This window comes from Nodularia sp. LEGE 04288 (assembly GCF_963896525.1).
Taxonomy (GTDB): Bacteria; Cyanobacteriota; Cyanobacteriia; order Cyanobacteriales; family Nostocaceae; genus Nodularia.
Map to the genome: position 1 here is coordinate 1 of NZ_CAWQOY010000133.1, position 40,518 is coordinate 40,518.

Below are 40,518 nucleotides of genomic sequence, written 5' to 3' on the forward strand. Positions count from 1 at the left end.
TTGCCACGATTACAAGCACATGAGCAAAAGCGCAAGCTAAGAACATCGGGAGCCGTGTGCAGTGAAAGTTGCACGCACGGATCTAAATGAGAGGTGCGGGAGATAATACTCCCCATCGACTCAAACCTTGATAGTTCTTTTATTCGATAACGTAAATCTATGACACTCAAACTGACAGTTCCCAATATGGCTTGTTCTGCTTGTGCAACCAATATTACCAATGCAGTTAAAACAGTTGATGCCAATGCTACGATTCAGGCTGATCCACAAACCAAATTTGTGAACGTAGACACTCAAGCTTCAGAAACAGCAATTAAGGATGCGTTAGCTGCTGCTGGCTATCCAGCGGCTTAAATCTGATCAGCTGTTCCACATTGAATTTGCATAACGTGGGCGGGCAAAATGCCTACCCCACAAGAGTTTGATTATGCAAACTAGATGTGTTGCAGCTGTTCAATGTAACTTCTGCTGCACACCCTAAATCAGTTAAAGTGGTTTACTTAGCATGGATACTCTCACACTCAAACTCCGAGGTATGAGTTGCGCCTCCTGTGCGAACAATATCGATCAAGCAATTCGCTTGGTTCCTGGGGTGATTGATTGTAACGTTAACTTTGGTGCTGAACAGACTACGATCAATTATGACCAAAAGCGCACTGATTTAAAGACAATCCAAGCTGCTATCGATGCTGCGGGATACTCTTCTTCTTTACCTCAAAAAGACATTCTGGCTGGAGAAGATGAGGCGGAGAAAGCCATTAAGTTAGCCGAAGACCGGGAAATTACCCACAAGGTAATTGTGGGGGGTGTTATCGGGATGATCATGTTTGTCGGTTCCATACCCATGATGACGGGGCTAAATGTGCCGTTTATTCCAGCATTTCTGCATAATTATTGGGTGCAGTTACTGTTAACTACGCCTGTACAGTTTTGGTGTGGCTGGAGTTTTTATGTGAATGGCTGGAAAGCGCTGAAACACCGTACAGCAACGATGGATACTCTGATAGCTGTGGGTACAGGTGCAGCATTTCTATATTCTGTGTTTGTGACTCTCTTTCCTGGATTTTTTATGGCTCAGGGCTTGATGCCTCATGTATACTATGAGGTTTCGGTGACTGTAATTGCTTTAATTTTGCTGGGGCGGTTGTTAGAACATCGCGCTAGGGGAAAGACTTCTGAAGCTATTCATAAACTGATTGGATTACAACCCAAAAATGCCAAGGTTATCCGTAATGGTGTGGAAATGGATATTCCCATTACGGAAGTTGCAATCAATGATGTGATTTTGGTGCGCCCTGGGGAAAAGATTCCGGTAGATGGTGAGGTGATTACGGGTGCTTCTACGGTGGATGAGGCGATGGTTACGGGTGAAAGTTTACCTGTGCAGAAGCATCCAGGGGATGAGGTGATTGGGGCGACGATTAACAAAACTGGTAGTTTTCAGTTTCGGGCGACACGAGTCGGGAATGATACGTTTTTGTCGCAAATCGTCAAACTTGTGCAGCAAGCCCAAGGTTCTAAAGCACCTATTCAACGATTGGCTGATCAGGTTACTGGATGGTTTGTACCTGTTGTGATTGCGATCGCGATCGCCACTTTTGTGATTTGGTTTAATTTCATGGGTAACTTTACCCTGGCAATCATGACAACGGTGGGTGTATTGATTATCGCCTGTCCCTGTGCTTTGGGTCTAGCTACTCCCACTTCAATTATGGTTGGGACTGGGAAAGGGGCGGAAAATGGTATTTTAATTAAGGATGCCCAAAGCTTAGAACTCGCACACAAAATTCAAACCATTGTTCTCGATAAAACTGGGACTTTAACTGAAGGAAAACCCACGGTTACAGATTTTGTCGCTGTCAACGGTACGGCTAATCATAATGAACTCCAGCTTTTACAGTTGGCGGCTGCTGTGGAACGCAATTCTGAGCATCCCTTGGCTGAGGCGGTGGTAAAATATGCCCAATCCCAAGAGGTGAGTTTAACTGAGGCGAATAACTTTACAGCGATCGCCGGTAGTGGTGTGCAAGCTGTGGTTTCAGACAGGTTTGTGCAAATCGGGACACAACGCTGGATGTCAGAATTGGGAATTAATACTGATACTCTCCAGCAGTATAAAGATGTCTGGGAAACTGCGGCTAAAACAGTGATTTTAATTGCCGTAGATGGAGAAATTCAAGGTGTGATGGGCATTGCCGATGCTCTGAAGCCTTCATCTAGCGCCGCAGTAAAAATACTGCAAAAACTAGGTTTAGAAGTAGTAATGTTGACTGGAGATAATCGCAAAACTGCGGAAGCGATCGCGCAACAAGTTGGCATCCAGCGAGTGTTTGCAGAGGTGCGCCCAGACCAAAAAGTTGCCATGATTCAATCTCTGCAAGGCGAAAAGGGTCAAGCTAAAATTGTGGCGATGGTGGGTGATGGTATTAATGATGCACCTGCACTAGCGCAAGCAGATGTGGGTATTGCCATTGGAACTGGAACAGATGTGGCGATCGCAGCTAGTGATATTACTCTGATTTCAGGAGACTTACAAGGAATCGTCACAGCCATTCAACTCAGCCGGGCGACCATTCGCAATATCCGCCAAAACCTGTTCTTTGCCTTTATCTACAACGTCATCGGCATTCCTGTAGCTGCGGGAATTCTGTTTCCTTTGTTTGGCTGGTTGCTAAATCCTATTCTCGCCGGTGCTGCAATGGCTTTATCTTCCATCTCTGTGGTGACAAATGCCCTGAGATTGCGTAAATTTCAACCAAAAGTCATATCTTGAATTGTAGAATAATTTAACCAATGTTCAGCAAAAATCTGCTTTGGGCTTGCCTTACCGCTTTCGGGTTGTCTATGGGAACCGCATCAGCCGCAATCCCCACCCATTCATCCGGTGAAACTAGCCAATTTCAAGCCATCGACCAACCGTTAGGATTGAAAGTTGGTGTGACTGTGGGTGGTTTAGCGTTAATTGGACTAGAACTATGGTGGTTTCTGTTCAGTAAAACACCAGCACCAAGCAACCGCAAAGAATAGTCAATGATAGAGAAGCGATCGCCGTGACATCTTATAGTTCCGTACAGCGATCGCCTGATTGATTTATCCCTAGCCACAGGGACTAATCACCAAAATTATAATTCTCTTATAGTCATAAATGATTGCAGTGGCACGCCCCTCATATCCCCTAAATCCCCGCAGCTAATTCTACAAAACCCCCTCTATGACTTGCGTCTAACTCTCCCCTCTCCTTAACAAGAAGAGGAGTTGGGGGTGAGGTGATGTATTTTTATTACCGAGAGAGTTAGCAAGACAAGAAAATTCTGTAAGCGTTTATGCTTAAAATGCTTAAAAGGTTAATTTATCAGAAAATTGGGTTTAAAACCCTGTGCTTTGAGCATCGGCTTTGATTAATTCAGATTTCTTACAGAATATCTGATATAATGTAAGAATGACACAAAAAGCATTCAAGTACCGATTCTATCCAACTTCTGAGCAAGAAACCTTGCTCAGAAAAACGATGGGTTGCGCTCGATTAGTTTACAACCGCGCTCTTGCTGCAAGGACACAAGCATGGTATGAACGAAGCGAGCGAGTCGGATACTCCGAAACTTCAACAATGCTGACTAGTTGGAAAAATCTTGAAGACTTGCAGTTTTTGAATGAAGTTAGCAGTGTGCCATTACAGCAAGGTTTGCGACATCTACAAACTGCCTTTACTAATTTTTTTGCAGGACGGGCAAAATATCCAAACTTTAAGAAAAAGCATCATGGTGGTAATGCTGAATTTACTAAAGCTGCTTTCAGGTGGAAAGATGGCAAAATATTTTTAGCCAAATGCGCTCAACCAATAGAAATCCGATGGAGTCGGCAACTTCCTGAAAGTGCAGAACCATCAACAATTACAGTCAAGCTCTCGCCTTCTGGACGGTGGACTGTTTCAATGTTGGTGGATGTTGCAATCGAGGCATTACCTAAGTCGGGTAATCAAATTGGCTTGGACTTGGGAATTACCAGCTTGATCGCTTTGAGTAATGGTGAAAAAATCGCTAATCCTAAAGCGTTTAAAACTAAACGTCGTAAATTGCACAAAGCTCAGAAAGCTCTTAGCCGCAAGCAAAAAGGATCTAAGAATCGCCACAAGGCAAGACTAAAAGTCGCTAAAGTTCATGCAGAAATTAGTGATGCTCGTCATGATTTTCTTCACAAATTGACAACCCGACTGGTTCGAGAAAACCAATTGATTGCAGTCGAAGATTTGTCTGTGAAGAATATGGTCAAAAACAAAAAACTCGCTCTTTCAATTAGTGATGCTAGTTGGGGTGAGCTAGTTAGACAACTAGAATACAAGTGCGATTGGTATGGTCGTAACTTCGTCAAGATTGACCGATGGTTTCCCAGTTCAAAACGCTGTGGTCACTGCGGACACATTGTTGATCAACTGCCTCTGAATATCAGAGAGTGGGATTGCCCCAACTGTGGGACACACCACGATAGAGACATCAACGCTAGTAAAAATATTTTGGCTGCGGGACTCGCAGTTTCAGTCTGTGGAGCGAACATAAGACCTGATAGGCTTGAGTCTAAAGGGCAGTTGCGAAAAACCACTAAGCGTAGTCGAAGTGGAAAGAAACAGAAACCTAAGTCGTGAGTCTTAGGAATCCCCGACCGTTTACGGCGGGGAGGATGTCAAAGTTAACTTGGCCATTTGCAGAACATCCCCAAGCTATGATCACTGAAATTTTTCCTTTCCGTTTTGAGATCAACACAGTAGCGATCGCTGGTGCGAGTGTGTGGTCATTGGCGCTATACTTCGCTTTTTCGTCACTGCGTGAAAAAATTATTGAGCAGCTGAATCGGTGGTTTAATTTTGCCGAGCGATCGCTTTACACCAGCCAAACCGAATTTGAAAAGACACGGGAAGCCAGAGAATCCCAAAACGCTTTTTACGCCTCACTATTTAGCATCGTCCCTTTTCTGCTCATTGGCGCTTTATCCAACTGGCTGATAGAAATTAGCTTAGGACGCAGTTGGGGAATCAGCGTCGGTATCATGGCTTGTATTATTTCTGGTATTTATGAACTGGGACGACAGAACGCCAGTTTTCCCGATTAATTAAACCAACGTAGGTGGGTTTCGTCTGTGTAGCCGCGACTTCTAGTCGCCAAGGCTAATTTACAAAATATCACGCACTAAACCTGCTAACTTTTGGGCTGCACCGCTTTCTCCCCTAACACTGCGTAATTTCGCCCTAATTGCTGCTAATTTTTCTGGATGATCCAAAAAGTCCAAAACTATTTCTGCCACCTCTTGCGGCTGAAGTTTGCCCACCAGTTCTGGTACAATCTCCTCCTTCGCCCAGATATTCGGCCATGCTAATAAACCTTTGCGACTCAACACCAGCGAGTTAATTACTTTTGCAAAAGTAGAACCTACCCCAGGTAAATTAGCTAACAATCCCGGTAAACCATCCCAAGAACGCATCGCATCAAGTTGTTGTGTCGGTATCATCACAATCATCGGCACAGCCAAAGCACCGAGTTCAGCTGTGTTTGCGCCTACGGTGGTTAAACAGATAGTACATTGGGATAATAATTCATGGGCGGGATGTTCTCTGCACAATTCCAAACACAAACCCGTTTCAGTTTTCAGCACGGGATGCTCAGATTCAACTAAAGTAGCAGATACATCGCCAAATACCTTGACAAAAGGGTTTTTCTGTGTATCAGCAAAACTCGCTAAAGTTTGTAAATCCAATGTCGGCGCAACGGGAATCACAAATCTGGTTTGGGGTCTTTTTGCGTGAATATATTCAGCGATCGCTAAGGATAATGGTACTCCTTGGGATAATTTTGCGGCTTTCGACCCCGGAAGTAAACCAATTATTTCAGTGCTGTGTGAGGAATGAGGAGTTATGACTTGTTCAAGTTTCTGCGCCTCCAGCATCAAATCTCCCACAACTGTAAATTTGTGAGCATATTTTGGGGAAACTTTTTCAGCAACTTTGGACTGCATTACGCCAAAACGGTCAATCCAGTTATGCCAACGTGCATCCCATTCAGCGTAAACCACTGTGCGATATCCCAGTTTTTTGCCAATGAATACGGGAAAAATTTGATCACCACCTAAGAAAACTACCACACCGCGATCGCGCCATTCCCAATTCTCAAAGGTCTTTCCCCACAGCAAAAACTGCCAAAAATGCTCTGCTGATTGTACTCTGTCTACTTCTGGATAGGAAAGAGCGATCGCCGCTTCCTTACCACTAGCATTTGGACAAGGAGACAAAACCACAGAAATCCTCACCACAGCAGGATCATCCCCCAGTTCTTGCCGCAAAGCCTTAACAACAGGACGCACCCAAGTAGTCACCTCACCGGGTCCATTCGAGAGAATCACAATATCAACTGGTTTAGTCATTAGTCATTGGTCATTAGTTATCTGACTTTTCGCGCTATGTGGAAAACCTCGCTTCCATTCCTGTCTCCTATAAGGCTACCTTGTACACACATCCTGAGCCAAAGAGAGTTTCCAGTCCTAAAAACAGAATTGAACTGTAAATCCAGTTCCCCTCCTCGCTTGCGGGGAGGGGCTAGGGGTGGGGTGTTATTAGTCATATTCCCATCTTCCCCACTCCCTACTCCCAAAATATTACGAAATTGTTACACAAATGTGAGTAACCACTTTTCTAATTTGTCAATATTTACAAAGAAATATTTATTTTTTTATATCGATTTGTGTCATCTAGACCACGAAATGCACATATGGTAAAGTTTTTCTGATAAAAAATTAATATTGCCGATCACAAAGAAGTAACTCTGGCGGCAGATGTCGCAGAGAACTTCAGTTTAGAGAACATCAAAGGAGCTAATCTTCATGTTCACACACGTCAAGTCCACCATTAGACATATTGCGCCTGATAACTTACGCGGACGTAATTTAATCAAGGTGGTCTATGTCGTGCTTGAGTCCCAATATCAAAGTGCATTGTCGCAAGCTGTTAGCACGATAAACTCGAACAATCCCAATCTGGCGATTGAAATCAGTGGGTACTTGATCGAGGAACTCCGAGACCCAGAGAACTATGAAGAGTTCAAACGGGAAATGGAGACTGCTAATATCTTTATCGCCTCACTTATTTTCATAGAAGACTTAGCACAAAAAGTAGTTACAGCCGTAGAACCACACCGCCATCACCTAGATGTTTCGGTTGTTTTCCCATCCATGCCCGAAGTCATGCGCCTCAATAAAATGGGGACTTTTTCCTTGGCACAATTGGGACAATCGAAGAGTGTCATCGCTCAATTTATGCGGAAACGCAAGGAAAAATCTGGAGCAGGATTCCAAGATGGAATGCTCAAACTGCTGCGAACCTTGCCCCAAGTATTAAAGTTCTTGCCAATGGAAAAGGCACAGGACGCACGAAATTTCATGCTCAGTTTTCAGTATTGGCTCGGAGGTTCACCAGAAAACCTGGAAAACTTCTTGCTGATGCTAGCTGATAAATATGTATTAAAAGATGTAGACAAGCAAAATTTTCCATCTCCCACATACGAAGCGCCAGTTGTCTATCCCGATATGGGAATTTGGCATCCTTTGGCGACCACCATGTTTGAGGATATAAGAGAATACCTTAATTGGTACAGCGCCCGCAAGGATATTTCTAGCGATTTAAAAGATCCCTTAGCTCCTTGTGTGGGTTTAGTATTACAACGCACGCACCTAGTTACAGGTGATGATGCCCATTATGTAGCGATCGTCCAGGAATTGGAATCACTGGGAGCCAAAGTAATTCCTGTATTTGCTGGGGGATTGGATTTTTCCAAACCCGTGGATGCTTACTTCTATGAACCAACTACCAACACAACGCTCATCGACGCGGTGATTTCCTTGACTGGTTTTGCCTTAGTTGGTGGTCCAGCTAGACAAGACCATCCCAAAGCCATTGAATCACTCAAACGCCTGAATCGTCCTTATATGGTAGCGTTGCCCTTAGTCTTCCAAACCACAGAAGAGTGGATGGATAGCGACTTGGGTTTACATCCCATTCAAGTAGCTTTGCAAATTGCTATTCCTGAATTAGATGGAGCCATTGAGCCGATAATTTTATCAGGTAGAGATGGGGCTACAGGAAAAGCACACGCACTGCAAGATCGAGTAGAAGCCATAGCGCAAAGAGCCTTAAAATGGGCTAACCTGCGCCGCAAGCCCAAACTCGACAAAAAAGTTGCCATCACCGTTTTCAGCTTCCCCCCAGATAAAGGCAACGTCGGAACCGCAGCTTACTTAGATGTATTCGGTTCCATATTTGAAGTATTAAAAGGGCTAAGAAACAACGGCTACGACGTGCAAGACGTTCCCGAAAGCGCCCAAGCATTAATGGAACAAGTCATCCACGATGCCCAAGCACAGTATTCCAGCCCAGAACTGAACATCGCCTACAAGATGTCAGTCCCAGAGTACGAAGCACTCACCCCATACTCCCAACGCCTAGAAGAAAACTGGGGACCACCTCCAGGAAACCTCAACAGCGATGGGCAGAACCTGCTGATTTACGGCAAACAATTTGGTAACGTCTTCATCGGCGTACAGCCCACATTTGGTTACGAAGGCGACCCGATGCGGCTATTGTTCTCCCGTTCAGCCAGTCCTCACCACGGCTTTGCAGCGTACTACACCTACCTAGAGCAAATTTGGGGCGCGGATGCAGTACTGCACTTTGGTACACATGGTTCCTTGGAATTCATGCCAGGTAAGCAGATGGGGATGTCTGGAGACTGTTACCCAGATAACCTAATTGGCTCAATTCCCAACCTGTATTACTACGCAGCCAACAACCCCAGTGAAGCGACCATTGCCAAACGCCGCAGTTACGCTGAAACAATTTCCTACCTGACACCACCCGCAGAAAACGCCGGGTTATATAAAGGTTTGAAAGAACTCAGCGAATTAATAGCTTCATACCAAACCTTAAAAGATAGTGGGCGCGGCATTCCCATTGTCAACACGATCATGGATAAATGCCGGATCGTCAACCTGGATAAAGATATTAACTTACCAGAAACCGATGCTAGAGACATGACCGCCGATGAGCGAGATCATATCGTTGGTAGCGTTTACCGGAAGTTAATGGAAATTGAATCGAGGTTGTTACCTTGTGGGTTGCACGTAATTGGTAAACCACCAAGTGCGGAAGAAGCAGTAGCTACCCTAGTTAACATTGGTAGTTTAGATCGTCAAGAAGAAGAAATTCTCAGCTTACCCCGAATCATTGCCAGCAGCATCGGGCGTGACATAGACGACATTTACAAAAACAGCGACCTCGGCAATTTAGAAGATGTCCAGTTATTACAAGACATCACCTTAGCCACCCGTGAAGCAGTAGCCGCACTGGTAAAAGCGCAAACCGACGCAGAAGGCAGAGTTTCTTTGGTTTCCCGGTTGAACTTCTTCAACATGGGTAAAAAAGAACCTTGGGTAGAAGCTTTACATAAAGCCGGCTATCCCAAAGTTGACCCAGAAGCCTTAAAACCAGTGTTTGAGTATTTGGAATTCTGCCTGAAACAAGTTTGTGCAGATAACGAACTCGGCGCATTACTCCAAGGCTTAGAAGGCGAGTATGTTCTACCTGGCCCTGGTGGAGATCCCATCCGCAACCCAGATGTACTACCTACAGGTAAGAATATCCATGCCCTCGACCCCCAATCAATCCCCACAGCCGCCGCTATCCAATCAGCCAAAATTGTTGTAGATCGGCTTTTGGCACGCAACAAGGCAGAAAATGAGGGTAAATGGCCAGAAACCATTGCCTGTGTCCTCTGGGGAACCGATAACATCAAAACTTACGGTGAATCCCTAGCCCAAATCATGTGGATGATTGGTGTGCGTCCGGTTCCCGATGCTTTGGGACGGGTGAACAAGTTAGAGTTAATATCTTTGGAAGAGTTGGGACGACCCAGAATTGATGTAGTCATCAACTGTTCTGGTGTATTCCGCGACTTGTTCATTAACCAGATGAACCTGCTAGACCAAGGCGTGAAAATGGCTGCTGAGGCTGATGAACCCTTAGAGATGAACTTTGTTCGCCAACACGCTTTGAAACAAGCTGAGGAAATGGGAATTAATCTGCGTCAAGCAGCGACTCGCGTTTTCTCCAATGCTTCTGGTTCTTACTCGTCAAATATCAACTTGGCGGTAGAAAACAGCACTTGGGATAGTGAAGCCGAGTTGCAGGAGATGTACCTGAGACGGAAATCATTCTCCTTTAATTCCGATAACCCCGGTGTGATGGATGAGTCACGGCAGATGTTTGAAACTTCTTTGAAAACTGCTGATGCTACATTCCAAAATCTGGACTCTTCGGAGATTAGCTTGACGGACGTTTCCCACTACTTCGACTCAGATCCTACTAAGTTAGTAGCAAGTCTGCGTAAAGATGGTAAGACACCAGCATCATACATTGCAGACACCACCACAGCCAATGCACAAGTGCGATCGTTAACGGAAACCGTGCGTTTAGATGCGCGTACCAAGTTGTTAAATCCCAAATGGTACGAAGGGATGTTATCTCACGGTTACGAAGGTGTACGTGAACTTTCCAAGCGGTTGGTAAATACCACTGGTTGGAGTGCGACAGCCGGCGCTGTGGATAACTGGATTTATGAAGATACCAACGAAACCTTCATCAAAGATGAAGAAATGCAGAAACGGTTGATGAATCTCAACCCCCATTCTTTCCGCAAGATTGTTTCCACTTTGTTGGAAATGAATGGTCGTGGTTATTGGGAGACTAGCGATGATAATTTAGATCGTCTGCGCGAGTTGTACCAAGAAGTCGAAGACCGGATTGAAGGAATAGAATAACCTTCGATGTAGAGGCGTTCTAGAGAACGCCTCTATTTTTTTACCCGTTTTTACAGATTATCAAGAATGCAGTTCAATTAAGCATTTCCTCCTTATCTTTCTGAACTTTGCGTCCTTTGTGTCCTTTGCGGTTCGTTAAAAAAATGAACTTTGACGGTTATAAACAATGTAGTAAATCAAAATAAGCAATATAATTATAAATATGTATGCCTGCTAAAGATGTTTTTCATCAAGTTGTTAAAACAGCTTTATATAAAGACGGTTGGCAAATTACAAATGACCCACTGACAATTAGTGTGGGAGGAGTTAGTCTTTCTATTGACTTAGGTGCAGAAAAGCTGATTGCCGCAGAACGGGAAGGACAAAAAATTGCAGTAGAAGTAAAAAGTTTTTTACAACAGTCGTCTGCTATTTCAGAATTTCATACAGCATTAGGACAGTTTATTAATTATCGAGGTGCATTGAGAAGGTTACAACCGGATCGTGTTTTATATTTAGCAGTACCTTTAACAACTTACAAAACATTCTTTCAACTCGATTTTCCTAAAGATATGGTGTCAGAAAATCAGGTCAAAATGCTTGTTTATGATGTAGAGAAAGAGGTGATTTTCCAATGGATAAATTAACTCGATATCGTCAGCTTGTACAACAAATATTACAGGAATATAGTGAGCAAAGGCCAGCTTACGGAAATATAGAAGTAGAGAGAATTTTTGATACCGAACGTGACCATTATCAAATAGTTCATGTCGGCTGGGAAGGAGAAAATTGGGTACATAGTTGTATCATTCATATTGATATTAAAGGTGGCAAAATCTGGCTTCAGTGGAATGGTACAGAGGATGACATTGGTGCTAATTTGGTAGCGGCTGGGGTTCCCAAGGAAGATATTGTCTTAGGTTTTCAGTCTCCTTTCATGAGGCAATTTACAGAATATGCCGTTAGTTAGGAGATGTTGTGCGGAAAATTCAGGATAACACTAACAAAGATAAAGTTCGTCTGTTGGTGTTAAAAGGCTAAGTTAGCGTGAGGTTGTCGGTAAGGCCATACTTTGAGAATCATAATGGGGTGATAGTTGAAGTTTAACAGATGAATCGTTTTAAGTTGTTTTGCTGTCTATAGTTAAAATATATTTAGCTCTCAATGGATCTAGTACAAAAGAATCAAATTTATTTAAAATGTTAGATAAGGTATTTTCTACTTTATCAAAGCTTTTTATTTCCACTTCAATTGTTTGCCACTTAGAACTAGAATCATAAGAATAGTTTTGCCAATTTTCTAACTTGAAAGTTGAGTAAAAATAGAAAAATCTAACACTAACTTGAGAAAAAACAAAAGCAATTTTACAATCAGAATAATCCAGGTTTGGGTATCTTGGGTAAGCACCAATATTAATCAGCTTAAATGGAACATCTACAGTTAGTTCAAATCCAGATATTACAGTTTTATAATTTTCATCTCCATAAAAGGCAGAAAGACTAGCTAGGGCTTGGGCAACCGATGTTGTAACACTTTTAATTAATTCACGTCGATACGTAATTTTTGAAAAATAGTTATTATTGTTGTCTTTCAGCCATTTTCCAATAGAATCACTATATTGAGAAATAGATTTATAGTCACTCTCAAACTTAGAAGATATCGTATACAAATCAACTAATTCAGATGAGTATTGCCAATTTTCAACAAAGTTTTTTACTGAGTTTATAACTTCCAATGCTTCCTCCTCTGAGCAATACCTTTTAGCATCCTTTTTAACTATATCTACTAAAGATAAAGCTTTCAAATCATCAGTTTCAGATTTGATATCTATCAAGTTATCTATCTGTCTTAATAGTATAGTTTTTATTTTCTGATTAACAGAACAAAAAATTTCTGTAAAGCTTGCCTGACTAATAAATAATGGCTTTTGGAAAACGTTTTTTTCAAAATCATCGGAGATATAATCAACGATATGCTTGTATCTTATATCTATTGAGTCATATTTTAAGACTGAATCAATAAAACTCTTCGTAAAGTGACTAATTATATTAGTTTGATATGATGCTTGATCACTCATTGAGGAAAACATGAAATAACAATTATTAAAACGCTGTTTTGAATCATCTAGATGTTTAGAAAAGACATCATTATCTTTTATGTAAGTAACACCTGAATGGCAAGCATCTATAATTTTTATAGTCAAATTTGGATTTAGCTGTCTGAGAAAATTATCTAACTCAGAATTTGCTAAAGACGTTTGTCTGTAAGAAGTTTTATTAAAATCTGACAAGATGTAGTAAAACTCATTATTGTAAAAATCTCCATGTCCTGTGTAGTAGAAGAAGACTTCATCAAACACTTTACCTTGGTTATTTGTAATAAATTCAGATAGTTTTTCTTTGACTTTAATGCTATCCGTCCCCTGGTCAATAAAAAGAAGTTCGTTATATTTACCTGTTTCGTCCAACAAGCTCTTTATAAGCTGACCATCCAAAATACAACCTGGCAAGCAGTTGGTATTTTGATACTCACTAACTGCCAAAATAATTGCAATATTCATTGTTATTTATTTAATGATGTATACGATTGTACAACAAGTATAACTATGGTCTGCTGAATTTTTAGTATATTGCTTCTTAATTAATTGAAATATTGTGTCTGACGCGGTTACTCATGGCAAGCAGTTAGAGGAGTCTTTGGCAGGTTGGTTAGGGTTCTGATAGAAGCTAGCAGATCAACACTTGTGCGATCGCTTTGGAAATATGCGGAGTGCGATCGCAATACACAGACTATCATCCTGTGAGTATCTACGCTTTTGGCAAATTTGCAAAGAGTCCATTAGCCAAGCTTACCAAAGGCGATCGCTTAGGTATCGCTTGCAATTATTATATATAAGCATTTCAGGTAAAATATCATAAGTTGTGAGCCAACAAGACAAACTCCTCGCTAAAATTTTATTGGGTACATCTGATGCAAACATTCCATTTACTCAACTATGTCAACTGTTATGCAGTTTAGGATTTGATGAACGTATTCGCGGAAGTCACCATATTTTTACCCAAAAAGGAATAGAAGAAATTCTGAATCTTCAACCTAAAGGTTCTCAAGCCAAAGCGTATCAAGTTAAACAAGTTCGTGCAGTAATTCTCAAATACCAGCTAGGAGGTTAAAATGATGCTTCATTATGAAATCATACTTTATTGGAGTCAAGAAGACCAAGCCTTTATCGCCGAAGTTCCAGAATTACCTGGATGTGCTGCGGATGGGGAAACTTATCAAGAAGCACTGCAAAATGTGGAAATTATTATGCAGGAATGGATTGAAACTGCTCAAGCATTAGGTCGTCAAATTCCTGAACCAAGACAGCACTTGATGTCTGCTTAATTGAATATGGCAATGATTTGGTGATATGCTCTTGGCTTACCGAAGGTACCGCTTTGGCAATGTCAGATGGGAATGTGCTAACTGGGTTTATACTAAAATTAGAATATATTTGGTAAATTTTCTATTCGACCACGCCAATGCAAACAGGTATTTATGGACAACAACTAGAGTTATTTCAATTATTCCAACCAACCAACACCATAAAATGCACAACAAAGTTTACATTTGTAGACCTATTTTCTGGTATAGGTGGTTTTAGAGTTCCTTTAGAAGAATTAGGAGGAAATTGTTTAGGATATTCAGAAATTAATAAGGAAGCTATTAAAGTTTATCAAAAAAACTTTATTCATGGTATTAATGGCGAAGAAGCCTATTTAGGAGATATTACTAATTTACATCAACTGCCTTTTGAAATAGATATTATAGTCGGTGGTGTTCCTTGTCAGCCTTGGTCTATAGCGGGTAAAATGCAAGGTTTACAAGACCCCAGAGGTCAACTATGGTTTGATGTTTTTAGAATTGTACAACTTAACAAACCCAAAGCATTTATATTTGAAAATGTCAAAGGTTTAACTGAGCCAAGGAACAGAGCCAGTTTAGAATACATACTTAATAACTTAACATCATCTGACTATGTAGTTAAATATCAGGTACTAAACTCCTACGATTTTGGGTTACCTCAAGATAGAGACAGAGTATTTATTGTGGGTATTAGAAATGACATTGCTAATTGTTGGGGCTTTACCTTTCCTCAAGCATTAAATCAACGTCTCAAGCTTTATGATCTCATTCCTGGAATTCAACAGAGTAATTTACCTAAAAAGAAATTTTCTCCAGAAGTCTTATTTACTGATGGTAAAATTCCAGCTTCTAGAGGAAGATTTCAAAAAATAGACGAATTAAACGATTTTTTTACTTTTGCTGATATTAGAGATGGACATACTACAATCCATTCTTGGGAATTAATTGAAACAAATTCTAGAGAAAAGCTAATTTGCCAAACTATTTTAAAAAATAGAAGAAAGAAAATTTATGGAGAAAAAGATGGTAATCCTTTAGATTTTGAAATTTTAAAATCTTTGATTCCTAGTTTAGACATAGAAGAAATCAATACTTTAGTTGACAAAAAAATTCTTCGCTTTGTAGAAAATAAAGGTTATGAATTTGTAAATTCTAAAATTTCTTCAGGAATTAACGGAATTTCTAAAATATTTCTACCTCATGCTGATGCAATTGCAACTTTAACCGCAACTGGAACCAGAGATTATGTAGCTACTATATCTATAGAATGTGAACAACCAGAAGTGTATAAGCAAAAATTTATTCAAGAAATTTATAAACAGAATAAATATAAACCTTTAACTGCACAAGATTACGCCAGATTGCAAGGATTTCCAGAAAGTTTCCAAATAGCAGACAATGAAACTACAGCCAAACATCAGTTTGGAAATGCTGTTTCAGTTCCCGTAGTCTATCATTTAGCAAATGCTTTGTTAAAAATATTTTTATAAGTGTAATTGTAAATATGACAGCTATTAATGCAAATACTCGTGCAGTAATCAAAGGTTATTTGGAGGGTTTTATTCAAGGTCTTATAGATGAATATAAAGGACGTAAAATTTTAAAGCCTACCACAGCAATAGAGTATTTATCAAGACACTCATCCAATGGAGAATTAAAGCCATTTCAAGCTGCACTTATTCCCCCAGAGTTAATCCGGATAAATCAATTTGAAAGAGGTTTGAGTACAAAGTTAGGTAATTCTTTTGAAGAATGCGCTCGCTTAATCGCTCTCGAACATCATCAAGATGTACGTCGAGGTTATGATATTAAAACTGAAGTAAGTATTGCAGCTTTTGCAGAAGCTGAATTGCAAAAACAAAATTATGAATCTGCTGCAAAAAGGGAACAAGGAAAACCATCTTTTGAGCAGATGATTACAGCAGTACTTAATGCTCGTCGCAGTGATGATTTAGAAACAAAGATTGTTCGCGTAGACCTTTATATTCTTGCAAAAGATGGGACAGAATTTTTCTTTGAAATTAAAGCTCCTAAACCCAACAAAGGACAATGTTTAGAAGTTCTCCAACGTTTATTGAGATTTCATTTACTGTGCGGTGTCAACCTTCCTCAAGTACAAGCTTACTATGCAATGCCGTATAATCCTTATGGTGTAAATAAAGCTGATTATAAATGGACGCAAGCAAAAAGTTATTTACCTTTTGATAAAGCTGTAGTTATCGGAAATGAGTTTTGGAGTATTGTAGGAGGTGCTACTGCTTATGAAGAACTGCTAGAGATTTATCTAGAGGTTGGACGGGAAAAAAGTAAATATATGTTGGATAATTTAGCCTTTGGATTTTAGCTGATCATGTTTTTGAAAGTTTAGCCTTTGCTGATTACAAGTATGAATTTAAATCACGCAGAGGCTCAGAGAGTAAGAGATGAGAATAGAGATAATTTAGTTAAATTCAATACATGATAGGGTTGCGGTGTCTCAGATATTTTGCTATTGGGACTAAATCCTTCTGAAGATTCATGAAAAACTTTTATATTTTAATTTAGAATTTAAAATTCTAGTTTGTCCATCCATAAGACCTAGAATTATGGTCAAAAAAGTAGCAATTATCGGTGCTGGCCCTAGCGGAATTCTGCTGGCGCACTATCTTTTACGTCGTGGCGATAAATACCAGATTAACATTTACGAGCGTCGCAGCGATCCTAGAATTATCTCCTTTTCAAAATCTCGAACCTTTCCCATATCTCTCAATGAAAGGGGAATGAGTGCTTTGAGGCAAATTGAGGGTTTAGAAGCAGCAGTTAAAGCAGTCAGTGTGGAGATGTCTGGAACGCTTTTTCATCAAAAAAATGGTAAGTCGAGATTGACACCGAGAAAAAACCCTCTAGTTACTCTTGACCGGACTAATTTAGTAATTGTGCTAATAAAAGAGTTAACAAAAAAGTACGATGAAAGTCGGCTGAAAATTAACTTCGATTGTCAATGCACTTCCGTAGATTTTACGGCAAAAACTGTTACTTTTAAAAGTGTGACAGAAGTTACAGAAGCTTCAGAAGTTACAGAAGAACAGGATTTTAGTGTTGATTATGACTTGTTAATTGGTACGGATGGCGCAAATTCTGCGGTCAGAGAAGGTTTCCTGGGTACAGAAGATTTTGAGTGTGAACAAAAGTATTACCCGACTGACTACAAATCAATTTTTCTAGAAAATAGCAAAAACTCCAGTCTTTACCTCAAATCAGACAACATTCACACTTGGAGACTAGAAGACGGTACGCTCATGGTAGCCCTACATCAAGCCGATGGGACGATGAGTGGAGCCATGAATTTTCCCCGTGAAAACAATCAGATAGCTGGTCTTTCTAGTACACAAGATGTATTACAATTTTTTCAAAAAAACTTTCCCGAAATTGGTCAGATGATGACGCAAGAAGAAGCACAAGCTTTCCTCAACAGACCAATTGCTAGAATTTTAACGGTTCGCTGTAACTATTATCATCAAGGTGATAGTGTGCTAATTATGGGAGATGCAGCTCATGCAGTATCGTCTTCAATTGGTCAAGGCTGTAATGCAGCACTAGAAGATGCGAAAGTTTTTGAGCATATTTTGAATGAGTGTTCTGATAATTTAGCTGAGTCTCTTAAACAATTTACTATTCGCCGTCAACCAGATGGTTACGCCTTAGTGGAACTAGGAGACTATGCTTTCCCCACATCGACAGGATTATTTATTGAGTTTATTTTGAGAGAATATATCGCCAAAACTATGCACCGAATATTGCCGAAATTTTTCCCACCTTCACTCATTAATCTAATATTTGAAACTACTGTTTCTTACTCAGAAATTTTGAATTTATATCAAGGCTGGATATCAAAAGTGAAAAATTCCAACGAGAAGTTGCTGAATACCTGATAGAGATAATACTTAAAGCATGGTTAATAAAGTAGCAATTATCGGTGCGGGACTAGGTGGTTTATCCGTGGCGATCGCACTCCGTAAACAAGGCATCAATGCCCAAGTATACGAAAAAGCGCGTCTTTTGCGTCCAGTGGGTGCTGGTTTGAGTCTTGTGCCAAATGGTTTACATAGTCTTGAGGCGATATCTACGATAAGCTACGCTAACGCACCTGGAATCACTGAGTTATTAAAAGCTGCGGGTAGCCAAACTCAAACGCTGAAATTGCACAAAAGCAACGGCGAATTGATTGGGCAGAAATCAGTCACACTACAGGAAAAATACGGTCAACCGATGTTACAAATTCGGTGGTCGCGTCTCCAAGAAATCTTCGCTTCTCAACTGCCGCCTGAAGCCATCCACCTTGACCATAGGTGCATAGGTTTTGAGCAAAATGAGCAAAGAGTCCAAGTCTGCTTTGAAGGCGGAAAAACCGTGCAGGCAGATGTGTTAATTGGGGCTGATGGCTTAAACTCTGTAGTTAGGCAGACATTGATTGGTGACGGAGAACCTGATTATGCTGGTCGGATGTCTTGGCGAGCTGTTCTCAAATACAGTCATCCCAAACTGCTTCCTCATGAAGTCATGTCCATGACAGCATCCGACGGCAAAATTTTTGGGTTCTTCGACTTGGGAGGCGGATATGTATTTTGGAGTGCAGCTTCCCTCTGTCCAGACGGATTTCTTGCCCAAAATCCTGCTGATATTAAGTCTCGTATCCAAGAAAAGTTTTCTGGTTGGGCAGAACCAGTACAGGAAATATTAGCAGCAACAGAGGCTGAAGACATTGTAGAACGCCCGATATGTGACAGACCACCCCTAGAAAATTGGAGTCAAGGCAGAGTAACGCTCTTAGGTGATGCCGCCCATCCAATGGTACCATTACTAGGGCAGGGAGCGAATACAGCCTTTGAAGATGCCTGGGAACTTGCCCAATGCCTTCGTCATGCTTCCAGCATTGAAACAGCCCTAGCTAATTATGAAAATAGTCGTAAACCCCGCACCCAAATTATCCAGATTCGTAACGCAATTGGGGCGAAGCGTGCATATAAAGCTGATAGCGAAACCTATCTGAGTAAAATGATGCAGCAAGCACAGGTGAGTGATGCTGAGTTTGAAGAATGGCTCTACAACTATCAACCATCTGTGGTAAATTACTCTTAAAAATTAACAACAAATAATATAGAAAGCAGAAATGAACAGAACAAAATAAACCTCTCTCTTCCTCATGTCTCTGTGTTCTCTGTGCCTCTGTGGTTCGTTTAATTAATTAACTTATCTTCCAACTTCATGAGCGAAAAAACAACACCAATCAATCAACCCGGTCTAGTCTTAGCACCAGGAACAGAAGGCTGGTGGGACTCAGAGAGAGTGTCTGCACCACAGGTTATGCGCTGTCCCGATGGAACCTGGAAAATGTGGTATTACGGTCGGGATGCTGCTTTTGATCGACAAATTAACTTACCAACTGGGCGGTGTGGTTTAGCCATTTCCCCAGACGGAGTGAATTGGCAACGAGTCAAAGGATCACTGACAATGGGATCTGTATTGGAACCTCACCCAGATACTAACCGCTTTGATTCCGCCCATGTTGGTGTCAGTAATGTCAACTTTCACGATGGTCTTTATTGGATGTGGTACTTTGGCGGTAACCACACAGTTATCGATATCGGTAAATTTCCAGGTAAAGGGTTACAGATGCGCCCTGGCTGTGCTATTTCCCGTGATGGGATCAATTGGGTGCGACTGGAAGGTGCTTACCAAGGGGCAATTCTTGATGTAGGTAAAGACGGCGAATTTGATGCCATGTTCTGTGCCTGGCCGCAAGTGCTGCGTGATGATGATGGCACTTGGAAATTATACTACCACACCCTGAATCCAGACAAAGGTTTTTTAGTCGGTTTAGCAGTATCAACCGATGGTTTGCGTTGGGAAAAAGTTGGTCAGATTTTAGGGGGGGGCGAGTCTGGGAGTTTTGATGAAAGGGGTATTGGTACTCGTCATGTCCTGAAAATTAATGGGCAATATTTAATGTTTTATGAAGGTGTCAACAACAGTGGTTATCACTCCATTGGTTTGGCGATTTCTAATGATGGTATTCATTGGCAAAAAGATACAGATATCCCCGTTTTTTCCCATGCTGAAAAGGGTTCTGGTTATTGGGATGCACGAGCAGTGGGTACACCTTGTGTAGTGCCAATGGATGATGGGAGTTTCCGGATGTATTATATTGGCGCTAACGAAGGCGGTTACGATGAGCTATCTTCACAGCATCAAATTGGTTTGGCTGTAAGTGCTGGAGCTAATTTTCGTCAGTGGTATCGCTGGGGTGAGATGTGTTGAAATGTGTAAGCACTCTATGACAGCACTTCCTTCTGCTATGAGGTACACATAGCGGGCAAGATGCCCGCACCACAAGAGTTTTATCATTAATATCTGTACCTTATAATACCGGGAACTGCTGTAACACAGACTTTAAGCCAGAATCGGTAAGGTAATCACAAATTCAGTTCCCTCACCGAGGGTAGAATTTACTGATAGTGAACCGTTGTGTTTTTCTACGATAATTTGACGGGCGATCGCCATTCCTAATCCTGTGCCTTTACCAACCGCTTTAGTCGTAAATAAATGGTCAAAAACCTGTTGTTTAACTTCAGCATTCATTCCCTGACCATTATCAGCAATGGCAATTTTGACTAAATTATTTTCTACTGAGGTTGTAATGATAATTCGGTTAGGATTTGCTTGTATTTCTGCTAAACTCCGCCCAGAAGTTAATTCATCTAAAGCATCAATGGCATTGGCGATAATATTCATAAATACCTGATTGAGTTGTCCAGGGAAACATTCAATTGGGGGGAGATTACCATAGTTTATGACTACTTCAATGTCTGGACGTTTTTGATTGGCCTTGAGACGATGTTTCAAAATTAAAATCGTGCTATCAATTCCTTGGTGGATATGAAACTGCACTTTGTAATCTCTATCAGCACGGGAGAAAGTGCGGAGACTGGTACTGATATTTTTCAGCCTGTCGCAGGCCATAGACATAGAATCAATAATTTTGGGCAAGTCTTCCAAGGTATAATCCAAGTCAATTTCTGACGCATGGTCAAGAATTTCTGGACTTTTGTTTGGTACAATTTCTTGATAAAGTTTTAAGTGTTCAACAATATCAGCCAGAGTGGGTTTAGCTTGTTTGAGACTGGCGGCAATAAAACCAAGGGGATTATTCATTTCGTGAGCTATCCCAGCAATTAAATTGCCCAGTGCTGACATTTTTTCACTTTGGACCATTTGTAATTGGGCGTTTTGTAGATTAGTTAGCGCTTGTGCTAAATCTTGTGATTTTTGTTGCAAGGCCAGTTCTGCTTGTTTGCGATCGCTAATATCTCGCATCACAACTACCGCACCGACTTTGTTCCCCTCAGAATCAAAAATTGCTTGTCCACTGGCTAACAAAATTCTGGTGACACCATGCTTAGGTGCAATGACCATTTCGGCATTTTCGACTATTTCCCCTTGCAAGGCGCGAAACAGAGGAATTTCCCTGGTTGATAGGGGTGTTTCACCATCAGGTTGATAGAGATCGAAGTATTGGCTCCATTCTTCTGCTGCTAATGATTCTACTGGTAAGCCATGAAACTCACGAGTGGCTTTATTAAATAGGGTCAATTTGCTACTAGCATCACAAACAACAATCCCATCTGTAATATTGTGAATGATTGCATTTAAAAACTCTCGTTCTTTAGCTAGAGATGCTTTGGTCTGTTTTAATTGTTCGAGAGATGCTTGTAATGACTGGGATTTTTCCTGTTCTTGGGCATACAATCGGGCGTTTTCTAAAGAAATTGCCACTTGCGCGCAAAGTAAATTCAGCAGCTCAACGCGATCGCTTGTAAAGGCTCCAGTTGCTAAATTATTTTCTAAGTACAACAACCCCACCAACTTACCTTGATGTAAAATTGGACTACACAAAATACTCTTAGGCTGATATTGCTGAATGTAAGCATCATTAATTAATTGAGGATGTACCGTAGCATCAACAATCACCTCCGCTTGTAAACTGCGTTTAACAGTATTAATTAAGGCAAGTGGTACATTCTGTGACTCTTCCACAGGCTGTAAATTCGTCAGCATCGGAAAAAAATCAATTTTGCTATTTCCCTTGTTCTTTAGCCCCACCTCCGCTAATGCTCGAATCAGCAGATTACCTGACTCCATCAGCATTAACACACACTTATTAGCTCCCGCATTTTCGATCACAATATGCAGCAACGATGAAAGCAGGTTTTCAAATTCAATTTCCCCGGAGATGGCTTGAGAAGCTTTGAGAATCGCAGCTAAATCTAGAGCAACGGATACACTGGTAATACTGCTCGTAGAGGAACTGCTCTGGGTAACAGTCCCCAATGGAAAGACGGTTTCATAGGTAGAGACTCGAGAAGGGATTCGCTCCAGGATGGGAGCCAGCAGTTGGGGATAACGTCTTTCTAAATCTGCAACTTTAGCTTTGGCTCCCCAACAGGTATAGCAGTAGTAAGCTTCTTGCATATATGCTTGAGCCACTTTTGGTTTACCCCATGCTAAATAAAACTTCGCTGCTAGTTCATTACCAAGGGCTTCTTCGTGGATGTATTCGTTTTCTTTAGCCAGCAAAATAGAACGATCATAAAAATCTATAGCCTCTGCTTTTTCACCCACGACACGATAATATTCAGCCTCAACCAAATAGTATTTGTGTAAAAAATTCATTGGGGCATAACTTGCCCACTTTTTCATCTTTTCCTGATTGGCAGTTACCTGATTCAGCAGCATATCTCGATCAGATGTGATAACTTCCATCACACAACTTAACCGAGCTAAAGAATCATAAAAATGGAATACGGGAACAGCAAACATTCCTGTGACTCCATCTAAATATTCTGCTGCTTTTTGAGTATTTTCCCAAGCCAAAGAGTACTCTTGAAATAAATAACATAAAATAAGTTTATTTGCATAAAATATATGCATTCCTAATCGGTCATTAGCTAGAGTAATAATTGGTAGCAATAGCTCCTCATTGTAGGCTTCACCTTTCAAAGAGCAAACTTCAGAAGACCTACCTAGCAAATTCAACACTAACTGCCGATACATTTCATTCCAACTAAAAGTATTTTCTTGCCTGAGTTTATGAATAGCATTGCTATAACTGGCAAGAGTTCTTTCTGTTTCTCCTAGTTCCTTTCCCATATAGAAGGAATGAGAGCCTTGAAAAAATGCAGAGTAACCGGCAAATTCTAAATCTCCAGCCTCTAAGCCCTTTTGATATCCCAACGGCAACATAGATACTGTCAGATTTAGATGCTCTTTCCAACAGTTGATATAAGCCGAATTTATAGTATAAATTTTGGCATCCAGGTTTTTAATATTTAATTTTACTAGCATTTTTTCAGCTAATTTACCAAATTTATACCCAGAATCAATATCTTGAACCACACCACATAAAAGTAGCCCATAACTCACATAAGCAAATGGAGAAAGAGGATTATTACCGTATTGAAGACAAAGATTTATTTTAGTAAATATGACTAATGGATATAAACTGGGATAAGTTTTAAAGCTTACAGGTGCTAAACTCGTTAATATCTCCATAGCTGCCAACTTTTCCGGATCAATCATCTCTGGCAAAGCAATTAAATCTTCTATATCTATTTCCTGTAAATTAGTTGCTGTTTCCGCTAAACTCCGCTCAATATCAACTTGGGTGGGCTTTTCTGGAAAATTTACTCCTAACAGAGCCAAAATTTGTAGCGCTATATCCGCCGATTCTTGGAGATTGTTTTGTGCTGCATATGATAAAATTTTAATTTCATAAACTTTTACTTTTTCCAGGAAAGTTTTAGCGTATCTTATTACCTCTTCTGCAAATTTATCAATTTCTTCAAAATTAGTGCTGAGATAAGCCGCTTCAGTTGCTTTTATATATAGAGCTAGAGTTAAATCATACTGATGATGCCAACTATCAGCAGCTAAAATTTCTATTCCTAAATTGAAATATCTTAACGCAGCCGCATACGCAGTTGCAGCCGTAGCTTTTTTACCAGCTATTAAATTTAACTGCGCTAATTCATGGCGTTCTGTTTGCTGAACAATTAAGCTGCTTCCAGCATTCAATTGGTTAATAATCTCAAAAATCTTATCTTCTCTTTGTGTTGCTGGGGTTTTTTCTAGAAGTAACTGCCCAATTCTCAGGTGAGTAACTTGTTTTTCGGCTTCAGGAATTAAAAAATAGGCAGCTTGTTGCACACGGTCATGGAGAAATTTATACTTAAATATCTGTGAACTTTTTTCTACATCTGACGTTTCTCGTCCAACATAAAACTTATAAACTTCACTTTCAGGTAGGATGAAACCTTCTTGTAATGCTCTCCATAAATCTGATGCAGTTTCAATTTCTGACTGTCTAGAAACAATTACTAAAGTGGCTAAATCAAATTGATTACCAATACAAGCTGCAAGTTTCAAAACATTCCGCGTCCTTGCGGGCAACTTCTGCAACTGCAAGGACATAAATTCCACCACATCATCAGTAATACTTAAGCCTTTAATCACTGTAATATCACATTGCCAGTAATTTTTGGCAATATTAAAAACAATTAATTTTTCTTCATAGAGAGCTTTGAAAAATTGTCTACTAAAAAACGGATTACCTTGAGTATTTTGATAAATAATATCAGTTAATGGTTGAGCAACTTCTAGAGGACAATTTAGGGTATCACACACCAATTGATTTAAACTTGTGTTACTCAAAGGAGCTAATGTAATTGTGTTAATCTTAGCCTGAGCTTTTTGCATCTCTGCCAAAGTTAAGAGCAAAGGATGGGCAGGATAAACTTCATTATCTCGATAAGCACCAATTAATAATAAATATCCCCTTACTGATTGACTAATCAGTAACTGCATTAAATGTAAAGATGCCGAATCAGCCCATTGTAAATCATCCAAGAATATCACTAAAGGATGTTCAGGAGTAGTAAAGACTTGGCTAAACTTTTGGAACAATAAATTAAATCTATTTTGTGCTGCTCTTCCTGATAATTCCACAGCAGGCGGTTGTTGACCAATAATTCTCGATAATTCGGGGATGACTTCGATAATCACCTGTCCACTTTCCCCAACAGCTGCTAAAATCTTACTTTTCCATTGCTGGATTTGAGTATCACTTTCTGTTAACAATTGTCCCATTAAATCCCGAAATACTTGCACAAATGCACTGAAAGGAATATTCTTTTGATATTGGTCATATTTTCCTTTAATAAAATAACCCCGTTGCTGCACAATTGGTTTATGAACTTCGTTGATAACCGCAGTTTTCCCAATACCTGAAAATCCAGCTACTAGCATCATTTCTGTAGCTCCAAGACTGACTCTTTCAAATGCTTGCAGTAGGGTTTCTATTTCTGCTTCCCGTCCATAGAGTTTATCGGGGATGAGAAACAGATCGCACACATCTTGTTGCCCAAGCTCAAAAGTCTTAATTTCACCAGTTTCTTCTAGCTGATGTAAACAAGTTTCTAAATCATATTTCAGTCCCAATGCACTTTGATAGCGGTCTTCGGCATTTTTTGCCATTAATTTGCTAACAATTTCTGAAAGCACAGGGGGGATTTGGGGGTTGATTTCATGGACTAATGGTGCTGCTTTAGCAATATGACAATGTAGCAACTCCATTGGGTCATCTGATTGAAAAGGTAACTCTCCTGTCAGTAACTCATAGAAGGTGACACCTAAAGAATAAAAATCAGTCCGGTAGTCAATTCCCCGATTCATTCTTCCGGTTTGTTCTGGGGAAATATAAGCAAGTGTACCTTCTAATACATTGGGATTCGTCAAAGTTTGAGTTTCCCTTGGTAGTAAGGATGCAATACTAAAGTCAATTAATTTAATTTTTTGTGTATCTGGATTAATTAAAATATTGCTGGGTTTGATATCTTTATGAATAATGCGATCGCGATATAGTATTTCTAAGGCGTTGCCAAGAGCGATCGCTATCAGCAAAAATTCTTCTAGAGACTCTGGATATAATATTTCTACAGAATTTAAATAATCCTTCAAAGAGATTCCCGGAAAATATTCCATGACCAAAGCGTAACCATTTTGGTAAGGTTCTAGGCTATAGGTTTGGATAATTAGGGGTGAGTGAAGATTTTTAGCGATCGTGTACTGATTGCGAAATTGCACCAGTTCGCTGAAACTGGGATGAGGATTTTTCAGCAGTTTAATCACCACAGGTAACGAGTCAACCAGTCGTTCCCCTCGATAAACCAGGGTTCTAGAACCATTATAGATTTGTTCTCTGAAGTGATATCCGGCAATGCTCTCTGGGATCATGTCCTTACCAATAAATTTTGCCAATTTATGAATTTATTATTCCCAAACTAGTACCGCAATTCTCTTTCCTAGATCAATACTTTTGCCAAAAAATGTAGTCTTAAACATAGGTTATCCCTTGAAAAACTAGAAAAGGAATTAAGGTGATGTTCACCGTCACACAGCACAAATGATCTTGATCACTCATTGGTGCTATTAGTTAAAAAATTGGGGACACCACCCACTTCAGTGAAGCATCCCCAAGGGCTTATTGCCAAATATAAATGAGAATAAACAAAACAATCCAAATCACATCTACAAAATGCCAAAATAACGAAGTCGCATTCACGCCAAAGTGACCTGACTCGTAGTTCCCAGGGAAAAAAGAACGCACAAAAATAATTAACTGCAACAGAATACCGGTGAAAACGTGCAAACCGTGAAAACCAGTTAGCAGGTAGAACATCCCACCGTATACCCCGGAAGTGAAGCCAAATTCTAGGTTACTCCATTCAATACCTTGTCCCACTAAAAAGTAGCTACCCATTGCCATAGTGGCGGCGAGATACAGGCGAAATTGCTTTAAATTGTGGTTTTGCAGGGCGCGTTCTGCTAAGTAAATCACGAAGCTACTGGAAACCAGAATAACTGTGTTGATTGCAGGTTCTGTGATTTCTAGTCCTGAAACTCCGGCTGGTAGCCAGTTGGGAGTTGTGGTTTTGTAGACGATATATCCGGCGAAGAAACTCAGGAAGATGACGCTTTCTGAGAGGAGGAACACGATGAAGCCAAACATTTTGTTGCCTTCTTCGTCGTGTTCGTGTTCAACGCCTGAGTTATGGTGAGGTAGTTGTAATTCGTCTGGGTTGATGGAACTGTCCATTGAGGGGAATTCTCCTTTTTTAAACGCAGAGGAACGCGGAGGGAAGCGCATACGCCGTTAGGCGTTCCCGCAGGGTAGGTGCGCGAAGGAAGTTTAGTCTGCGTTTTTTAATGCGGGATTGTTGGCTGTTAAGGGTTCTGTTTTACCGTAGCCGTAGGGTTCGGAGATGATGATGGGAATTTGTTCAAAGTTTTCCACTGGGGGGGGTGAGGAAACCATCCACTCTAGTCCAATGGCGTGCCAGGGATTATCGGGGGCTTTTTCGCCTTGCATCCAGGAAACTACCATGTTGAAAATGAAGGGTAAGGTAGACATTCCTAAGAGAAATCCGCCCAGGCTAGCGATAATGTTCCAAAATTCGTATTCTGGGGCGTAGGAGGAAACTCGGCGTAACATTCCTTGCAATCCTAATGGGTGCATGGGCAGAAAGTTGAGGTTAGTGCCAATGAATGTTAACCAAAAGTGTAGTTTACCCCAGCCTTCGTAGTACATCCGTCCGGTCATTTTGGGGAACCAGTGGTAGATGGCAGAATATAAGCCCATCGTGACTGTGCCAAAAAGAACGTAGTGAAAGTGACCGACGACAAAGTATGTATTATTTACGTGAACGTCTACAGGTACTGAGGACAGCATAATGCCTGTGATGCCTGCAAAGACGAACATTACTAAAGCACCCAGGGAAAACAGCATGGCTGTATCTAGCCGCAGTTTACCGCCCCAAATGGTGGCTACCCAGGCAAATACTTTAATGCCTGTCGGTACGGATACAAACATGGTGGTCAGCATGAATATCAACCGCATCCAGCCTGGTGTACCACTGACATACATATGGTGTACCCAGACAATACCACTGACTACGGCAATTAACATTGAGGAAATGGCAACTACTTTGTAGCCAAACAATGGTTTGCGGGAGTAGACAGGGAATATTTCTGAGAAAATCCCAAAGATGGGCAGAATGATCACGTAAACGGCAGGGTGGGAGTAAAACCAGAAGTAATGCTGAAACATGACTGGATTACCCCCGTGGCTGGGGTTGAAAAAGGCAGTACCAGCTGTCAGGTCTAGTAACAGCATGACTGCACCTGCTGTAAGTGCTGGTAATCCAAATAATTGGATAATTTGGGCGCTAAATACTGCCCAGACAAATAAAGGCATCCGAAAGAAGCCCATACCTGGGGCGCGCATTTTCACAATGGTGGTGACAAAGTTTACTGCCCCCATAATTGAGGATACGCCGGATATGGCTACTGCTAGTAACCACAGCACTTGACCATTAATCAAGTTACCGGTGGGGTTTTGCAGACTAACTGGTGGGTAAGACCACCAACCGGCTTGGGCTGGGCCACCAGGGACTAAGAAACTGGCCATTAACAGTGTTCCGACGACCGGCACCATCCAAAAGGCCACAGCATTGAGTCGGGGAAATGCCATATCTCGCGCCCCAATCATTAGCGGGACTAGATAGTTGGCAAAGCCGACTAGGGAGGGAAATGTCCACAAAAACAGCATGATAGTGCCGTGCATGGTGAACATTCCGTTATATACTGTCCGGTCAACTAGGTCTGATTCGGGTGTAATTAGTTCTCCCCGAATTACCATTGCGAACATACCGCCGACGAGAAAGAAGATAAATGAGGTGACAAGGTACTGTATACCAATTACCTTGTGGTCGGTGCTAAAGCTGAAGTATTGCTTCCAGCCACCTGGGTTCTCACCAGGGTGACTGATGCCTGCGAGAGGGATATTTGTCATCGGTGAGTTTCCTTTTAACCAGGATAATTGACTACAGGAGATGCCGCAGGGGCGACGGTAGTCCAACCAGTTTTGACTGACTGACTAGCTGCTTGGGCATACTCGGAGGCTGCTTGATTGTGTGCTGCTGTGGGTTGTTGGGTTGCAGCGTGGGATAGCCATTGGTGGTAATCTTCGGGAGATTCCACGACTACATTGGCTTGCATGGTCGCAAAGTATGTACCGCTATATTGGGAGTCGGTTAACCGATACTGTCCCGCACGGATGGGGGTAAATTCAAAGTCAATGGTGTGGTTGGGAACGATATCTTGCTTGAGGCGGAATGCAGGAATATAGAAGCCATGCAGCACATCTTCTGATGTTAGTGCTAAACGTACCCGGCGATCGCTTGGTAAATGCAACTCTGTACTAGTAATATTGGTTTCAGGATAATGGAACACCCACGCCCATTGTTTAGCCAGTACGTCAATTTTTTCTACAGGTTCCGCCAAGGCATCTACTGGTTGATCTTTTGCTGCTGCATAAGCTGATTCCATGCCCACAGGATTATGCAAATGTACCAGTTCCGTTGGCCCTTGAATCCCCATTTGTTCGTAGACTTGATAGCTATAGCTAGCAATCCACAACACCAACATAATAGGAATAGCTGTCCAGACAACTTCTAAGGTGACATTACCCTCAATGTGGGGGCCATCTGTGAAGTCGCCCTTTTCCGCCCGATGGAAAATGATGGAATACATCAGAGTGCTGGTTACGCCCAAGAAGATGAACGCACCCAGAGTTACTAAGAAGCTAATCAAATCATCAATTAGCACGGACTCTGCTGCTGCTTGGGGGGGAAGCCAGGTATAAGCCTGCTGTCCTATCCAGAGACTGATTACAGTCACGATGATTGCACCCACAAACACGGTGAAAATATTTAAAATCTTCCGCACTTCCATAATTGTTAGTCATTTAGTTGTTAGTCATGAGTCATTAGTTGAAAATGACCAACATTGGTTATTTCAGCATTGTGTTGAGGTCTTCGCCCAAGCGCAGCAAGCTATCTGCTGTATTATGTATGCCAAACTCAGCCGCCATTTGCGCCCCTAGTGTGCCGTGGACATACAGGATTAACATCACTGCCATACCTGTAGCCAGATAACTCCACTGCACTTGTTGGTCTGCGTCTTCACTCCATACAAAGCGCTGCCATCCTCTCCAAATGGTCATGCCACAAATCAGCGCTAGTAAGAATACGCCACCGACACCGTGCCAAAGCATTGTTTCCATTGCTTGCATTCCCCAGGCACTTTTCACATCAGCAGGTGGGGTTGCTAGCAACATTTCATAAAAACCTGCTGCTACAGTGAAGATAGTAATGATAGTCGCGCCTACCATGTTGTACCAGCCCACATCAAAGAAGTTGGCACGTTCTACAGGAATCGCCAAAAACTTGAAGAACCATTTTTGGGAGGGGAACAGCATCCCGACAATATCAAAGGTAATCCCAATGATGAACAAACCCAAAGTCAGATGGACTAAGTTGGGATGAATGGGAATTGAGTAAGGTAATCCATTTGCGCCCAATTGTGAGCTTAATTGATCAATGAGTTCAGAGTTCATGGCAAGATACCTTCCTTGACTGCTTCAACAACTGGTACTGTGTGCAGTCCATAAACCCAAACCAGTTGATCTCCGAGATATACTTGCACGCCCACAATCAGGGTCAAAAACAACCCAGCTAACATATAATGAATTGGCAATTTGTAAGGGTTGCGGCTACGAATCACATAGCGCCAAGCTGTAATTGAAGCGATAATTCCAGACAGCGACCAACCCACTAATGTATGTACATTCAACACTGATTTAACTAAGTCGTAAGGTTGTGCTAAACCTGCTTCAAATTGACCAAAAATAATCGCCACAAAGATAGCGATCGTCGCCACACACATATTCCACCAACTCACTTCATAAAGATGAGTTCTACCAGTAAAATAACCTAGTATATCGCAGAAGAATGCAAACAAAACCATCGCGATTACGAAGTGGACAACGATGGGGTGCATCGTATCTGGATACGGCAGATTGTGGTCATTCAAGGATGTCAGATACTCAAGCATTGTGTTCTCCTGGACATATCTATCGCACCTCAATCGTCAATATTGACAGTACACCGCTACACTTATTTACATTTGACCGGAGTTTGTATGGCTACGCCACGCAGGCTATCAGATATACGTGGCGAAATCCGGTTAATTTCAAGACATAGCAATGCTACATCTCTATTTGTAGCCTCACAGGATGCAGTTACTATTTATCATCAATGATTCAATTCGATTTATTTGTTCATTTCGATCATCTACAACAGCAATTTTTAATTTATCTAACAAAAATGCTGTTTTTTGTTTGATTTGTGTAACCTATCTCTTAGCTTAAAGATTTTTTTACTAATTGTCAAAAAAATTAAGATAAACTTTCAAAAATGCTTAGATGTTTCAAATAAATATTTGAACAATGTAAATTAGCTTGCTATTTAGAACATATTACATATATGAAAAGCTTTGAATGTCCAACATGGAACATTCGTAAATTCTTAATTTGTGACATTAATTACAAATCAATGTATGTTGGAAGCATCCCAAATGTCTAATACCAATTTTAGCTGCAACATTTCCATCAGCAGAAGTCACAGCGCCAAGTTCAGCATATTGTTTTTTTACTAAACTCAGAAGCCACAGAAAGGCAAAAATATTATCTCCACCTGGATCGGCATCGAGAATAATTTTGGGTATGCTTAATTAAGTTGTCATAGGTTAATTTGCCTCTGAGTTATGTATTTAATTTGTTCTCTCAATAATTTAGTAGAGAGTATTAATCAGGTGGCGATCGCCAATTTCTCCCCCACTTCAAAACTCATCTCCAGTCCTGTTTACAGCACCAGCAGCAGTTCAATAAATTGGTTCCAACTCAAGGGCTGTCCTTCTGTTTTCTCTTGTAGGTAGATGATTTCATCTTTCGACAAAGGCAGTTCTCCGACGCTAGCGATCGCTATATTCATCTCGTCTATCCCAATGGCATCATCTTCATTAGCATCAATGGGCAAAAAGTAGGTAACAAATTCTGTGTATTTTGACATCAGCCGTCGATGGCGTAACATCAATTCCCCAAGTTCTTCAAAATCAATCGTGCCATTATTATCTCTATCGATGCTCTTGAACAGATAAGTGAGTTCCTGATCTGAAACAAGTTTTCCGGCTTGTTGCAGGTGATCTGCTAGTTCTTCCTTGGAAAGAAACCCACTGCGATCGCAATCCATCGCATCAAAGATATAGCGTAAATCGCCTTTAATCGCCTCAGAAGCCTGATCAAACAAAATATTGCATTTTTCTCCTTTCAGTGCGGCTCTGAGTTGTTGCCGGAAACTGGTAATAATTTCTTTGGCAATCAGAAATCTCTGTCTATGTTCCTCTGGACTCGCAACGGTGTGTAGCACCACAGGCACGAGGGAAGGTAGCGATCGCTGCAATACTAAAAGACAGCCAATGGTGACAATGGCAAAAGGCACAGACAAAACCGGTAATTTCAGCAGCGAGAACAAGGGAGACAGGAGAATGCTGACAATCGAGGCGAAGAAGGCGGAGATTGCTCCGATGGTAATGCTCAGGCGGTTTGGTGTGTAAAATACTCCCCCAATAGCTGTTGCAGTTAGAGCCGCATTATATCCCCAAAAGCCTGTGTAAAGTTGGTCTGGTTTAATTCCCAGCAACAATCCTGCTAGTAAGTACATCCCACAACCAAGTAATCCTACTAATGCACCAATTGGGGTAGAAATGGCGATTCCTAAGACGACTAACAAAACTGAAATCACCTGATCTACAAAAAAGATTTGCCCCAAGCTGGTTGGTAGCGATTGTAGTAAGCGAAATCTGTCAATCTCACCGTCGGAAAAAAGGGGTGGTGGCGGGCCAAGATCAAAGAGAGATTGAGGCAAAAATACTAGCAAGAGTAGAAAAGTCAAGATTACGCCATTGAATGGTATGCCCAGTGGCGCAACTCTGAACCGGGTAGCAAACCACGTTCCTACTGTCTCCATCACCACGACCGTTAACCCAGAGAGGATAATGTTAGCGATCGCCCAAACAGGATTCCAGGCTCCATTCCCAAACGCCCCAAAAAATGCCAGTGCTGCCCCAATCAGCGTTCCATTCAGCCCATATATGCCATTCTGAATCGCGCCTCGATTCGATTTGCCGAGGATTGCAGTCAGCGTTGCGGCGGCAGATCCAAGTAGAGTCATGCTTCCTAGCCAAGGAGACTGAATAAACATGGCCGTGAGGATGAGTAATCCACTTAAAGGGTTATTCACGAAAATAACCTGACTAATTCCCCGCAAACTCGCGTTGATGAAATCGGGTAAGGGTTGATTAACAAGGCGCTGATTGAGTGCTTGCATACTACCCAATCCCGATAGCAGTCCCCTTCCTTTCTGAACGGAAGATTCCGGTGTTAATATCTGGGAAATAAGTTCGTGTAAAGGTAATGGCTCCCGACCTGTATTAACCATAAAAAGTTTTAAGTTTAAATCTTTTCGCAAAAACAATACCAACTTTAAAATAATACTACCAAATAGAGTTTTTATACTAATCAGAATATGCTAATACCAATTTAAGATTCAGCTTCCTAGAATAGGGCTTCCAGAATGAAATTATCAGATAAAAACCAGCAGATTTATTCTGGCGTGATTTTTCAGTTCCCTTCTTGTCAGCGCTCTCGTAATTATTCAAGTGTTGTCAAAACTTCGCCTTGAACTTGGTATTGAATAAATTAAGTATGTCGGCGTAAATAAAGTTAACTGGCTAGGGTCGTCATTTGTCCTTTGTCATTAGTCATTGGTGAGGGTTTCAGGAGTATTTACGAGTTGTAATATAGTTTGGTTTATTCCTGCTTACCAAACTCGTTCAATGCAATTGATCTCTGGACTATGTGCGGGTTGACAGATCATAATTAAATTCTCTGTTCAGCGAAATTTATTCGTTACATGAACGCGTGCTAGATCCATCTGAATTAGGGCAATTTCTTCGCCTAACTCAAGATATAAAGCATCAATAAATTGCTAAATCCAGAATGTATTCAAATGAGCATATTCTTGACAAAAATGCCAGCAAATCAAGGGTTCAACCACTCCATACAACCAAAAGTTGTCGAGTTTCTACAACACACTGATGACAGGCTAACCCTAAAGGCGGTAATTAACTTTCCTATTTAGTTTTTTAACCCTAAGCTAGTCACGTTTTGGCACAAATATCGCAGTCGATTACCTGATTTTGAAATTTAAAAATAAATAAAAAGTAATTAGTGATTATATGAAAAAATTTATATCAAGTTCGATGCCTTAAGCATCATACCCCGAACCCTACCCGTGAGTGGAAAGGGGCAGTTTGGCGATATTACAGGTCGGGTAGGGTTTTAAGGACAGATTTTTGCAGGAAAGGGATACATTATAGTTCGACCTCGAAAGTTTGCCCTTCTACTGTTACTTTGTCGCCTAATACTAATTTTCGTCCGCGTCGGGTTTCAACTGTACCATTGACTTTGACACCACCATCAAGAATTATCAGTTTGGCTTGTCCTCCAGTTGAGGTTACACCCATAAACTTTAAAAACTGGTCGAGTTTAATCATTTAATCTGGGAAATTTAATTTATGCACGATAATTTCATTTTAGGTTGAATAGTTCATCCACTGGCCAAGATTGCCAATGATTAGCTATGCTGGCAATATATGAGGTTAAGGGTGCAAAATGAGCAGATATTGGCAACTATTAGGGATATTTTGGAGTACCGCGATCGCAGCTGAGATGGAGTATCGCCTCAATTTTCTCATAGCTACCCTCAGCAGTTTGGGTAATCTCGCCGGCAGTCTTTTTGGATTATTCTTATTTTACCGTACTGACTACACCTTTCCGGGCTGGTCATGGTTTGCAGCTTTGTTGGTTTTGGGAATTTTCACGTTGTTACAAGGCTTTGCAGCTACCTTTCTCGCGCCGAACCTAAATCGCATTGTTCGCCATGTTCAGGAAGGGACATTAGATTTTGTCCTCCTCAAACCTATCCGCAGTCAGTTTTGGCTTTCCACTCATACCTTGTCACCTTGGGGAGTACCAGATTTAGTTTTTGGCAGTATTGTCATTGGCTATGCAGGTAACCGCTTAGGTTTAGGAATCAATAATTACCTGATGAGTGCAGTGCCATTGTTATTCGGCTTGGTAATTCTTTATAGTTTGTGGTTTATGCTGGGTGCAACTAGCATTTGGTTTGTAAAAATATACAATGCCACTGAAGTTTTACGGGGTTTGTTAGAAGCTGGCAGATATCCTATGGTAGCTTATCCCACCGCTTACCGCTTTTTCTTCACCTTTGTAGTCCCTGTGGCATTTTTAACAACTATACCAGCAGAAGCGATGCTGGGTCGGGGTCAAATTAGTTGGTCTATAGGTGCTGGAGTTTTAGCTATAGTCCTGTTCTGGGTTTCCAGTGTATTTTGGCGGTTTGCTTTGCGCTTTTATACCAGTGCTTCAAGTTAGGGCGTATCGCATCTCTACAGATTTTTGGCTAAGTTTTGTCAAAATATTACAGAATTTACCATAAATTAGTTAATAAATTAGGATGTTATACAAGTATACTCAGAAAATATACTAGACTATTCACTGCTAGAAAATCTAAAAATATACAATATGAGTTCTCAATCTAATGTCACACTCACGATCACTCTTGCCAATCCTGACTTAGATGCAGAGGAACAAGAACGGGAAACGCACAATCTCTTGCGAGAGATAAAAGAGTTAGATGTAGAAAGCGCAGGACTCGTAGCAGTTACAGAAATACCTGAAGCCAGCAAGCCGGTTGGTGGTTTTCTGCTGGGGGTTTTACGGGCTGAAGTCAGTATTGGCAATACTAAGAAATTGCTGGGATTTCTAGGCGATCGCCTCGGTAACAAAACCATTGAATTGGAAGTCGAAGCTAACGGTAAAAAACTGAAAATCAAGGCTAGTAGTAGTCAAGAATTAATCACTGCTATTGAACAAGCGCAAAAGTTTATTGCAGGTAACTGAGGTATTAAATCACAGAGGAAAAATCGCAAAATGGCGAAATTTGCACTGCTAATCGGAGTCAGTGAATATGAAGGTGGTCTTCCCCCATTACCAGCAGCAGTAAAAGATGTGGAGGCAATGGAGCGAGTTTTACAGCACCCAGAAATTGGCAATTTTGATGTAGAAAAGCTGGTTAATCCTCAAAGACAAGAAATGGCAGAAGCCATAGAAATTTTATTTAAGGGTATTAATGGCAATGGTCGTCAAAAAGATGACTTGATACTGCTATTTTTTTCTGGTCACGGTATCAAAGACGAACGTGGTCATCTGTATTTTGCCACTCGTAACACCCGTAAAACTGACAACGGCTTACTGCTTCAAGCCACAACAGTACCAGCTAGCTTTGTGCATGATGTCATGAGTAATAGCCGCTCCAAACGGGAGGTAGTGATTCTTGATTGTTGCTTTAGTGGCGCGTTTGCGGAGGGAATGTCAGCAAAAGATAATGGTTTTGTGGATGTCAAGAATCAATTAGGCGGAGAAGGACGGGCAATTCTGACATCTTCGACTTCAACCGAATATTCTTTTGAAGATACAGGGACAGATACCTCAATTTATACCCGCTATGTAGTGGAAGGCTTGGGAACTGGTGTAGCAGATAAAGATAAAGATGGTTGGATAAGTGTTGATGAATTGCATGAATATGCTACTAGAAAAGTGCAAGAAGCATCGCCAGCAATGAAACCGCAAATATATGCTATTAAAGAGGGTTATAAAATTAATCTTGCCAAAGCACCAAATGATCACCCACATTTACAATATCGTGTAGAAGTTGAGTATTGGGTAGAAGGTGGTAACGGTGAAATTTCTTCTACAGGTCGCTCTGCATTAGAGGAGCTAAGAAATAAGCTACAACTAACAACTGAGGAAGCTAAGGGAATTGAAAATCAAGTTTTAGAACCTTTCAAAATTTATCAACAGAAATTGTCTCGGTATGAGCAGGCTTTAGGTAAAGAAATTGAATTGAAATTTCCTCTCAGTGATAAAGCTATCACTGACTTGAAACGTTTTCAACAAGTATTAGGACTAACCGATGAAGCGATCGCCCTAATTGAAGCTCCTATAATTGCTAAACAACAAACTAATAAAACTCCAGTATCTTCAGATATTGCAAGTTCCCTAAATAGCAATATCTTGAATAAGAATACAGGATTGGGAATTATTATTGGAACAATTATTGGCGGCACTGTATTTGCTATGTTTTTACGTCCATCTGTACCTAAATCTTGTGCTGTAGATACATATACTTTCAGTGATAAAATGAGTGTAGGTGAAGAAATTTTATTGACACAAAATACAAATCCAGATAAACAGGCTGGAGTTAAAGCATTGGCCAAGGGTGATTGTCAGACTGCTATTAATAAGTTAAATTTATACCGCCAAGCTAATCGGACTAATCGGAGTGACCCGGAAGCGTTAATTTATTTAAATAACGCCAAAGCGCTTCAGCAAACACAAAGGCTGAAAATAGCCGTCAGTGTACCCATTGGTAGTAATCCAGATGTTGCACAAGAGCTACTGCGTGGTGTAGCACAAGCACAAAATGAGGTTAACAATAATAACGGTATTCAAGGTAAACTTTTACTCGTAGAAATTGCTAACGATAATAATGATCCAGTTCAATCCGAAAGAATCGCTTCTCAATTTGTCAAAGATAATAACATCCTAGCTGTAGTAGGACATAACACTAGCGATGCTTCCTTGCGTGCTGCGCCAAAGTATGAACTTGGAGGATTAGTCATGATTGCTCCGACAGGCTTTTCCGACGGCTTTTCTAATGCTGGCACATATATATTTCGTGCTATTCCCAGAATTCGTTTATCAGCAGTTAAACTCGCTAACTATATCATCACAACAGTTGATACAAGTAACATTGCTATTTGTCGTGATTTCAGAAATTTAGATAATGATTCTGTTAGGGATCACTTTGTTACAGCAGTTGTAGAGGCTCGTGCCACGATTAATAATACACATTGTGATTTGTCAGATGATAACTTGAATGCCGAGGTCAAAATTTCTGAAGCTATTAATAGTGGAGCAAATGCCTTGTTCTTAGCTCCACATATAGATAGAATTTCTAATGCCATAAAGCTTGCAAAAGCTGCTAATCAAAGAGGGCTACCGATATTCAGCAGCCCTACTATGTACACTAACGAAACCTTAGAAAAAGGAAAAGCCGATGTTAATGGCATGGTACTGACCGCAGCTTGGCATCCACAGGCATTTCCAAACAATCCCTTTGCAAACAATGCTCTAAACCTTTGGGGTGGAATTGTCAATTGGCGAACGGCTACAGCTTATGACGCGACTAAAGCAATTATCAAAGGCTTACAACAAAGTAACACCCGTTCTGAGTTGCAACAGGTGCTACGCAACTCAAATTTTTCTGCTGATGGTGGTGCAGTTGGAAACATCAAATTTGAACCATCGGGCGATCGCAAGGGTGATTTTGTATTAATCAAAATTCAAAAAAAATCAGGCATTGATAAGTATGAGTTTGTGCGGATTAATCCTTGAATTAGTTTATTTGTAATTAAGATGTATAAATAAAAATTTATTATAAATTACTGTTGAGCCAAGTTCTAAAATTACGTATAGCTTGACTTCTGCCAATAGTTAAACATTGCTGAACATACTCATTAATTAATTCCACAATGGGGATATCAGGAAAATTAGGGCTAGATGGCACTTTGATATACTTTCCTTCCTGTATTACAGAAATTTCTAAACCTTCTTTTGTATATCGCCAAAGTTCAGGAACTCCCAAAATTTCATAATTATCAAATCGAGTCCGGGAAGTAATATCAATTTCAATTGCTAAATCTGGTGGTGGATCTACAGTTAAATCAAGACGATTTCTCCCAATTACAGCAGCTTGATTTTGAATATAAAAACAAGTATCTGGTTCCACTGCTTGCCGCATTTGTTCATTTTTTAGTGTGGTGGAACCAAAAGGTTCAAAATCAATTTGGAGGTAGTCTAATAAAATTCTTACCAACTCCCCAACAATTTCTTTATCTTTTTCGTGTTCAGGTAAAGGAACCATAATTTCTAGCCAACCATCACTATAAGAAATGCGTGCAGCCCGTTTTTCTCCCATTTCTGCCAAAATATTCTCTAACTGCTGCCAACTAATATCTTTTAGCAACATTTCTTGTCCTGGTTTGACGATAATCTGTTGTAGTTCTAAAAGCATATCGACCTCAAAGAGTGGGTGTAAATATTATTCTAAATCCGGCTTTGTAATTTAGGCGATGGACTACGCCCCGCCAAAGGCGATCGCACCACTATAATTACATTGACTCAAATTTGCTCAAGCAGCCGCTAAAATCCTTTAAAATCAAGACTTAGGGATTATAGATAGGGAGATACAAGGGTGCCTACACTGGGAGTTAACATTGACCACATCGCTACCATTCGCCAAGCGCGGCGGACAGTGGAACCAGACCCCGTAGCGGCGGCGGTACTAGCAGAATTAGCGGGTGCAGATGGGATTACAGTGCATCTACGGGAAGATCGGCGACATATTCAAGACAGAGATGTGCTACTCTTGCGGCAGACAGTGCGATCGCATCTCAATTTAGAAATGGCCGCTACAGACGAAATGTTAGCGATCGCCCTCGATATCAAACCCGATTACGTGACCTTAGTCCCCGAAAAGCGCGAAGAAGTCACAACAGAAGGCGGATTAGATATTGTCGGACAAATTGCTAGAATAGGTGAGATAGTAGATAAATTGCAGAGCGTTGGTATTCCCGTTAGTTTATTTATCGACGCACAGCCAGCACAAATTGAAGCATCTGTCAAGGTGAAAGCGCAATTTATTGAACTGCACACCGGGCAGTACGCTGAGGCTAAAGACGAAACTCATCGCCAGCAAGAATTAGCGGTATTAGCTCAAGGATGTGAACAAGCAATAAAAGCAGGCTTACGCATCAACGCAGGTCATGGACTCACCTACTGGAACGTTTATCCGGTGGCTGCACTACCAGGAATGGAAGAACTGAACATTGGTCATACCATTATCAGTCGAGCCGCATTAGTAGGAATCGAAAGAGCCGTCCGCGAAATGAAACAAGCAATTACAGTGAACAGTTATCACAATTTTCTAGCCCGATAACTGATAACTAACAACTGATACAGCGATTTCCAATTATTATATGAAGTACTCTTAGCCCCCTCATCGCTTGCGGGGAGGGGGTTGGGGG

At 41.0% G+C, this 40,518-nt stretch carries 31 protein-coding genes; 20 read left to right on the forward strand and 11 right to left on the reverse strand.

The genetic code is table 11. The features are described from left to right. Window positions 1-159 precede the first annotated feature (159 nt). The 5 genes from AACX33_RS18270 to AACX33_RS18290 all read left to right on the forward strand — a co-directional run bounded on the left by AACX33_RS18270 (window position 160) and on the right by AACX33_RS18290 (window position 5,103). Window positions 160-354, forward strand: coding sequence for a heavy-metal-associated domain-containing protein (locus AACX33_RS18270; protein ID WP_194003253.1), 195 nt, complete (start codon window positions 160-162; stop codon window positions 352-354). Window positions 355-505: 151 nt separating this feature from the next. Then, complete coding sequence (locus AACX33_RS18275; RefSeq protein ID WP_194003251.1) at window positions 506-2,773, forward strand: heavy metal translocating P-type ATPase; 2,268 nt, start codon at window positions 506-508, stop codon at window positions 2,771-2,773. A 20-nt stretch (window positions 2,774-2,793) separates the two neighbouring features. Continuing rightward, window positions 2,794-3,027, forward strand: coding sequence for a hypothetical protein (locus AACX33_RS18280; RefSeq protein WP_194003249.1), 234 nt, complete (start codon window positions 2,794-2,796; stop codon window positions 3,025-3,027). Window positions 3,028-3,439: 412 nt separating this feature from the next. After that, a complete protein-coding gene (locus AACX33_RS18285) occupies window positions 3,440-4,639 on the forward strand; it encodes an RNA-guided endonuclease InsQ/TnpB family protein (RefSeq protein WP_194003247.1) in 1,200 nt (399 codons plus the stop codon). A 77-nt stretch (window positions 4,640-4,716) separates the two neighbouring features. Beyond that, a complete protein-coding gene (locus AACX33_RS18290; RefSeq protein WP_194003266.1) occupies window positions 4,717-5,103 on the forward strand; it encodes a hypothetical protein in 387 nt (128 codons plus the stop codon). 60 nt (window positions 5,104-5,163) lie between these two features. Here AACX33_RS18290 and AACX33_RS18295 read toward each other — a convergent pair whose 3' ends face one another. Then, on the reverse strand, window positions 5,164-6,408 hold the full coding sequence (locus AACX33_RS18295) for a lipid-A-disaccharide synthase (protein ID WP_194003245.1): 1,245 nt from the start codon (window positions 6,406-6,408) through the stop codon (window positions 5,164-5,166). Window positions 6,409-6,864: 456 nt separating this feature from the next. Here AACX33_RS18295 and AACX33_RS18300 point away from each other — a divergent pair, with 456 nt between their 5' ends. The 3 genes from AACX33_RS18300 to AACX33_RS18310 all read left to right on the forward strand — a co-directional run bounded on the left by AACX33_RS18300 (window position 6,865) and on the right by AACX33_RS18310 (window position 11,800). Further along, window positions 6,865-10,851, forward strand: a complete 3,987-nt coding sequence (locus AACX33_RS18300; protein WP_194003243.1) for a magnesium chelatase subunit H — start codon at window positions 6,865-6,867, stop codon at window positions 10,849-10,851. A gap of 206 nt (window positions 10,852-11,057) precedes the next feature. Beyond that, the gene (locus AACX33_RS18305) at window positions 11,058-11,477 is read left to right on the forward strand and encodes a XisH family protein (RefSeq protein WP_194003241.1); all 420 of its coding nucleotides are present in this window, start codon (window positions 11,058-11,060) and stop codon (window positions 11,475-11,477) included. Beyond that, window positions 11,465-11,800, forward strand: coding sequence for a XisI protein (locus tag AACX33_RS18310; protein WP_194003239.1), 336 nt, complete (start codon window positions 11,465-11,467; stop codon window positions 11,798-11,800). Before AACX33_RS18305 ends, AACX33_RS18310 begins: the two co-directional genes overlap by 13 nt. A 150-nt stretch (window positions 11,801-11,950) precedes the next feature. Here the strand turns inward: AACX33_RS18310 and AACX33_RS18315 are convergent, their stop codons facing one another. Then, window positions 11,951-13,390, reverse strand: coding sequence for a caspase family protein (locus tag AACX33_RS18315; RefSeq protein WP_194003237.1), 1,440 nt, complete (start codon window positions 13,388-13,390; stop codon window positions 11,951-11,953). Window positions 13,391-13,584: 194 nt separating this feature from the next. Between AACX33_RS18315 and AACX33_RS18320 the strand changes: the two genes are divergently transcribed. The 8 genes from AACX33_RS18320 to AACX33_RS18355 all read left to right on the forward strand — a co-directional run bounded on the left by AACX33_RS18320 (window position 13,585) and on the right by AACX33_RS18355 (window position 20,532). Next, window positions 13,585-13,725, forward strand: a complete 141-nt coding sequence (locus AACX33_RS18320; protein WP_194003235.1) for a hypothetical protein — start codon at window positions 13,585-13,587, stop codon at window positions 13,723-13,725. Between the two features lie 26 nt (window positions 13,726-13,751). Beyond that, on the forward strand, window positions 13,752-14,000 hold the full coding sequence (locus AACX33_RS18325; RefSeq protein ID WP_194003233.1) for a type II toxin-antitoxin system HicA family toxin: 249 nt from the start codon (window positions 13,752-13,754) through the stop codon (window positions 13,998-14,000). A gap of 1 nt (window position 14,001) precedes the next feature. Next, the gene (locus AACX33_RS18330; protein ID WP_194003231.1) at window positions 14,002-14,214 is read left to right on the forward strand and encodes a type II toxin-antitoxin system HicB family antitoxin; all 213 of its coding nucleotides are present in this window, start codon (window positions 14,002-14,004) and stop codon (window positions 14,212-14,214) included. A gap of 137 nt (window positions 14,215-14,351) precedes the next feature. Next, complete coding sequence (locus AACX33_RS18335) at window positions 14,352-15,725, forward strand: DNA cytosine methyltransferase (RefSeq protein WP_194003229.1); 1,374 nt, start codon at window positions 14,352-14,354, stop codon at window positions 15,723-15,725. Between the two features lie 14 nt (window positions 15,726-15,739). After that, window positions 15,740-16,579 carry a TdeIII family type II restriction endonuclease gene (locus AACX33_RS18340; protein ID WP_194003227.1) on the forward strand — a complete coding sequence of 280 codons (840 nt, stop codon included), beginning with the start codon at window positions 15,740-15,742 and terminating at the stop codon, window positions 16,577-16,579. Between the two features lie 241 nt (window positions 16,580-16,820). Further along, window positions 16,821-18,146, forward strand: a complete 1,326-nt coding sequence (locus AACX33_RS18345; protein WP_194003225.1) for an FAD-dependent oxidoreductase — start codon at window positions 16,821-16,823, stop codon at window positions 18,144-18,146. A gap of 19 nt (window positions 18,147-18,165) precedes the next feature. After that, window positions 18,166-19,353, forward strand: a complete 1,188-nt coding sequence (locus AACX33_RS18350; protein WP_194003223.1) for an FAD-dependent oxidoreductase — start codon at window positions 18,166-18,168, stop codon at window positions 19,351-19,353. Window positions 19,354-19,479: 126 nt separating this feature from the next. Continuing rightward, a complete protein-coding gene (locus AACX33_RS18355; protein ID WP_194003221.1) occupies window positions 19,480-20,532 on the forward strand; it encodes a glycosyl hydrolase in 1,053 nt (350 codons plus the stop codon). A gap of 132 nt (window positions 20,533-20,664) precedes the next feature. Here AACX33_RS18355 and AACX33_RS18360 read toward each other — a convergent pair whose 3' ends face one another. From AACX33_RS18360 to AACX33_RS18395, 8 genes are all read right to left on the reverse strand, one after another. Beyond that, entirely contained in the window at window positions 20,665-26,562 is a 5,898-nt protein-coding gene (locus tag AACX33_RS18360; protein WP_194003263.1) for a trifunctional serine/threonine-protein kinase/ATP-binding protein/sensor histidine kinase, read from the reverse strand. A gap of 247 nt (window positions 26,563-26,809) precedes the next feature. Next, a complete protein-coding gene (locus AACX33_RS18365) occupies window positions 26,810-27,424 on the reverse strand; it encodes a cytochrome c oxidase subunit 3 (protein WP_194003219.1) in 615 nt (204 codons plus the stop codon). 93 nt (window positions 27,425-27,517) lie between these two features. Then, entirely contained in the window at window positions 27,518-29,179 is a 1,662-nt protein-coding gene (locus tag AACX33_RS18370; protein WP_194003217.1) for a cytochrome c oxidase subunit I, read from the reverse strand. 14 nt (window positions 29,180-29,193) lie between these two features. Beyond that, complete coding sequence (locus AACX33_RS18375; RefSeq protein ID WP_194003215.1) at window positions 29,194-30,120, reverse strand: cytochrome c oxidase subunit II; 927 nt, start codon at window positions 30,118-30,120, stop codon at window positions 29,194-29,196. A 58-nt stretch (window positions 30,121-30,178) separates the two neighbouring features. Further along, window positions 30,179-30,784 (reverse strand): DUF2231 domain-containing protein, encoded by a 606-nt coding sequence (locus AACX33_RS18380; protein ID WP_194003213.1) that lies wholly within the window; start codon window positions 30,782-30,784, stop codon window positions 30,179-30,181. Then, window positions 30,781-31,281: a DUF2231 domain-containing protein gene (locus AACX33_RS18385; RefSeq protein WP_194003211.1), complete on the reverse strand. Its 501-nt coding sequence runs from the start codon at window positions 31,279-31,281 to the stop codon at window positions 30,781-30,783. Before AACX33_RS18385 ends, AACX33_RS18380 begins: the two co-directional genes overlap by 4 nt. Window positions 31,282-32,090: 809 nt before the next feature. Further along, window positions 32,091-33,725 carry an urea transporter gene (locus tag AACX33_RS18390; RefSeq protein ID WP_194003209.1) on the reverse strand — a complete coding sequence of 545 codons (1,635 nt, stop codon included), beginning with the start codon at window positions 33,723-33,725 and terminating at the stop codon, window positions 32,091-32,093. A gap of 934 nt (window positions 33,726-34,659) precedes the next feature. Then, entirely contained in the window at window positions 34,660-34,842 is a 183-nt protein-coding gene (locus tag AACX33_RS18395; RefSeq protein ID WP_194003207.1) for an RNA-binding S4 domain-containing protein, read from the reverse strand. A 118-nt stretch (window positions 34,843-34,960) separates the two neighbouring features. Here AACX33_RS18395 and AACX33_RS18400 point away from each other — a divergent pair, with 118 nt between their 5' ends. The 3 genes from AACX33_RS18400 (at window position 34,961) to AACX33_RS18410 (ending at window position 38,827) form a co-directional block, all read left to right on the forward strand. Then, a complete protein-coding gene (locus AACX33_RS18400) occupies window positions 34,961-35,743 on the forward strand; it encodes an ABC transporter permease (protein ID WP_194003205.1) in 783 nt (260 codons plus the stop codon). A 150-nt stretch (window positions 35,744-35,893) separates the two neighbouring features. Further along, window positions 35,894-36,271 (forward strand): hypothetical protein, encoded by a 378-nt coding sequence (locus AACX33_RS18405; RefSeq protein ID WP_194003203.1) that lies wholly within the window; start codon window positions 35,894-35,896, stop codon window positions 36,269-36,271. A gap of 30 nt (window positions 36,272-36,301) precedes the next feature. Beyond that, window positions 36,302-38,827: a caspase, EACC1-associated type gene (locus AACX33_RS18410; RefSeq protein ID WP_194003201.1), complete on the forward strand. Its 2,526-nt coding sequence runs from the start codon at window positions 36,302-36,304 to the stop codon at window positions 38,825-38,827. Between the two features lie 40 nt (window positions 38,828-38,867). Here AACX33_RS18410 and AACX33_RS18415 read toward each other — a convergent pair whose 3' ends face one another. Then, complete coding sequence (locus AACX33_RS18415; protein WP_194003198.1) at window positions 38,868-39,506, reverse strand: Uma2 family endonuclease; 639 nt, start codon at window positions 39,504-39,506, stop codon at window positions 38,868-38,870. Window positions 39,507-39,686: 180 nt separating this feature from the next. Here AACX33_RS18415 and AACX33_RS18420 point away from each other — a divergent pair, with 180 nt between their 5' ends. Beyond that, window positions 39,687-40,430 carry a pyridoxine 5'-phosphate synthase gene (locus tag AACX33_RS18420; protein WP_194003196.1) on the forward strand — a complete coding sequence of 248 codons (744 nt, stop codon included), beginning with the start codon at window positions 39,687-39,689 and terminating at the stop codon, window positions 40,428-40,430. Window positions 40,431-40,518 lie beyond the last annotated feature (88 nt).

What these genes read in the sequence shown, in the direction of transcription:
- AACX33_RS18295 (WP_194003245.1), bottom strand. Translation starts at nt 6,408, where the DNA reads ATGACTAAACCAGTTGATATTGTGATTCTCTCGAATGGACCCGGTGAG.
- AACX33_RS18360 (WP_194003263.1), bottom strand. Translation starts at nt 26,562, where the DNA reads ATGATCCCAGAGAGCATTGCCGGATATCACTTCAGAGAACAAATCTAT.
- AACX33_RS18405 (WP_194003203.1), top strand. Translation starts at nt 35,894, where the DNA reads ATGAGTTCTCAATCTAATGTCACACTCACGATCACTCTTGCCAATCCT.
- AACX33_RS18370 (WP_194003217.1), bottom strand. Translation starts at nt 29,179, where the DNA reads ATGACAAATATCCCTCTCGCAGGCATCAGTCACCCTGGTGAGAACCCA.
- AACX33_RS18330 (WP_194003231.1), top strand. Translation starts at nt 14,002, where the DNA reads ATGATGCTTCATTATGAAATCATACTTTATTGGAGTCAAGAAGACCAA.
- AACX33_RS18270 (WP_194003253.1), top strand. Translation starts at nt 160, where the DNA reads ATGACACTCAAACTGACAGTTCCCAATATGGCTTGTTCTGCTTGTGCA.
- AACX33_RS18365 (WP_194003219.1), bottom strand. Translation starts at nt 27,424, where the DNA reads ATGGACAGTTCCATCAACCCAGACGAATTACAACTACCTCACCATAAC.
- AACX33_RS18380 (WP_194003213.1), bottom strand. Translation starts at nt 30,784, where the DNA reads ATGAACTCTGAACTCATTGATCAATTAAGCTCACAATTGGGCGCAAAT.
- AACX33_RS18275 (WP_194003251.1), top strand. Translation starts at nt 506, where the DNA reads ATGGATACTCTCACACTCAAACTCCGAGGTATGAGTTGCGCCTCCTGT.
- AACX33_RS18400 (WP_194003205.1), top strand. Translation starts at nt 34,961, where the DNA reads ATGAGCAGATATTGGCAACTATTAGGGATATTTTGGAGTACCGCGATC.
- AACX33_RS18375 (WP_194003215.1), bottom strand. Translation starts at nt 30,120, where the DNA reads ATGGAAGTGCGGAAGATTTTAAATATTTTCACCGTGTTTGTGGGTGCA.
- AACX33_RS18285 (WP_194003247.1), top strand. Translation starts at nt 3,440, where the DNA reads ATGACACAAAAAGCATTCAAGTACCGATTCTATCCAACTTCTGAGCAA.
- AACX33_RS18305 (WP_194003241.1), top strand. Translation starts at nt 11,058, where the DNA reads ATGCCTGCTAAAGATGTTTTTCATCAAGTTGTTAAAACAGCTTTATAT.
- AACX33_RS18310 (WP_194003239.1), top strand. Translation starts at nt 11,465, where the DNA reads ATGGATAAATTAACTCGATATCGTCAGCTTGTACAACAAATATTACAG.
- AACX33_RS18290 (WP_194003266.1), top strand. Translation starts at nt 4,717, where the DNA reads ATGATCACTGAAATTTTTCCTTTCCGTTTTGAGATCAACACAGTAGCG.
- AACX33_RS18385 (WP_194003211.1), bottom strand. Translation starts at nt 31,281, where the DNA reads ATGCTTGAGTATCTGACATCCTTGAATGACCACAATCTGCCGTATCCA.
- AACX33_RS18335 (WP_194003229.1), top strand. Translation starts at nt 14,352, where the DNA reads ATGCAAACAGGTATTTATGGACAACAACTAGAGTTATTTCAATTATTC.
- AACX33_RS18350 (WP_194003223.1), top strand. Translation starts at nt 18,166, where the DNA reads ATGGTTAATAAAGTAGCAATTATCGGTGCGGGACTAGGTGGTTTATCC.
- AACX33_RS18300 (WP_194003243.1), top strand. Translation starts at nt 6,865, where the DNA reads ATGTTCACACACGTCAAGTCCACCATTAGACATATTGCGCCTGATAAC.
- AACX33_RS18390 (WP_194003209.1), bottom strand. Translation starts at nt 33,725, where the DNA reads ATGGTTAATACAGGTCGGGAGCCATTACCTTTACACGAACTTATTTCC.
- AACX33_RS18345 (WP_194003225.1), top strand. Translation starts at nt 16,821, where the DNA reads ATGGTCAAAAAAGTAGCAATTATCGGTGCTGGCCCTAGCGGAATTCTG.
- AACX33_RS18355 (WP_194003221.1), top strand. Translation starts at nt 19,480, where the DNA reads ATGAGCGAAAAAACAACACCAATCAATCAACCCGGTCTAGTCTTAGCA.
- AACX33_RS18340 (WP_194003227.1), top strand. Translation starts at nt 15,740, where the DNA reads ATGACAGCTATTAATGCAAATACTCGTGCAGTAATCAAAGGTTATTTG.
- AACX33_RS18395 (WP_194003207.1), bottom strand. Translation starts at nt 34,842, where the DNA reads ATGATTAAACTCGACCAGTTTTTAAAGTTTATGGGTGTAACCTCAACT.
- AACX33_RS18280 (WP_194003249.1), top strand. Translation starts at nt 2,794, where the DNA reads ATGTTCAGCAAAAATCTGCTTTGGGCTTGCCTTACCGCTTTCGGGTTG.
- AACX33_RS18315 (WP_194003237.1), bottom strand. Translation starts at nt 13,390, where the DNA reads ATGAATATTGCAATTATTTTGGCAGTTAGTGAGTATCAAAATACCAAC.
- AACX33_RS18410 (WP_194003201.1), top strand. Translation starts at nt 36,302, where the DNA reads ATGGCGAAATTTGCACTGCTAATCGGAGTCAGTGAATATGAAGGTGGT.
- AACX33_RS18415 (WP_194003198.1), bottom strand. Translation starts at nt 39,506, where the DNA reads ATGCTTTTAGAACTACAACAGATTATCGTCAAACCAGGACAAGAAATG.